This window comes from Dechloromonas sp. TW-R-39-2 (genome assembly GCF_016864195.1).
Taxonomy (GTDB): Bacteria; Pseudomonadota; Gammaproteobacteria; order Burkholderiales; family Rhodocyclaceae; genus Azonexus.
Genome location: NZ_CP045202.1, coordinates 3,356,635 through 3,411,985, shown reverse-complemented (window position 1 = coordinate 3,411,985; position 55,351 = coordinate 3,356,635). Strand labels below are relative to the sequence as shown.

54 protein-coding genes and 2 pseudogenes (2 of these 56 running past the window's edge) are annotated in these 55,351 nt (G+C 60.9%); 37 read left to right on the top strand and 19 right to left on the bottom strand.

The genetic code is table 11. From position 1 onward, the window contains the following. Positions 1–1,300, bottom strand: the 5' portion of a protein-coding gene (locus GBK02_RS16575) for a tetratricopeptide repeat protein (protein ID WP_203467696.1). Its footprint begins 428 nt before the window's first position; only the first 1,300 of its 1,728 coding nucleotides appear in the window; its start codon is at positions 1,298–1,300; the stop codon falls past the left edge of the window. Between the two features lie 89 nt (positions 1,301–1,389). Here GBK02_RS16575 and mutM point away from each other — a divergent pair, with 89 nt between their 5' ends. Beyond that, positions 1,390–2,223 carry a bifunctional DNA-formamidopyrimidine glycosylase/DNA-(apurinic or apyrimidinic site) lyase gene (mutM, locus tag GBK02_RS16570; protein WP_203467695.1) on the top strand — a complete coding sequence of 278 codons (834 nt, stop codon included), beginning with the start codon at positions 1,390–1,392 and terminating at the stop codon, positions 2,221–2,223. A 62-nt stretch (positions 2,224–2,285) separates the two neighbouring features. Beyond that, complete coding sequence (locus GBK02_RS16565) at positions 2,286–4,232, top strand: dynamin family protein (RefSeq protein WP_203467694.1); 1,947 nt, start codon at positions 2,286–2,288, stop codon at positions 4,230–4,232. 89 nt (positions 4,233–4,321) lie between these two features. Here GBK02_RS16565 and GBK02_RS16560 read toward each other — a convergent pair whose 3' ends face one another. The 5 genes from GBK02_RS16560 to GBK02_RS16540 are packed head-to-tail and all read right to left on the bottom strand — an operon-like array spanning position 4,322 to position 8,293. Further along, the gene (locus GBK02_RS16560; RefSeq protein WP_203467693.1) at positions 4,322–4,579 is read right to left on the bottom strand and encodes a YfhL family 4Fe-4S dicluster ferredoxin; all 258 of its coding nucleotides are present in this window, start codon (positions 4,577–4,579) and stop codon (positions 4,322–4,324) included. A gap of 16 nt (positions 4,580–4,595) precedes the next feature. Beyond that, on the bottom strand, positions 4,596–5,093 hold the full coding sequence (gene coaD, locus GBK02_RS16555; RefSeq protein WP_203467692.1) for a pantetheine-phosphate adenylyltransferase: 498 nt from the start codon (positions 5,091–5,093) through the stop codon (positions 4,596–4,598). Next, positions 5,090–5,632: a 16S rRNA (guanine(966)-N(2))-methyltransferase RsmD gene (gene rsmD / locus GBK02_RS16550; RefSeq protein ID WP_203467691.1), complete on the bottom strand. Its 543-nt coding sequence runs from the start codon at positions 5,630–5,632 to the stop codon at positions 5,090–5,092. Before rsmD ends, coaD begins: the two co-directional genes overlap by 4 nt. Further along, positions 5,629–6,918 (bottom strand): pitrilysin family protein, encoded by a 1,290-nt coding sequence (locus GBK02_RS16545; protein ID WP_239003091.1) that lies wholly within the window; start codon positions 6,916–6,918, stop codon positions 5,629–5,631. The genes rsmD and GBK02_RS16545 overlap by 4 nt, the downstream gene beginning before the upstream one ends. 16 nt (positions 6,919–6,934) lie before the next feature. Continuing rightward, positions 6,935–8,293: a pitrilysin family protein gene (locus GBK02_RS16540; protein WP_203467689.1), complete on the bottom strand. Its 1,359-nt coding sequence runs from the start codon at positions 8,291–8,293 to the stop codon at positions 6,935–6,937. A gap of 131 nt (positions 8,294–8,424) precedes the next feature. Here GBK02_RS16540 and ftsY point away from each other — a divergent pair, with 131 nt between their 5' ends. The 5 genes from ftsY (at position 8,425) to GBK02_RS16515 (ending at position 13,189) form a co-directional block, all read left to right on the top strand. Further along, positions 8,425–9,399 carry a signal recognition particle-docking protein FtsY gene (ftsY, locus tag GBK02_RS16535; RefSeq protein ID WP_203467688.1) on the top strand — a complete coding sequence of 325 codons (975 nt, stop codon included), beginning with the start codon at positions 8,425–8,427 and terminating at the stop codon, positions 9,397–9,399. Continuing rightward, a complete protein-coding gene (gene ftsE, locus GBK02_RS16530) occupies positions 9,396–10,046 on the top strand; it encodes a cell division ATP-binding protein FtsE (protein WP_203467687.1) in 651 nt (216 codons plus the stop codon). Before ftsY ends, ftsE begins: the two co-directional genes overlap by 4 nt. Beyond that, positions 10,043–10,942 carry a permease-like cell division protein FtsX gene (gene ftsX, locus GBK02_RS16525; protein ID WP_203467686.1) on the top strand — a complete coding sequence of 300 codons (900 nt, stop codon included), beginning with the start codon at positions 10,043–10,045 and terminating at the stop codon, positions 10,940–10,942. Before ftsE ends, ftsX begins: the two co-directional genes overlap by 4 nt. Further along, positions 10,935–12,560, top strand: a complete 1,626-nt coding sequence (locus tag GBK02_RS16520) for an NAD(P)/FAD-dependent oxidoreductase (RefSeq protein WP_239003089.1) — start codon at positions 10,935–10,937, stop codon at positions 12,558–12,560. Before ftsX ends, GBK02_RS16520 begins: the two co-directional genes overlap by 8 nt. A 68-nt stretch (positions 12,561–12,628) precedes the next feature. Further along, the gene (locus GBK02_RS16515; RefSeq protein WP_203467685.1) at positions 12,629–13,189 is read left to right on the top strand and encodes an OmpA family protein; all 561 of its coding nucleotides are present in this window, start codon (positions 12,629–12,631) and stop codon (positions 13,187–13,189) included. Between the two features lie 12 nt (positions 13,190–13,201). Here the strand turns inward: GBK02_RS16515 and GBK02_RS16510 are convergent, their stop codons facing one another. Beyond that, positions 13,202–14,413, bottom strand: coding sequence for an exo-beta-N-acetylmuramidase NamZ domain-containing protein (locus GBK02_RS16510; protein WP_203467684.1), 1,212 nt, complete (start codon positions 14,411–14,413; stop codon positions 13,202–13,204). Beyond that, a complete protein-coding gene (locus GBK02_RS16505) occupies positions 14,410–14,958 on the bottom strand; it encodes a DOMON-like domain-containing protein (protein ID WP_203467683.1) in 549 nt (182 codons plus the stop codon). Before GBK02_RS16505 ends, GBK02_RS16510 begins: the two co-directional genes overlap by 4 nt. 170 nt (positions 14,959–15,128) lie before the next feature. On the opposite strand from GBK02_RS16505, the gene GBK02_RS16500 reads away from it, so the two are divergent. The 5 genes from GBK02_RS16500 to GBK02_RS16480 all read left to right on the top strand — a co-directional run bounded on the left by GBK02_RS16500 (position 15,129) and on the right by GBK02_RS16480 (position 18,803). Next, a complete protein-coding gene (locus GBK02_RS16500) occupies positions 15,129–16,493 on the top strand; it encodes a TrpB-like pyridoxal phosphate-dependent enzyme (protein WP_203467682.1) in 1,365 nt (454 codons plus the stop codon). Positions 16,494–16,497: 4 nt separating this feature from the next. Then, the gene (locus GBK02_RS16495; protein ID WP_203467681.1) at positions 16,498–17,166 is read left to right on the top strand and encodes an SPOR domain-containing protein; all 669 of its coding nucleotides are present in this window, start codon (positions 16,498–16,500) and stop codon (positions 17,164–17,166) included. After that, a complete protein-coding gene (gene coaE / locus GBK02_RS16490; protein ID WP_203467680.1) occupies positions 17,163–17,786 on the top strand; it encodes a dephospho-CoA kinase in 624 nt (207 codons plus the stop codon). The genes GBK02_RS16495 and coaE overlap by 4 nt, the downstream gene beginning before the upstream one ends. Positions 17,787–17,847: 61 nt before the next feature. Next, positions 17,848–18,606, top strand: a complete 759-nt coding sequence (zapD, locus tag GBK02_RS16485; RefSeq protein WP_203467679.1) for a cell division protein ZapD — start codon at positions 17,848–17,850, stop codon at positions 18,604–18,606. Next, positions 18,606–18,803, top strand: a complete 198-nt coding sequence (locus tag GBK02_RS16480; RefSeq protein WP_203467678.1) for a DNA gyrase inhibitor YacG — start codon at positions 18,606–18,608, stop codon at positions 18,801–18,803. The genes zapD and GBK02_RS16480 overlap by 1 nt, the downstream gene beginning before the upstream one ends. 30 nt (positions 18,804–18,833) lie before the next feature. Here the strand turns inward: GBK02_RS16480 and GBK02_RS16475 are convergent, their stop codons facing one another. Then, positions 18,834–19,781, bottom strand: coding sequence for a Nudix family hydrolase (locus GBK02_RS16475; RefSeq protein ID WP_203467677.1), 948 nt, complete (start codon positions 19,779–19,781; stop codon positions 18,834–18,836). After that, positions 19,778–20,668 (bottom strand): ATP-binding protein, encoded by an 891-nt coding sequence (locus GBK02_RS16470; RefSeq protein ID WP_203467676.1) that lies wholly within the window; start codon positions 20,666–20,668, stop codon positions 19,778–19,780. The genes GBK02_RS16475 and GBK02_RS16470 overlap by 4 nt, the downstream gene beginning before the upstream one ends. A gap of 47 nt (positions 20,669–20,715) precedes the next feature. Between GBK02_RS16470 and GBK02_RS16465 the strand changes: the two genes are divergently transcribed. The 7 genes from GBK02_RS16465 to GBK02_RS16435 all read left to right on the top strand — a co-directional run bounded on the left by GBK02_RS16465 (position 20,716) and on the right by GBK02_RS16435 (position 26,745). Further along, positions 20,716–21,933 carry a murein transglycosylase A gene (locus GBK02_RS16465; RefSeq protein WP_203467675.1) on the top strand — a complete coding sequence of 406 codons (1,218 nt, stop codon included), beginning with the start codon at positions 20,716–20,718 and terminating at the stop codon, positions 21,931–21,933. Positions 21,934–22,165: 232 nt separating this feature from the next. Then, positions 22,166–23,368 carry an ammonium transporter gene (locus GBK02_RS16460; RefSeq protein ID WP_203467674.1) on the top strand — a complete coding sequence of 401 codons (1,203 nt, stop codon included), beginning with the start codon at positions 22,166–22,168 and terminating at the stop codon, positions 23,366–23,368. 221 nt (positions 23,369–23,589) lie between these two features. After that, on the top strand, positions 23,590–23,946 hold the full coding sequence (locus GBK02_RS16455; protein WP_203467673.1) for a helix-turn-helix transcriptional regulator: 357 nt from the start codon (positions 23,590–23,592) through the stop codon (positions 23,944–23,946). Further along, positions 23,946–24,359: an arsenate reductase ArsC gene (locus tag GBK02_RS16450; RefSeq protein ID WP_203467672.1), complete on the top strand. Its 414-nt coding sequence runs from the start codon at positions 23,946–23,948 to the stop codon at positions 24,357–24,359. The genes GBK02_RS16455 and GBK02_RS16450 overlap by 1 nt, the downstream gene beginning before the upstream one ends. 9 nt (positions 24,360–24,368) lie before the next feature. Further along, complete coding sequence (gene arsB, locus GBK02_RS16445) at positions 24,369–25,436, top strand: ACR3 family arsenite efflux transporter (protein WP_203467671.1); 1,068 nt, start codon at positions 24,369–24,371, stop codon at positions 25,434–25,436. 18 nt (positions 25,437–25,454) lie between these two features. After that, positions 25,455–26,498: a permease gene (locus GBK02_RS16440; RefSeq protein WP_203467670.1), complete on the top strand. Its 1,044-nt coding sequence runs from the start codon at positions 25,455–25,457 to the stop codon at positions 26,496–26,498. Positions 26,499–26,514: 16 nt separating this feature from the next. Beyond that, on the top strand, positions 26,515–26,745 hold the full coding sequence (locus GBK02_RS16435) for a thioredoxin family protein (RefSeq protein ID WP_203467669.1): 231 nt from the start codon (positions 26,515–26,517) through the stop codon (positions 26,743–26,745). An 85-nt stretch (positions 26,746–26,830) separates the two neighbouring features. Here GBK02_RS16435 and GBK02_RS17105 read toward each other — a convergent pair. Continuing rightward, positions 26,831–27,271, bottom strand: a pseudogene (locus tag GBK02_RS17105) (methyl-accepting chemotaxis protein); the annotation flags it as partial. Between the two features lie 111 nt (positions 27,272–27,382). After that, positions 27,383–28,147, bottom strand: a pseudogene (locus GBK02_RS17100) (PAS domain-containing protein); the annotation flags it as partial. A 138-nt stretch (positions 28,148–28,285) separates the two neighbouring features. On the opposite strand from GBK02_RS17100, the gene dbpA reads away from it, so the two are divergent. After that, complete coding sequence (dbpA, locus tag GBK02_RS16425) at positions 28,286–29,716, top strand: ATP-dependent RNA helicase DbpA (protein ID WP_203467667.1); 1,431 nt, start codon at positions 28,286–28,288, stop codon at positions 29,714–29,716. A gap of 66 nt (positions 29,717–29,782) precedes the next feature. Here the strand turns inward: dbpA and GBK02_RS16420 are convergent, their stop codons facing one another. Next, complete coding sequence (locus tag GBK02_RS16420; RefSeq protein WP_203467666.1) at positions 29,783–30,352, bottom strand: OmpA family protein; 570 nt, start codon at positions 30,350–30,352, stop codon at positions 29,783–29,785. A 187-nt stretch (positions 30,353–30,539) separates the two neighbouring features. On the opposite strand from GBK02_RS16420, the gene GBK02_RS16415 reads away from it, so the two are divergent. The 8 genes from GBK02_RS16415 to grxD all read left to right on the top strand — a co-directional run bounded on the left by GBK02_RS16415 (position 30,540) and on the right by grxD (position 37,957). After that, on the top strand, positions 30,540–31,538 hold the full coding sequence (locus tag GBK02_RS16415; RefSeq protein ID WP_203467665.1) for a sulfate ABC transporter substrate-binding protein: 999 nt from the start codon (positions 30,540–30,542) through the stop codon (positions 31,536–31,538). Positions 31,539–31,541: 3 nt separating this feature from the next. Then, a complete protein-coding gene (cysT, locus tag GBK02_RS16410; RefSeq protein ID WP_203467664.1) occupies positions 31,542–32,417 on the top strand; it encodes a sulfate ABC transporter permease subunit CysT in 876 nt (291 codons plus the stop codon). After that, on the top strand, positions 32,414–33,277 hold the full coding sequence (cysW, locus tag GBK02_RS16405) for a sulfate ABC transporter permease subunit CysW (protein ID WP_203467663.1): 864 nt from the start codon (positions 32,414–32,416) through the stop codon (positions 33,275–33,277). The genes cysT and cysW overlap by 4 nt, the downstream gene beginning before the upstream one ends. Next, the gene (locus GBK02_RS16400; protein ID WP_203467662.1) at positions 33,277–34,344 is read left to right on the top strand and encodes a sulfate/molybdate ABC transporter ATP-binding protein; all 1,068 of its coding nucleotides are present in this window, start codon (positions 33,277–33,279) and stop codon (positions 34,342–34,344) included. Before cysW ends, GBK02_RS16400 begins: the two co-directional genes overlap by 1 nt. 73 nt (positions 34,345–34,417) lie before the next feature. Further along, positions 34,418–35,668, top strand: a complete 1,251-nt coding sequence (gene hemA / locus GBK02_RS16395; RefSeq protein ID WP_203467661.1) for a glutamyl-tRNA reductase — start codon at positions 34,418–34,420, stop codon at positions 35,666–35,668. Positions 35,669–35,713: 45 nt separating this feature from the next. Then, the gene (gene prfA, locus GBK02_RS16390) at positions 35,714–36,796 is read left to right on the top strand and encodes a peptide chain release factor 1 (RefSeq protein ID WP_203467660.1); all 1,083 of its coding nucleotides are present in this window, start codon (positions 35,714–35,716) and stop codon (positions 36,794–36,796) included. Between the two features lie 2 nt (positions 36,797–36,798). After that, positions 36,799–37,620 (top strand): peptide chain release factor N(5)-glutamine methyltransferase, encoded by an 822-nt coding sequence (prmC, locus tag GBK02_RS16385; protein WP_203467659.1) that lies wholly within the window; start codon positions 36,799–36,801, stop codon positions 37,618–37,620. A 13-nt stretch (positions 37,621–37,633) separates the two neighbouring features. Further along, positions 37,634–37,957 (top strand): Grx4 family monothiol glutaredoxin, encoded by a 324-nt coding sequence (gene grxD, locus GBK02_RS16380; RefSeq protein WP_203467658.1) that lies wholly within the window; start codon positions 37,634–37,636, stop codon positions 37,955–37,957. A 65-nt stretch (positions 37,958–38,022) separates the two neighbouring features. Here the strand turns inward: grxD and GBK02_RS16375 are convergent, their stop codons facing one another. Both GBK02_RS16375 and argH read right to left on the bottom strand, forming a co-directional pair. Continuing rightward, the gene (locus tag GBK02_RS16375) at positions 38,023–38,400 is read right to left on the bottom strand and encodes an OsmC family protein (protein WP_203467657.1); all 378 of its coding nucleotides are present in this window, start codon (positions 38,398–38,400) and stop codon (positions 38,023–38,025) included. Between the two features lie 134 nt (positions 38,401–38,534). Next, a complete protein-coding gene (argH, locus tag GBK02_RS16370) occupies positions 38,535–39,923 on the bottom strand; it encodes an argininosuccinate lyase (protein ID WP_203467656.1) in 1,389 nt (462 codons plus the stop codon). 45 nt (positions 39,924–39,968) lie between these two features. Here argH and GBK02_RS16365 point away from each other — a divergent pair, with 45 nt between their 5' ends. From GBK02_RS16365 to GBK02_RS16355, 3 genes are read left to right on the top strand one after another with little or no spacing between them, the layout of a single operon-like run. After that, positions 39,969–40,982, top strand: a complete 1,014-nt coding sequence (locus GBK02_RS16365; RefSeq protein ID WP_203467655.1) for a sensor histidine kinase — start codon at positions 39,969–39,971, stop codon at positions 40,980–40,982. Further along, a complete protein-coding gene (locus tag GBK02_RS16360; RefSeq protein ID WP_203467654.1) occupies positions 40,961–41,737 on the top strand; it encodes a LytTR family DNA-binding domain-containing protein in 777 nt (258 codons plus the stop codon). The genes GBK02_RS16365 and GBK02_RS16360 overlap by 22 nt, the downstream gene beginning before the upstream one ends. Positions 41,738–41,759: 22 nt before the next feature. After that, a complete protein-coding gene (locus GBK02_RS16355; protein ID WP_203467653.1) occupies positions 41,760–42,272 on the top strand; it encodes a glutaredoxin family protein in 513 nt (170 codons plus the stop codon). An 82-nt stretch (positions 42,273–42,354) separates the two neighbouring features. Here the strand turns inward: GBK02_RS16355 and GBK02_RS16350 are convergent, their stop codons facing one another. Continuing rightward, positions 42,355–43,590: an EAL domain-containing protein gene (locus tag GBK02_RS16350; protein WP_203467652.1), complete on the bottom strand. Its 1,236-nt coding sequence runs from the start codon at positions 43,588–43,590 to the stop codon at positions 42,355–42,357. Between the two features lie 97 nt (positions 43,591–43,687). Beyond that, positions 43,688–46,285: an aminopeptidase N gene (gene pepN, locus GBK02_RS16345; RefSeq protein ID WP_203467651.1), complete on the bottom strand. Its 2,598-nt coding sequence runs from the start codon at positions 46,283–46,285 to the stop codon at positions 43,688–43,690. 279 nt (positions 46,286–46,564) lie between these two features. On the opposite strand from pepN, the gene GBK02_RS16340 reads away from it, so the two are divergent. Beyond that, a complete protein-coding gene (locus GBK02_RS16340) occupies positions 46,565–48,760 on the top strand; it encodes a TonB-dependent siderophore receptor (RefSeq protein ID WP_203467650.1) in 2,196 nt (731 codons plus the stop codon). Between the two features lie 58 nt (positions 48,761–48,818). Further along, the gene (locus GBK02_RS16335) at positions 48,819–50,300 is read left to right on the top strand and encodes a PepSY domain-containing protein (protein ID WP_203467649.1); all 1,482 of its coding nucleotides are present in this window, start codon (positions 48,819–48,821) and stop codon (positions 50,298–50,300) included. Here GBK02_RS16335 and GBK02_RS16330 read toward each other — a convergent pair. Both GBK02_RS16330 and GBK02_RS16325 read right to left on the bottom strand, forming a co-directional pair. After that, a complete protein-coding gene (locus GBK02_RS16330) occupies positions 50,287–51,309 on the bottom strand; it encodes a GyrI-like domain-containing protein (protein ID WP_203467648.1) in 1,023 nt (340 codons plus the stop codon). The genes GBK02_RS16335 and GBK02_RS16330 overlap by 14 nt on opposite strands. Before the next feature lie 2 nt (positions 51,310–51,311). Next, on the bottom strand, positions 51,312–51,938 hold the full coding sequence (locus GBK02_RS16325; RefSeq protein WP_203467647.1) for a methyltransferase domain-containing protein: 627 nt from the start codon (positions 51,936–51,938) through the stop codon (positions 51,312–51,314). Between the two features lie 42 nt (positions 51,939–51,980). Between GBK02_RS16325 and hemC the strand changes: the two genes are divergently transcribed. The 4 genes in view from hemC to GBK02_RS16305 are tightly spaced (each overlapping or abutting the next) and all read left to right on the top strand, a layout consistent with a single transcriptional unit that may run on beyond the window. Continuing rightward, positions 51,981–52,916 carry a hydroxymethylbilane synthase gene (gene hemC / locus GBK02_RS16320; protein WP_203467646.1) on the top strand — a complete coding sequence of 312 codons (936 nt, stop codon included), beginning with the start codon at positions 51,981–51,983 and terminating at the stop codon, positions 52,914–52,916. Beyond that, entirely contained in the window at positions 52,913–53,695 is a 783-nt protein-coding gene (locus GBK02_RS16315) for a uroporphyrinogen-III synthase (protein ID WP_203467645.1), read from the top strand. The genes hemC and GBK02_RS16315 overlap by 4 nt, the downstream gene beginning before the upstream one ends. Beyond that, positions 53,692–54,735 carry a uroporphyrinogen-III C-methyltransferase gene (locus GBK02_RS16310; protein ID WP_203467644.1) on the top strand — a complete coding sequence of 348 codons (1,044 nt, stop codon included), beginning with the start codon at positions 53,692–53,694 and terminating at the stop codon, positions 54,733–54,735. Before GBK02_RS16315 ends, GBK02_RS16310 begins: the two co-directional genes overlap by 4 nt. After that, positions 54,732–55,351, top strand: partial view of a heme biosynthesis HemY N-terminal domain-containing protein gene (locus GBK02_RS16305; protein ID WP_203467643.1) — the 5' portion only. 565 nt of this gene lie beyond the right edge of the window; 620 of the gene's 1,185 nt are visible here — the first part of the coding sequence; the start codon lies at positions 54,732–54,734; its stop codon lies beyond the right edge, outside the window. Before GBK02_RS16310 ends, GBK02_RS16305 begins: the two co-directional genes overlap by 4 nt.

The window sequence follows — 55,351 nt, the reverse complement described above, 5'->3', positions numbered from 1 at the left end:
TTTCATAGAGCAATTCCGGGCTGTCCGGCTGGTTCTTCAGGGCCGTTTCGAGCAGGGTGAAGGCTTCGGCGTGGCGTCCCGCTTCACGCAGCAACTGAGCTTCCGCCATCGTCAGCTGGGTGCGTTCGGCATTGCTGCTGCCGCGCGTTTCATGCAGCAGCGTACGGGCTTCTTCGTTTTTTCCCTGTTGCAGCAGAATCTGGGCAGCCCGTGAGCGGGCGGCAATGTATTGCTCGCCGCTGGTGACTTGCAGATAGTGATCGAGCGCCGCATCGAGCTTTTTCTCATCCTGCTCGATCTGGCCGAGGAAGAAGTGCGGCGTGCTCTTGTCGCTGATGTCGGTGTGCAGCAGGCGCTCCAGTTGCGCCCGGCCGGTGGCGATGTCGCCTTGTTGCAGGGCGAGCATGGCTACCGGGTAAATCACTTCGGGATTGTCCGGGTTGTCCTTGATCAAACGGTCGAACTGGCTGCGGGCGGCGTCGTACTGTTTTTCGCTGATCAACAGACGGGCGAGCGCCAGGCGGGCATCGCGTGCGTCCGGGTAGCGTTTGATGAAGTCTTGCAGGCTGTCGATCGCTGTGGCCGGTGACTGGCGGGCCTGCAACTGGGTGCGAATCAGCGCGGCGGCTTCCCAGTCCGGGCGCAGTTGCAGTGCTTTCTCGGTTTCGCCGAGCGCCCGCAGGTTGTCGCCGGCATTGAAGGCTGCCTGGCCCATTGCGAAGTGGGCTTCGGCCAGACCGTGGTAGGGCGCCGTGACGCGGTCGACCAGTTTTTGCACGGCTTTCTTGTCGTTATGCCGGGCCAGCAGGCGATTCAGATGCATCAGGTTGGCCGGCAGGCTGGCCTTGTCCTGTTCAAGCAGGGCGGTGATTTGCGGAGCGAGGTCGTCAAGCCGGTTGGCGGTGACGAGCAGCGAGGATTGCAGTTGTTTGGCCGCTTGCGATTCCGGCTCGACTTCCAGCCACATCTTGGTCAGTTCGAGGGCCAGGTCGTACTGACGGGTCAGCCCGGCGACTTCTGCGGCACGGCCGATGACTTTCGGGTCGCGTGTCCGGCGAGCCAGATCGACCCAGGCGTCGAGGCCGAGTTTGATATCGTTGCGCTGCAGGGCGAATTCGCCGACCAGCGCCTGGAAAACCGTTCTGGCCAGCAGGTTTTCGGAAGAGCTGCTGCCCGCTTCCGCTGCAGCCTGTCGTTTGGTGGCAGGCTTGGCCGGGGTTTCGCCGGCCGCCAGCAGCAGGCCGGAATGGGTCAGGCCCAGGCTGATGGCGAGAACGGCGGTGATGGTCTTCAGTGGCATGGGGCGCTTTCGGGCTGGAGATGCGTATTGGAACGCATAGAATCCTGTAAGTTTGCGATGTTATTTGGGAATCGTCGGAGGAACAAGCAATGCCGGAATTGCCGGAAGTCGAAGTCTGTCGTCGCGGCCTGGAGCCCGAGCTACTCGGTGCGCAGATCGAGCAGGTCATCATTCGTTCGCCCAAGCTGCGCCATGTCATTCCGGTCGAGTTGCGCGACTTGTTGCCGGGCTGCCGGATCGTCGGCATACGCCGGCGCGGGAAATACCTGTTGATCGATTGCCGCAGCGACAGCGTGCAGGGCAGCCTGCTGGTGCATCTCGGCATGTCTGGCAGCCTGCGCTTTGTGGCGCACGGTCAGCCCGTCGTCAAACATGATCATTTCGAGCTGGTCCTGGCGCGCCATGTGCTGCGGTTTGCCGATCCGCGCCGTTTTGGACTGATTCTCTGGCAGTCCGGCCCGCCGGAAGAGAGCGAACAGCATCCCTTGCTGGCCATTCAGGGCATCGAGCCCTTGTCGGACGATTTCACGGTCAACTGGCTGTATCAGGCAAATTTGAAACGTTCCGGGCCGATCAAGCCGCTGCTGATGGATTCGCACCGGGTGGTCGGGATCGGCAATATCTATGCGTCGGAAAGTCTGTTCCGGGCCGGCATTTCGCCGCTACGCGCTGCCAATAAAATCAGCAAGGCGCGCTATGGCCTGCTGGTGCCGGCCATCCGCCAAACACTGTCGGATGCCATTGCAGCGGGTGGCAGCACCATTCGTAACTACATGCACAGCGACGGGAGCAGCGGCTGGTTCCAGATCCAGGTAGGCGTTTACGACCGGGCTGGCGAGCCTTGTTTGCGTTGCGGCGGCGTGGTCAAGCAAGTGCGCCAGGCCGGGCGCAGTACTTTTTACTGCCCCGGTTGCCAGCATTAGCGGCAGCAAGCCTCTGTTTTTATGCTAGATTGAATCGTCTCAACGTATCTCCGGTATCCGACATGTCGCTTGCCAAGCAATTTGCTGCCTACGCCGCCTGGCGCACCGGCCTCTCCGCCCAACTGGTCGAGTTCCAGTCCTGGTTGACCCATAATGAATTGTCCGATGCGCAGACCGATCTGCGTCTCGCCCAGTTGCTCGACCGCTTGCGCGAAGATCGTCTCAATGTCGCCTTCGTGGCCGAGTTTTCGCGTGGCAAGTCGGAGCTGATCAACGCCATCTTCTTTGCCGAATACGGTAGCCGGATGCTGCCTTCGTCGGCCGGCCGGACAACGATGTGCCCGACCGAACTGTTGTTCGACGAAGCGCGCTCGCCGCGTATCGAGCTCCTGCCGATCCAGACTCGCGCCTCGAATTCGAGCGTTACCGAGTACAAGGCCTTTGCCGATGAGTGGACGCAGGTGCCGCTCGATACCACTTCGCCGGAAGCGATGCAGGACGCCCTGCGCCATGTCAGCGAAACGACGCGTGTCACGCCGGAAGAGGCTTCGCGTCTCGGCTTTGCTGCGGTCGACGGAGAAATCGACCTGTATCGCGTCGGCTCCGACGGGCTGGTCGAAGTGCCGCGCTGGCGCCATGCGGTGATCAACTTCCCGCATCCGCTGCTCAAGCAGGGCCTGGTCATCCTCGATACGCCGGGATTGAACGCGATTGGCGCCGAGCCGGAACTGACCTTGTCGCTGCTGCCCAATGCGCACGCCGTCCTTTTCATCCTGGCGGCCGATACCGGTCTGACCCAGTCGGACATGGCGATCTGGAACGAACATATTGCCGACCGCGGCACCGCCCGGCGCGGTCGCATGGTGGTCCTCAACAAGATTGACGGCCAATGGGACGAGTTGAAATCGCCGGCTGAAATCGATGCCGAGATTCAGAAGCAGGCGGATAACTGCGCCGATCTGCTTGAATTGCCGGTCGAGCAGGTTTTCCCCGTTTCGGCCCAGAAAGGCTTGGTTGCCAAAATTAATGGCGACGAGGCATTGCTCCAGCGCAGCCGCTTGCCGCAGCTGGAAGCGGCCTTGTCCGGCGAGCTGATCCCGGCCAAGCGCGAAATTGTCTGCGACAACACCGAGAGCGAATTCGGCGATGTCAGCCGTCGCGTTCGCAGTCTGCTCGATTCGCGGCTGCTCGGCTTGCGCGAGCAACTGACCGAACTGACCGAGTTGCGTGGCAAGAACAAGGGCGTGGTCGAGTACATGATGGGCAAGGTCCGCTCGGAAAAAGACGAGTTCGAGTCGGGGCTGCAGCGCTATTACGCCGTGCGCAGCGTGTTTTCGACCCTGACCAACAATCTCTTCGGACATCTCGGTCTCGACGGCTTGCGCCAGTTGACCGCCGACACGCGGGAAACCATGCTCGATGCAACGTTTTCCAAAACCCTGTCGGATTCAATGGCCAGCTTTTTCAGCCGTTCGCGTGAGGCGTTGGCACGCTCGAACGGTGAAATCAGCGAAATCCTGTCGATGATGGAAGCGGTGTACAAGAAATTTGCTGTCGAGCACGGCCTCAAGCTGGGCGCGCCGACGACTTTCTCGCTGTTGCGCTACGAAAAGGAACTGGACCGTCTGCAAGTCTGGTGCGACACGCATTTGAACACCATGCGCAGCCTGCTGACGCATGACAAGAAAAACATCACGCAGAAGTTTTTCGAAGAGGTCGCCGTGCAGGTGCGCCGCGCTTTCGAGCGGGCCAACAAGGATGCCGAGGTCTGGCTGCGCGCCATCATGGCGCCGATGGAAACCCAGGTGCGCGAGCACCAGATCCAGTTGAAGCGCCGCCTTGAAAGCATCAAGCGCATTCATCAGGCAACTGATACGCTGGAAGACCGGATTGCCGAACTGGAAAGTGTTGAAAAGGGCCTGCTCCAGCAGATTCATGCGCTGGAAATGCTGTCGGCTCAACTCCATGCCTTGCTGCAGCCGGTTCAGGCGAGGCAGGAAGCGGCCTGAGTCTTGTGCTGCGGTCTACCGCAGTCAAGGCCCGAAAATGGGCAATAAAAAACCCGCGGATTTCGCGGGTTTTTTGTTTCCAGCCAAGCTCAGGCGCGCTTGTTGCCGGTGAGCTTTTCGTACTTGACCCACAGCATGTCCTGGGTTTCAACGACATTCGGGTCCTTCGGAATGCAATCAACCGGGCAGACCTGGACGCATTGCGGTTCGTCGTAGTGGCCGACACACTCCGTACATTTGCTCGAATCGATGACGTAGACTTCTTCGCCTTGGGAAATTGCCTCGTTCGGGCATTCCGGTTCGCACACGTCGCAGTTGATGCACTCGTCGGTAATCAAAAGGGCCATAGCCGTTCTTCCTCTCTCAGTTAACTGAAGTTTTTGCCCGCAGGCGCTTATTGACACAAGGTTGTACAAATTTGCTGACATCGCCGCCCAGGCGCGCGATTTCACGCACCATGGTGGCCGAGATGAACATGTATTGCTCTCCCGGTGTCAGGAATACTGTTTCGACCTCCGGATAGAGGCTGCGGTTCATGCCGGCCATCTGGAATTCGTATTCAAAGTCAGACACGGCGCGCAGGCCGCGCACGATGACCTTGGCGCCTTTTTCATGGACGAAATCCATGAGCAGGGTATTGAAGCCGACGATTTCGACGTTCGGGACGTCGGACAGGATTTCGCTGGCCATCTCGACGCGCTCGGCCAGCGAAAAGCGCGGCTGTTTCGAGGGGCTTTCGGCGATCGCCAGGATCAGGCGGTCGAAGAGGCCGGCGGCGCGGCGCACAAGGTCTTCGTGACCGCGGGTGATCGGGTCGAAAGTGCCGGGGTAGATCGCTACCCGATGATTGAGTTTGTTCAAGCCGTTTCCCGCTGCATCAAGTGAAAATGGACTTCGCCTGCCTTGCCGTGACGCACCGTGCGCCAATCGCCCAGTGCATCGAGTTCGTATTCTGCTTCGACATAGACGATGGTGTTTTCCTTGGCAACGCCGGCCAAAAGAGGCTCCAGGCGAGGAATCCAGCCCTTGTTGTAAGGCGGATCGAGGAAGATCAGATCGAATTTGTGTTTCGTCGAGGCCAAATATTGTAGCGCATCCCCGCGTTTGATCTCCACCGTGGCTTCAGCATCGATCATTCTGGCGTTGTCGTGCAGCGCCGCAAGAACCCGCGGTATCGGTTCGATCATCACGACTTTGCCGGCCCCGCGTGACGCGGCTTCGAAACCGAGCGCGCCGCTGCCGGCGAAAAGGTCGAGACAGATTTCGCCATTCAGCTCCTGGCCCAGCCAGTTGAATAACGTCTCGCGAACGCGGTCCGGCGTTGGGCGCAAGCCTTCGCTATCCGGAAATTTCAGGACACGGCGGCGCCACTGGCCGCCGATGATGCGGACGGTATTCAATCTGCGGCGACCGTCACGGTAATCAGGTCGGCCGGACGCACGTAGCGGGAAAATGCCGCTTTGATCTGGTCGACCGTGACAGCCTCGATTTTGGCCTGGTACTGATCGAGGTAATCGAGCGGCAGCCCGAAGAAGCCGATTGCCGCCGCGTTATCGAGCAGTTTCTTGTTGCTGTCCAGGCGCAGCGGGAAGCTGCCGGTCAGGTTGGCCTTGGCGGCCAGCAGTTCCTCGTCGCTTGGACCTTCCTTGAGAAAACCATCGAGCACGTCGCGCGCCACCTTGATAGCCTCGCCGGCTTGCGAACGCTTGGTCTGCAGCCCGATCTGGAACGGACCGCTCTGGCGCATCGGGGCGAAATAGCTGTAGACACTGTAGGCAAAGCCGCGCTTGTCGCGTACTTCCTTCATCAGGCGCGACACGAAGCCGCCGCCGCCCAGGGTGTAATTGCCGACGAGCAGCGGGAAATAGTCCGGATTGCCGCGCTCGACCGCAGGCAGGCCAATGTACACATGTGCCTGGGTCGCCGGGTGGGGCAGCTTGACGGTCCTGCCTGCCGGGGCCTCCGGGGCGGCCGGCAGGGTGGCGGCTTCGCCCTTGGGCAGGCCGGCGGCGATGCCTTCGGCAATTTTCTCGGCATCCTTGCGCGAGATGTCGCCGACCAGTGTGATGCTGGCATTGGCGGCGTTGTAGTAACGGGCATGGAAGCTGGCCAGATCGTCGCGCGTCAGGCTGGCAATGCTCTCCGGGGTGGCCTGGCGGCCGTACGGATGGCCGGGGTACATCGCCGCCCAGAACGCCTTGCCGCCGATGCTTTCCGGACGGGTCATGGCTTCCTTCAGGCCGGCGATGGTGCGGGCTTTTTCACGTTCGAAAATGTCGTTTTCGAAGCGCGGGGCATGCAGGACGTTGCGCAGAATGTCGAGCGCCGGTTCGCGTTTGTCCCGCGCGGACAGCGTGCGCAGGGCGATGCTGGCCCGGTCGGTGTCGGCGCCGCCGCCGAGATTGGCGCCGATGTCGGCGAGTTGTTCGGCGATCTCGGTTTCGTTGCGCTTGCCGGCACCCAGGTCGAGGCCGCTGCGAGTCAGGGCGGCAACGCCCGGTTTGCCTTCTGGGTCGAACATCGAGCCGGCCGCAAAGTCGACCTGGACATCGAGCATCGGCAGGACACGGCTTTCGACAAAATAGACCCGTGCACCGGAGGGCGATACCCAATGTTCGATCTTGACGCCGGCCAGGGCGGTCTGCGCTACCAGCAGGGCGAATGCTGCGGTCAACAGGTTTTTCATGGTCATTTTCCGGGCCTTAGTGACGGGTGGCGACGCCAGGGCGACGTGGCTTGCCGTCGAGCGGCTGTGGATCGAGTACGCCGACGGTCAGCGTGTCGTCGGTGAAATATTTGCGGGCGACGGCCTGCACTTCGGCGGCGCTCACTTTTTGCAGTTTTTCGAGCATGCGGTCGATTTTTTGATACGGGATGCCGGCCGATTCGGTCTGGCCGATTTCCATCGCCTGACCAAACATCGAGTCGAGCTTGTACACCTGGCTGGCCAGCAACTGGGCCTTGGCGCGCTTCAGTTCCGGTTCGCTGACGCCCTCTTTCTGGACGCGGGCGATTTCGTCGCGCAGCGCGGCTTCGAGGTCGGCCACCGTTTTGCCTTCGCTTGGGCTGCCGTGCAGGTAAAGCATGCCGGGGCCGCGGGCGGTCGGGTCGTAATCGATGCCGACGGACAGCGCGACCTGGTCTTCGCGCACCAGTTTCTTGTTGAAACGGGCGGCATCGTGGCCGTCGAGAATGGCGCTGAGCATTTCCAGCGCGTACGGTTCGCTGTCACGGTCGGCGTCACGTAGGATCGGCGCCTTGTAGCCCATGATCAGTACCGGCAGTTCGGCCGGGGCCTTGACGCTGATCCGGCGCGTGCCGTGCTGGGCCGGTTCGATCTGCGGCTTGCTGCGCGGCAGGGCGTGGCCTTCGAGCGGGCCGTAGTATTTCTCGGCCAGCGCAAAGATTTCCTTGTGATCGACATCGCCGGTAATCACGACGTAAGCGTTGTTCGGGACGTACCAGGTGTCGTACCAGGCTTTGGCGTCGGCCGCGGTCATCGTTTCCAGATCGTTCATCCAGCCGATGATCGGGCGGCGATACGGGTGCGCCTGGAACGCCACAGCATTCATCTGTTCGAACAGCTTGGCTTGTGGGTTGTCGTCGGTGCGCATGCGGCGCTCTTCCATGACGACCTTGATTTCCTGGGTAAATTCCTTGGCGTCCACGTTGAGGTGGCGCATCCGGTCGGCTTCGAGCTGGATCATGTCCTCCAGCTTTTCCTTCGGTACCTGCTGGAAGTAGGCGGTGTAGTCGCGGCTGGTGAAGGCATTGTCGCGCCCGCCGGCGGCGGCGACGCGTTTGTTGAATTCGCCGGGGCCGACGCTGGGCGTCCCCTTGAACATCATGTGTTCGAGAACGTGGGCGACGCCGGAGGCGCCGTCAACTTCGTCCATGCTGCCGATACGGTACCAGACCATCTGGACGGCAGTCGGGGCGCGGCGATCTTCCTTGACGATGATGCGCAAGCCGTTCTGCAGTGTGGTTTCGTAGGGATTGGCGTGGGCTGCGGTCAACAGCCAGGGGGCCAGCAAAAAGGGGATAAGTTGTTGCATTCGCATGGGATAGCGGGGCTTTCCAAGAGGTCTTTCTGCTAAAATCGGGCGCTGAATCAGCTTCGATCCGGGTGGCATCTTAACGGCTTGCCGCCTGCCTGTCAGCACGGCCACAGTCACTTAAGACCCCATTCTCCATGTTCAGTTTCCTGAAAAAATCCGCTGCCGACCCCAAGGTTGACGCGGCTCCCACACCCGATGCCGCCCCTTCATGGCGCGAACGCCTCTTCAAGGGCCTGGCCAAGACCCGCGCCCAGCTCGGCGGCAAGCTCAAGTCGATTTTCTCGCGCGGCAAGGTCGATGACGAGCTGCTGGAGGAGCTGGAAGAGCTTCTGCTGACGAGCGATGTCGGCGTCGAGGCGACGATGCATCTGCTCGGCGAGTTGAAGAAAGCCGCCAAGCGCGACAAGCTGGAAACCCCGGAAGCCATCCAGAAAGCCTTGTCCGATGCCTTGCTCGAAACCCTGCAACCGCTCGAACAGGCGCTTGATGTCAGCGGCCACAAGCCCTACGTGATCATGATTGCCGGCGTCAATGGTGCCGGCAAGACAACCTCGATCGGCAAGCTGGCCAAGTATTTCCAGAACCAGGGCAAGAGCGTCTTGCTGGCCGCTGGCGATACCTTCCGCGCCGCCGCACGCGAACAGCTCGAAACCTGGGGCGAGCGCAATAACGTCACTGTCATCGCCCAGGACAACGGTGATCCGGCCGCCGTGGTGTTCGATGCCATTTCAGCCGCCAAGGCGCGTGGCATCGATATCGTGTTGGCCGATACGGCCGGTCGCCTGCCGACCCAGCTGCACCTGATGGAAGAAATCGCCAAGGTGCGTCGCGTCATTCAGAAGGTCGAACCGACCGGGCCGCACGAAACCCTGCTGGTGCTCGATGCCAACATCGGCCAGAACGCGCTGCAGCAGGTCAAGGCGTTCGACAAGGCAATCAATGTCACCGGCCTGGTCGTCACCAAGCTCGATGGCTCGGCCAAGGGCGGCGTGGTTGCGGCAATTGCCCGACAGTGCCCGAAGCCGATCCGCTTCATCGGGGTGGGCGAGCAGATCGACGATCTGCGTCCCTTCTCGGCCAAAGATTTCGTCGACGCCCTGTTCGAATGATCGTCGCCAGCAACCTGACCAAGCGTTATCCCGGCGGCTACGAAGCCGTCAAGGATGTCAGTTTCCGGATCAGTGCCGGAGAAATGGTGTTCATCACCGGCCATTCCGGCGCCGGCAAGTCGACGCTGGTCAAGCTGATTGCTTCGATCGAGCGGCCAACCTCCGGCAGCCTGGTGGTCAATGGCCAGAATCTTTCGTCCTTGCGGCGTAGCGCCATTCCCTATCTGCGGCGTAATTTCGGCATGGTGTTCCAGGACCAGAAACTGTTGTTCGATCACAACGTGCTCGACAACGTGCTGCTGCCTCTGCAGATCGTCGGCCTGCCGCGTCGCGAGTCGATTCGCCGGGCTCAGGCGGCGCTCGACAAGGTCGGCCTGCTGTCACGCGAAAAGGCCCGCCCGATCGCCTTGTCCGGCGGAGAGCAACAGCGGCTGGCGATTGCTCGTGCCGTGGTCAATCGGCCGACCGTGCTGCTGGCCGATGAACCGACCGGCAATCTCGATGCTGCGTCGGCGGCCGAGATCCTCGATATTTTTGAATCCTTCCATCAGGTCGGTGTCACCGTCGTGGTGGCGACGCACGACCCGCACTGGGTCGAGCGCTATCACCCGAACGTCCTGCGTCTGGACCACGGGAGGCTGCTATGAACGCCTGGTTGACCCAGCATCAGGCCGCACTGGCCTCGGCTTTTCGTCGCTTGCTGGCGGCGCCGCTCAATACGCTGCTTTCGCTGCTCGTCATCGGCATTGCGCTGACCTTGCCGGGCACCGGTTACGTGTTGCTCGACAATCTGCGCGATCTCGGCAATACGGCGTCCGGTGTGCAGCAGATCAGCCTGTTCATGCAGCTTGAGGCGACGCGCAAGGATGTCGGTGAAATCGAAAATCGTCTCAAGGCGGCGTCGACCGGGAAATGGCGTTTCGTGCCGAAGGAAGAGGCGCTCAAGCGCATCAAGTCGAATGAGGGGATGGCCGAGATCGTCGCCAGCCTGCCGCGCAATCCGCTGCCCGATGCTTTCATCGTCGAGCCGACCAATACCACGCCCGAGGCGCTCGAAATCCTGCGCAAGGAAATGGCCGGCTGGCCGCGGGTCGCTCATGTCCAGCTCGATTCGGCCTGGGTCAAGCGTTTCGATGCCTTCCTCAAGCTCGGCAAGCTGGTTCTCTGGATGCTGGCCGGCATTTTTGCGGCCGGTCTGGTAGCCGTGACTTTCAATACGATTCGCCTGCAAGTGATGGCCCAGGCGATGGAAATCGAAGTGGCGCGGATGATCGGTGCAACCGATGCCTTCATCCGCCGTCCTTTCTACTATTACGGTGCGCTGCAGGGCTTGTTCGGCGGCTTGCTGGCCGTTGGGCTGGTCAGCGGCGGCCTGGCGCTGCTCGCTGCGCCGGTCAGCCAGTTGGCGGCACTCTACGGCGGCAGCTTCAGCCTGCACGGGCCAGGGATTTCGGCTGTCGGTGTGATGGCCGGGGCTGGCGCCTTCCTTGGCTGGCTGGGCGCGCAGCTGTCGGTCAGCCTTTCCCTGCGGAAGTTTGGCTAGGCAGGATTCTCCGCCAACAGCGCCGGGCCGCCGGGAGTTTCTCTGCTCGGTCGGGGCGCTGGCGCTGAGTGGCTGCGTTCCAGCCGCCGATTTGCCGCCGGGCGAGTTGCTCGGCATGTCGTCCAGCCTCGCTCATCGGCTGCGCGACGGCAATTTTCCGCCGCCCGGCGAAATCCGGCGGACGGATGTCCTGATCGTCGGCGGCGGTATTTCAGGATTATCGGCCGCCTGGCAATTGAGTCGTGCTGCGGTCGACGACTTCATCGTGCTCGATCTTGAAAATGAGGCCGGCGGCAATTCGCGGGCCGGACAATCGGCCGTCAGCGCCTATCCCTGGGGCGCCCATTACCTGCCTCTGCCGTCAAGCGAGGCTGAGTACGTCAGCGAATTGCTCCGCGAGCTGGGTGTCGAGCAAGGGCGTTCAGCCGCGGGCAAGCCGATCTACGATGAGCGCTATCTATGCGGCACCCCGCAGGAGCGCGTCTATCGTCACGGTTTGTGGCAAAGCGGCCTGTTGCCGCATGTCGGGCTGGCGTCGGGCGAGCGCGCCCAGCAGCAGGCATTTCAGGCGCGCATGGAGGCGCTCAAGGCGTTGCGCGGTAACGATGGGCGGCGGGTGTTCGCCATTCCCATGGAACTGTCGAGTCGCGATCCGGCCTGGCGGGCACTGGATGCCATTTCCTTCAGCCAGTGGTTGAACGAGCAGGGCTTCACGGCGCCCAGCCTGCACTGGCTGGCCAATTACGCCTGTCGCGATGATTACGGCATGGCGCACCACGAAACTTCGGCCTGGGCCGGCCTGCATTACTTTGCCTGCCGCAACGGCGAGGCAGCCAATGCGGCGGCGGAAACGGTGTTGACCGCGCCGGAGGGCAATGCCTGGCTGGCTCGCGGCCTGGCCCGCCGGGCGGTTGATCGCATCGTGACCGGCGCTCTGGCCTGGCGGATCGAGGAAAGTCGCTCGCATGTCGCGGTCGACGTGCTGGTCGGGGCAAAAAGCGTGCGTTACGAAGCGCGGCAAGTGATCTGGGCGGCGCCGGCCTTTGTCCTGCCGCGGGTCTGGGGGGCGATTCCGCAGCCGCTCAAGGCGGCGGCGCAGGCGGCTGATTACGCCCCCTGGTTGACCGCCAACCTGCATCTTTCCGCCCTGCCGGAAGAGCGGCACGGCGCGCCGCTGGCCTGGGATAACGTGCTCTACGACAGCCCGGGCCTGGGCTATATCGTCGCCACGCATCAAGCGATACGCCGGCATCAGGTGGGGACGGTGCTGACCTGGTATCGCGCCTTGCACGATATGACGCCGGCTGCCGGGCGTCGGCGTTTGCTGGAAACTTCGCGCGAGCAATGGGCGGGTGAAATTCTCGGCGAGTTGGCGCAGGTTCATCCCGAGATTCGCCGGCTGACGACGCGGCTGGATGTCTTTCGTCATGGGCACGCGATGCGTCGCCCGACGCCTGGCAGCCTGTGGGGCGAAATGCGTCGCCGGCTGGTCGACTTCCGCAGCCGGCGGATTGCTCTGGCGCACGCCGATTTGTCGGGTTTTTCGTTGTTCGAAGAGGCGCAGTATCGTGGCGTGATTGCGGCGGATCGGGTGCGCAAGGCATTGAATGGCCGATAGCGGCAGAAGATCTCGGCGCGCTTCGCTATTTGCGGTACGATCTTAGCCCTCTGCAAATTGGGGTTTTTATGAAACGACGCATGCTGATGTCCATTGCCATCCTGCTGGCAGTGTCGGGCTGTTCGACATCGGGCTCGTCCGGCTTTGGCTGGCCATTTTCGGATGATGCCGAGGCGCCCCGTCCAGGCACTGCCCGGCGTGCCGGCGAAAGTGCAGAACCCGCACTGCGCAGCGATCGTGGCGAGTTGGGGCGTTATTCGACAAGCCAGCGCAAAGCCGGTGAGTCTGCCAGCACGGCGCGAAGCCAGCCGGATGCGGTGATCAAGTTCAGTCCGGACAACCAGGTCATCTCGCGCGAAGCCGAATCGCGGCTGCAGGCCATTGCCCAGCAGGCCCGATCGGATGAAAAGTTGATCCTGCGCCTGGAAGGTTTTGTCCCCGAGGGCGGCAGTCCGGCACTCAATCTCGGCTTGGCCGAGAAATCCTTGCAGGCGGTCAGGGCCCGTTTGCTTGAGTTGCGCGTCCCGGCGCGCCGTATCCTGCTCGCCCCTTTCGGCGAGGAACACCGGCTGAAGCGCGATGCGCTGCAGCACTGGGTCGAGATCTACCTCGTCAGGCCGCGCCTGTAGTTCGCGCCGAAATCAATACAAAAGGAAGGTCGACCGCGACGTCAGCCAGGCTTGTTCGTCGTGGTGGCTGATCTCGTCGAGATCGTCCGGCGTGCTGGCCGGGTTGTCCACCCAGTCGCGCAACAACGGTGAACCGTTGATCAGGTCGATGGCCAGCCGGTCGTGCTCGTATTCGTAGGCAAAGTCGCGCCATAGCGCGTAATCCGGGTAAAGCCGGCGGATTGCCTTGAAGGCCAGGGCCTGGATGCGCCACGGTTTGAAGGCGGTGTGATCGTAGTACGGCCCTTCGCAGTGGATCTGCACACCGTTGCACTGCTTGCCGGCGTGTTTGTGGAAGGTCGGTTCGAACCAGCATTCGCGCAGTTTGCAGCCAGCCAGCCAGTGCGGCGCAAAGGCGCGCATTTCGGCGATTACGGCGCGTGCGTCGATGTCCGGGGCGCCGAACAGTTCGAGCGGTCGGGTCGTGCCGCGCCCTTCGGAAAGCGTCGCGCCTTCGAGCATCACCGTGCCGGCGTAGGCGCGCGCCATGCTCAGGTTAGGGGCGTTCGGGCTGGGGTTGATCCAACTGCATTCCGGCGGCCAGCCGTAGCCGGGGGCGCTGTCCGGTTGCCAGCCTTGCATCGTGATGACCCGGTAATCGACATCGAGTTCGAGCGTGGCGATGAACCATTGGCCGAGTTCGCCCATGGTCAGGCCGTGGCGCATCGGCATCGGGCCGGCGCCGACGAAGCTTTCCCAGCCGTCACGCAGTGTTAGCCCTTCGACCGGGCGTCCAGCCGGATTGGGGCGATCCAGCACCCAGACGCTCTTGCCATGCCGGGCGGCCGCTTCGAGGATGTAACGCAGGGTCGTGATGAAGGTGTAGATGCGACAGCCGAGATCCTGCAGATCGACCAGCAAGACATCGAAGGTTTCCATCATCGCATCGGTCGGCCGGCGCACTTCGCCGTACAGGCTGAAAACCGGGATGCCGAGTTGCGGGTCGAGGAAATCCGGCGATTCGACCATATTGTCCTGCTTGTCGCCGCGCAGGCCGTGCTGCGGACCGAAGGCGGCGCTCAGTTCAAGATCGGGCAGGGCGGCAAGGGCGTCGAGCGAATGCGTCAGGTCAGCGGTGACCGAGGCCGGGTGGGCGAGCAGGGCGATGCGGCGGCCATGCAGGGGCTGGCGCAGGGCCGGGTCGGAAATCAGGCGGTCGATGCCGAAAAGAATGGGCTGGCTCATGGCTGGGGAACTTTCAGGGGCAGCGTGAAGCTGGTACGCAGGTGAAAATCGGGCTGGGCGGCGCGGTGCGCAAGCGCCCACCAGGTTTTTGTTTGGTCGTGTTGTTCGATGACGCAGCTCAGCGCGAGTTGCAGCCGAGCACCGGCGGGCAGCAGCGATGCCGGGAGCCGGGCGATCAGCGAGAAGCCGTCGGGAGTGTCGTCCAGGCTGATCTGCGGGGCGGCGGCCGGTTGAAAGTCGGTGTCGCGAACCCGGTAATCGGTGAAGCGATAGACGGCCCACAGGCCGGAGGGCGAGAAGTTGAATTCGCGGTATTCGGTTGCGTTGACCGCAGCAATGAAGGCTTCGCAACAGGTGTGCTGCCACAGGTCGTCGGCCGGCGCGCTGGCTTGCCGGGCCGGGCGAAGGATAGTCCGGCCGTCCAGGCGGTAGCCGAGAATCAGGCTGCCATCGCTGGCAAACGATGCCGAGGCGCTGACCGTGCAGGCGGCGGTGGCGGGCTTGGCCGGGTGGCAGAGCAGGAGGTGTTCGGCAGGGGCAGGCAAGGCGTTCGATCGTCGATGAATGATGCAGGCGGTACTTTACCTGCTCGCCCCGCCAGGTGTTGCGGTCAACCTGCCGAAAATGGTCAAAATCGGCCGCCAACCCTTGGTCGGGCAGGGGTTTTGGAGTAATTTACCGCTTTTGCCGAACAGCATCAGGGAGAGACAAAAATATGACGCCGCTGCGCATCAACCTCGAACAAGAAGAAATTCCGACCCACTGGTACAACATCGTTGCCGACATGAGCAATCCGCTGGCACCGCCGCTCGGACCGGATGGCAATCCGGTTCCACCGGAGGCCATGGGCGCGATTTTCCCGGAACCGATCATCGAGCAGGAGATGTCGGCCGAACGCTGGATCGCGATTCCCGAAGAGGTCCGCCAGATCTACGCCCAGTGGCGTCCGGCTCCGCTTTGTCGTGCCTTGCGCCTGGAGCAGGCACTCGGCACGCCGGCCAAGATTTTCTTCAAATACGAAGGTGTTTCGCCGGCCGGTTCGCACAAGCCGAATTCCGCCGTGCCGCAGGCTTACTTCAACAAGCTGGTCGGTACCAAGAAGCTGACGACCGAAACCGGCGCCGGCCAGTGGGGCTCGTCGATCGCCTATGCCGGTCAGATGTTCGGCCTGCCGGTGCGCGTCTTCATGGTCAATGTCAGTTACCAGCAAAAACCCTTCCGTCGCTCGATGATGCAGACGTGGGGCGCCGAGGTGTTCGCCAGCCCGACCAACCTGACCAACGCCGGGCGCACTGCCCTGGCGGCCGATCCGGATAACCAGGGCTCGCTCGGCCTGGCGATTTCCGAAGCGGTCGAAGAGGCGGCGGCTGATCCGGATACCTGCTACACGCTGGGTTCGGTGCTCAATCACGTTGTTCTGCACCAGTCGATCATCGGTCTGGAAGCGAAGAAGCAGTTCGAGAAGATCGGCCTGTATCCGGACGTGATTTTCGGGCCGTGCGGCGGCGGTTCCAGCTTCGGCGGCATCGCCTTCCCCTTCCTGGCCGACAAGGCGGCTGGCGACAAACGTGCGACCAAGCTGCGCTGCGTCGCTGTCGAGCCGACTTCCTGCCCGACCCTGACCAAGGGAACCTACGCCTACGACTACGGCGATGTTTCGGGCTACACGCCGATCATGCGCATGTACACGCTTGGTCATGACTTCATGCCGCCCGGCATTCACGCCGGTGGCCTGCGCTATCACGGCGATTCGCCGCTCGTCTCGCAACTGTTGCACGAAGGCCAGATCGAAGCTCTTGCCGTACCGCAGGTTGCCACCTTTGAAGCCGGTGTCCAGTTTGCCCGGGCGGAGGGCATCATCCCGGCACCGGAATCCTGCCACGCGATCCGCGCAGCCATCGACGAAGCCCTGCGCTGCAAGGTGACCGGCGAGGCCAAGACAATCCTGTTCTGCCTGACCGGGCATGGTCATTTCGATATGGCGTCCTACGACAAGTTCTTCTCCGGCAAGCTGGAAGATTACGATTATCCGGCCGAAGCCATTGTCGAATCGCTCAAGCATCTGCCGAAAGTAGGCTGAGCCGGTGAAAGCGCTCGTTTTCCTGCTCGTGCTGGCCAATGTGCTGTTTTATGCCTTCAGTTCGGGCTATTTCGGGCGCTCGGGTAATCCGGATGCCGGGCGCCTTGAGCAGCAGGTCGCGCCGGATCGCATGCGCATCGTTTCGCGCGGTGAGGCGCCGGCGGCCAAGGAACCGGTCAGTAAAGAGCCGGCCGCGGCTGTGGCGCCGGCCGTCGATAGTCTTTGCCTGGCCTGGGAAAATCTGCCGTCAAGCGAGGCTGATCGGCTGGGAACCTTGTTGACCGACAAGTTTGTCGATTATCACGTCGAGCGGCGAAATGTTGCGCGCGAAACCGGTGGCTGGTGGGTGTACATCCCGCCGCTGGCCAACAAGGCCGAGGCGGATAAGAAGGTTGGCGAGCTGAAACGGATCGGTGTTTCCGATTTCTTCATTATCCAGGACAACGTCAACCGGTTTGCCATTTCGCTCGGTATTTTTTCTTCGGAAAAAGGCGGGGCGGATCGACTCGCCGACTTGAAATCCAAGGGCGTCAGGTCGGCCCGGCTGGTGCCGCGCCCTGGCAATGAAAATGCCTTTACCTTGCAAGTCTCCGGCCCGCTGGCCGGCAAGGCCGCATTGCTGGAGGCTGTTTCTCTGGCCTTTCCCAAGGTCGAGCCGCAGGCCTGCAAGTGAGCGATTACGTGGTCGGCCTGACGGGCGGGATCGGTAGCGGAAAGAGCACGGTGGCCGACTTGTTCGCCGCAAAAGGCATTGCCGTCATCGATACCGACGCACTGGCCCATGAACTGACCGCCGCCCAGGGCGCCGCCATGCCTGCGCTGCTGGCGGCTTTCGGTCCATCCATCGCCGATGCGTCAGGGGCGATGGATCGCGCGGCGATGCGTCGGCTGGTCTTTGCCGACGCCTCTGCCCGGGCTCGGCTGGAGGCGATCCTGCACCCGATGATTCGGCGGATTTCGGATGAACGCTGCCGTTTGGCCACGTCCCCTTATGTCATTCTGGCGGTTCCCCTGCTGGTCGAATCGGGCAGTTATCGGGAACGCTGTGACCGGATTGTCGCGGTCGACTGCCCGGAAAGTCGGCAAATCGAACGTGTCATGGTGCGTAGTCAATTGACCGAAAAGGAAGTGCGGGCCATCGTTTCGGCCCAGGCGACACGCCAGCAGCGTCTCGATATTGCCGATGACGTTGTCAATAACGATGGTGCGCTGACAATTCTTTACGGCCAGGTCGACAGATTGCATTTAAAGTATCTATCGCTTTCTGCTGAAAAAGCTAAAGCAAAGTGTTGAGATTTGCATGCAAATGGCTCAAAATTCAGAATAATTTTCCGTTCCTTCGGACACTGGCCGCGTGATTACTTACGAATACCCGTTTAACGAGCGCATCCGCACATTGTTGCGTCTCGAAGACTTGTTCGAAAAAACGGCCTATTTCATTCAGAGCGAAGGTCAGCTCGAACACCATACCGCCCTTGTCACCCTGTTTGAAATCCTTGAAGTGGCCGGTCGTGCCGACCTGAAAATGGATTTGATCCAGGAGCTGGAAAGGCAGCGCCAGACCTTGCTGGCCTACCGCAATAATCCCGATATCTCCGAAGAGGCGCTCTCCGGCGCGCTTTATGAAATCGAGCACTCTTCGGCCGCCTTGCTCGGCATGGTCGGCAAGATCGGCCAGTATCTGCGCGACAACGACTGGCTGATGGGAATCAAGAGCCGTGCGGCGATTCCCGGCGGTGTCTGCGAATTCGATCTGCCGTCTTATCACTGGTGGCTGAATCGTCCGCTGGATGTCCGTCTTGAAGCACTTGATGGCTGGCTCAAGCCCATGCTGCCGTTGCGCGATGCAGCGGCCATCGTCTTGCGTCTGCTGCGCTCAAGTGGCCGGCCGAAGCGTTATAGCGCGGTCAACGGTCAATTCCAGCTCAATCTCGGCGGTACCGCCGCGCAGATGGTGCGCGTTGCGGTGAGTGCCGACGAGCAGGCGATTCCGGAAGTCAGCGCCAACAAGTATTTTCTCAATATCCGCTTCACCAAGCCGCCGGCAGGTGAAATCAAGGCCCGTGGCTGCGAGCGCGATATTGATTTCGACCTGACCTTCTGCAACCTGTAATGACGGCACGCAAGGTCCGTTGCCCGCAGTGTGGCGAAGATGCGCTCTGGTCGCCGGAAAATCCGGATCGCCCTTTCTGTTCTGAACGTTGCCGGAAAATCGATCTCGGTTGCTGGGCGGCCGATACTTACCGCATTCCGGTGCAGGGCCAGCCTGATCTGCCGGACGGTGACCTGTCCGGCGATCAAGGTTTCTAGGGTTTCCAGCAGTTCCCGGCTTTCCCAGGTTTACCAGCCGCGCATCAAGGCCAGCCCGTGAGCACCATGGGCTTGAGCTTGGTCGATCAAAGCCGGGCTCATGCCCCCCAATGCAAAGACCGGGATGGTGTTTCCCGCGAGGCGTTCGGCAAATCCGTCCCAGCCCAGTCCCGGATTTTCCGGGTGGCTTGGCGTTGGCAAGACCGGGCCAAGCAGGGCGTAATCAAGGTTCAGTTCGCCGGCGCGACGGATTTCGGCCGTGTTGTGGCATGACGCACCCACCCAGTTGAAGTCGGGGCGTTCGTTGCAGGCCGCGAGTCCGCTCGATGACAGATGCAGGCCATCGGCGCCGACCAATCGGGCGACTTCCGCATCGTCGTTGATCACGACGAGGGCGCCATGGTCGTGAGCCAGCCGCTTGACGGCTTCGGCGAACCACAGGCGCCGGGCTTGCGGCCAGTTCTTTTCGCGTACCTGGACCAGCTTCAGGCCCGCATTCAGCGCTTCTTCAAGGCGCTCCAGCTGGCGCTCGACGCCTTCGCTTTCGGCCATCGTAATGGCCATCCGGGTGGGTAGGGCCAAGCCTTTGAGAATTGGGTCATTGGCCGGCAGGATGGGGGCAACGCTGGCGCTTTTGCCGCATTCCATCCAGTCGACCGCAGCATGTTCCAGCGGGGCGGTGATGCCGATTTCCCCGGTCCACGCCGTGACGCGCCAGAAATGCAAACGTACCGTGGCGTGCGGGTAGGTGAATTGCCGGGTCAGCCAGGGGGCGCATTCCGTGACACTGATGCCCAGTTCTTCATAAAGCTCGCGAACCAGCGCCTGGCGAACGGTTTCGCCAGCCTCCAATTTGCCGCCCGGGAACTCCCAGTAGCCGGCGTAGACCTTGCCCTCCGGCCGTTGTGCGAGGAGGAATTCACGGCCGCCAGCCCGCAGCATCACGGCGGCGGCAACTTCGACGATTTTTTCGCTCACCGTGTCGTCTCCGGCTGATCTTTCTGCTGGCCGGCCAGATCGCGGGCGAATTGCCAGGCCACACGGCCGGAGCGCGAGCCGCGGCCGAGTGCCCAGTTGAGGGCGTCGCGTTCGCACCGGGCAATCACGGCTTCATCGACGCCGAGATAGCGCAGCCAGTGATAGACGATGTTCAGGTATTCGTTCTGGCTGAACGGGTAGAACGAAATCCACAGGCCGAAACGTTCGGACAGCGAGATTTTTTCTTCAACGGCTTCGCCCGGATGAATTTCGTCGTCGATCCGCTGGGTTTCCAGATTTTCCGAAAAAAACTCGGGCATCAGGTGGCGCCGATTCGAGGTGGCATAAATCAGCACATTGTCCGGCGGGGCCGAAATCGAGCCATCAAGCACCGATTTCAATGCCTTGTAGGCGGTTTCGCCGGCTTCGAAGGAAAGATCGTCGCAGAAGATGATGAAACGTTCCGGTCGGCTTTCGATCAGGTCGACGATATCCGGCAGGTCGACGAGGTCGGCCTTGTCCACCTCGATCAGCCGCAGGCCTTGTGCCGAATACTCGTTGAGTACGGCCTTGACCAAGGATGACTTGCCAGAGCCGCGCGAGCCGGTCAGCAAGACATTGTTGGCGGTGTGCCCGGCGACGAACTGGGCGGTATTCAGGCGGATGCGCTCTTTTTGATCGTCGATGTTGTTCAGTTCGTCGAGGCGGATCGGGTGGGGCTGGCGAATGGCCTGCAACCAGCCGCGGCCGTGGTTCTTGCGCCAGCGAAAGGCAATCGCATTTTTCCAGTCCGGCAGCGGCGGAGCGGGGGGCAGCGTTGCCTCAAAGCGACCAAGGACGGCCTCGGCACGGGCAAGCAGACGTTCAAGCTGGAGAGATTCGGGCATGGTGACAGGTATACTTCGCATTGAATTCACGCACTCTAACGAAACCCATGCGAAAAATCCAAGCCGCACTCTTTCTGGCCTTCTCCCTGTTAAGCGCCTGCAGCCTTTTGCCCTCGGGAGAGCCGGAGCCGGCTGTCTGCAAACCTTGCGCAAGCTGCCCGGCCTGTCCGCCGACGGCCGTCACGACGCCCGTGCCGCCAAGCCCGTTCGCCCGGACTTTTCGCGCCGCCAGCTGGGCCGATCTGCCGGGCTGGAAAGATGACGATATAGCGGCTGCCTGGCCGGCTTTCATGCAGTCTTGCCGGGGCATGGCCAGCAAGTCGCACGGCCCGGCCTGGAAGCGCGTCTGCGATCTGGCGCGGACGGCTGACGGCAAGCCGGATTTCAATCCGCGAGCCTTCTTTGAGCAAAACCTCCTGCCCTATGCCGTCCTGACCGGTGATGGTGAATCCAACGGCATGATTACCGGCTACTACGAGCCACTGCTGCGCGGTAGCAGAACCAAGGTGAAGGGGTTTGAACAGCCGATCCGGGCAGTGCCGGATGATTTGCTGACGATCGATCTGTCCGCGCTTTTCCCTGAGCTCAAAGACAAGCGCGTTCGTGGCCGGGTCGAAGGCAACAAGGTGGTGCCTTACTGGTCACGTGCCGAAATTGGTGCTCGCGGGGATCGCTTGCCGGGTAAAACCTTGCTTTATGTCGATGATGCCGTCGAACTTTTCTTTCTTCAGGTTCAGGGTTCCGGTCGGGTCAAGCTGACCGATGGCAGCACCGTGCGCGTCAATTATGCCGACCAGAACGGCCATCCTTACCAATCCATCGGTCGCGTGCTGGTCGACCGCGGCGAACTGAAACTTGAAGAGGCTTCGATGCAGGGCATCCAGGCCTGGGCGCGCGCCAATCCGGCCCGTCTCGACGAATTGCTCAACGCCAATCCGAGCTATGTTTTTTTCCGTGAAAATCCGAACAGCAAGGATGGTCCGGCCGGCGCGCTTGGCGTACCGCTGACGCCCGAGCGCAGCATTGCGATTGACCCGCGTTCGGTGCCGCTCGGCGCTCCGGTTTTCCTGGCAACGACCCGCCCCAATTCAGTGCAGGCGATGAATCGCCTGGTGATGGCACAGGATACCGGGGGGGCGATCAAGGGGGCGGTGCGTGCCGATTTCTTCTGGGGCTTTGGCAAGGCGGCAGGCGAACAGGCCGGGCGTATGAAGCAAACCGGACGTCTTTGGGTGCTTTTGCCACCGGAAGCTGCTCCCAGATAGAAAAAGCGTTTTTTCGCCCGAAGTTCTGGTGCATCCCTTGAGGCGGTGGCGGGGTGGTTTTGTTGGTGCATCGCCCGCATTTTCTGCACCGATGATGGGCGACGGATTGTTGTTTGGCACTTGTTTGGTGCGCTTCTGGAAAAATGACTTTTGCAATGCACTGATTTAAAACATCTTTGTGCACTGGAATGGTGCTTGCTATAGGCATTCGATTCCAAAATCAGGGGCTTTCATGGAAAACTACCAATCCGGCAGCAATGTGCTGTTCATCTTGCTTGGCGCCATCATGGTGCTGGCCATGCACGCAGGCTTTGCCTTTCTCGAAGTGGGCACGGTTCGCAAGAAAAACCAGGTCAATGCGCTGGTCAAGATTTTGACCGATTTCGGCATGTCGACCCTGGCATACTTTTTCATCGGCTACACCATTGCCTACGGTGTCAATTTCTTCACCGGTGTTGAAACGCTGATGGAAAAAAATGGTTACGAACTGACCAAGTTTTTCTTCTTGCTGACTTTTGCCGCAGCCATTCCGGCGATCATCTCCGGGGGGATTGCCGAACGAGCCAAATTCCACCCGCAGTTGATTGCCACATTCATGATCGTCGGCTTCATCTATCCGTTTTATGAAAGCATCGCCTGGAATCAGGCGTTTGGCATTCAGGCGTGGCTGAAGGCGACATTTGGCGAGGAGTTCCATGACTTCGCCGGCTCTGTCGTCGTGCATGCCATGGGCGGCTGGATTGCCTTGCCTGCCGTCCTCCTGCTCGGGCCACGCTATGGTCGCTACAACAAGGACGGCCGCATTTCAGCCCATCCTCCTTCATCGATTCCTTTTTTGGCATTGGGAGCGTGGATTCTGACGGTCGGCTGGTTTGGCTTCAATGTGATGAGCGCCCAGACGCTGGACAAAATTTCCGGCCTAGTCGCCCTCAATTCGTTGATGGCGATGGTCGGCGGCACCATGGTGGCACTTCTGCTCGGCAAGAATGACCCGGGTTTCGTGCATAACGGCCCGCTCGCCGGTCTGGTCGCCGTTTGTGCCGGCTCGGACCTGATGCACCCGATGGGTGCGCTGGTTGTCGGCAGCATCGCTGGCGGCCTGTTCGTCATCATGTTCACGCTGACCCAGAATCGCTGGAAAATCGACGACGTTCTGGGCGTCTGGCCGCTGCACGGCCTGTGCGGCGCCTGGGGCGGTATCGCTGCCGGCATCTTCGGCAGCAAGGCGTTGGGCGGTGCAGGTGGCATTGCCTTCATGCCACAACTGATCATGACTGGTCTGGCGATTGTCGTTGCCTTGGCCGGCGGAGCCATCGTCTATGGCAGCCTGAAAGCCTTCATCGGCTTGCGACTCGATCAGGAAGAAGAATACGAGGGCGCCGACCTGAGCATTCACCGCATTACGGCAACGCCGGAGCGTGAGCCGAACTGGTAAGGCGTGATCGTAGTGAAAATGTCTGTCGTAATACGGACAGCAAAGAGGCCCAGGATTTTGGGCCTTTTTGTTTGTGACTTAGTCGAAATTGCCGTTTTTGAGATTCACAAAATCTGTCGACTATCGGTCAGGGGATCATTGACCGTCCATCAATGCCATCTCTGCAGTGCGTAACAAAAGGGTCACTGGACTTTATTTTATAATTTGATAATACTCGAACAATGGAAACATTAAATGCAGCTGAACTTCTTGCCGCACTGGGGCATGAGTCTCGCCTGGCCATTTTCCGGTTGTTGGTCGAGGCTGGGCCGGATGGCATCAACGCCAGTGCCATCGGCGAGCAATTGGGCATGGTGCCGGCAACGCTGTCGTTCCATCTGGCACATCTCAGCCGGGTTGGCCTGATTGCCGGCGAGCGCGAAAGCCGCTTCATTCATTACTCAGCCAACTACAGCACGATGGATGATCTCATTGCCTTCCTGACCAGCAACTGCTGCCAGGGCAATGCCTGTCTTCCCAAGGCCGCATGCTGTGACACCACTGAAAAACGTCGTGCCAAAGCCGGAGTGAAATCCTGATGTCTAAACTCAAAACCGTGCTGGTGCTGTGCACCGGTAACTCCTGCCGTTCCCAGATGGGCGAAGCCATCCTCAACCACGATCTCTCCGGCTTGGTGCGGGCCATTTCGGCCGGTACCAGCCCGCAGCCCAAGGTTGCCGACGGCGCGATCGCAGCGCTCAAGCAGGCTGGTCTGCCGACCGAGGGATTGAGCCCAAAAGCCGTCGAAGCGGTCATGAATGACGATATTGACCTGGTCGTCAGCGTTTGTGACAACGCCAAGGAAACCTGCCCTGTTTTTTCCCGTCCGGTGATGCGAATCCATGTCGGCTTTCATGACCCGCATGGCGAGCCGCTGGAGAGTTTCGTCGCCGTCCGCGACGATATTCGTAGCCGGCTGGTGCCGGCGGTGCGTGAAGTACTTGGCCTGTGAGGAAGCGCGATGTCAGCCCAATGTGAAACGACTGCAAAACTCGCAGCCAAAGCTTCGATGAGTGTTTTTGAACGCTTCCTTACGGTCTGGGTTTTTCTCTGCATCGCGACTGGCATCGCAGCCGGGCAGATGGCGCCCGCAGCCTTTCAGGCCATCGGTCAAATGGCGGTTGCACAGGTCAACCTGCCCGTCGGCCTGCTCATCTGGATGATGATTATTCCAATGCTGGTCAAGGTCGATTTCGGGGCACTGGCCGAGATGAAGCAGCATGTGCACGGAATCGGTGTGACCTTGTTCGTGAATTGGCTGGTCAAGCCATTTTCGATGGCTTTCCTCGGCTGGTTGTTCATTCGCAACCTGTTTGCGCCGATGTTGCCGGCCGAACAACTGGACAGCTACATCGCCGGTCTCATCCTGCTGGCTGCCGCGCCCTGTACAGCGATGGTTTTCGTCTGGAGCCGCCTGACCAACGGGCATCCGCTATTCACCCTTTCGCAGGTTGCCATCAACGACATCATCATGGTTTTCGCTTTTGCGCCGCTGGTTGCGCTTTTGCTTGGGATTTCGTCGATTACCGTGCCGTGGAACACGCTGCTGACTTCGGTCGTTCTTTATATCGTGATTCCGGTCGGTTTGGCCCAACTCTGGCGCAAATCGCTTTTGGCCAAAGGGCAGGCGGCATTCGATGCCACCATGGCCAGGATAGGCCCGTGGTCCATCTCGGCCTTGCTGGCGACGCTGGTGCTGTTGTTTGCCTTCCAGGGCGAAGCCATTCTCAAGCAGCCGTTGGTCATCGGTCTTTTGGCGGTGCCTATCCTGATTCAGGTGTTCTTCAACGCTGCACTGGCTTATGGGCTGAACAAGGCGGTCGGCGAACAGCACATTGTCGCCTGCCCATCGGCATTGATCGGCGCTTCCAATTTTTTCGAGTTAGCTGTGGCTGCCGCCATCAGCCTGTTTGGATTCGAGTCGGGGGCTGCACTGGCCACGGTGGTTGGTGTTCTGGTCGAGGTTCCGGTCATGTTGCTGGTAGTCAAGGCCGTGAATGCCTCGAAGGGATGGTACGAAACCCGATAAACAAAGGGAGAATCAGTCATGGCAAGCCGTGCTCAAACGCAAGGACATTTAGCCCGGTGGTTGATTGTTGTCGTATTGGCCAGTGCTTTCTGGGTGGTCGCTTACAGCCACCTCACCGATTTTGCTGATCTCATGCTCGCGTTGTTCGGGCTGACACGCGATACCCGGTTGGGCGAAGCCATCCATTTCTTTTTCTACGACACGCCCAAGGTCCTGTTACTCCTGACCGGGATCGTTTTTCTCATGGGCATCGTTCAGACATTTTTTGCGCCGGAGCGTACCCGTGCGCTATTGGCTGGTAAGCGTGTCGGCGTGGGAAATGTTCTGGCTGCTTCACTTGGCATCGTCACGCCGTTCTGCTCCTGTTCCGCCGTGCCGCTGTTCATTGGTTTTCTGTCCGCTGGCGTTCCTCTTGGTGTCACTTTCTCCTTCCTCATCTCGGCTCCCATGGTCAATGAGATCGCGCTAGCGCTGCTATTCGGCATGTTCGGCTGGAAAGTTGCAGCTCTGTATTTGGGGCTTGGACTGGCTGTAGCCATCGCTTCAGGTTTGGTCATCGGCCAATTGAAAATGGAAAAGCACCTGGAGGACTGGGTGCAGCAAATTCAGAACGGACAAGCTGCCAGTTACAAGGGAGAAGAGCTGGATTGGGTTGCCCGCTTTGAGGCCGGGCAAAACCACGTAAGGAGCATTGTTGGCAAGGTCTGGCCTTACATCCTGGCGGGTATCGCTGTTGGTGCTAGCATCCATGGCTATGTCCCGGAAGATTTCATGGCCGCCTTCATGGGCAAGGATGTCTGGTGGGCCGTCCCGGCGGCAGTGCTGCTTGGCGTGCCGATGTATACCAATGCGGCCGGCATTATCCCGATTGTTGAAGCCTTGCTGGGCAAAGGAGCGGCACTGGGTACTGTGCTGGCCTTCATGATGGCTGTGATTGCCTTGTCGGCCCCGGAGATGATTATTCTGCGCAAGGCTCTTAAGCCACGGCTGATAGCGACTTTTGCAGGCGTTGTCGCGACCGGTATTTTGTTGGTGGGCTACGTATTCAATCTGGTTTTATAAGCAAACGGGGATTCAGATGAAAATCATCAAGGTGCTGGGCACGGGGTGTTCCAACTGTCGAAATACCGTGGCATTGATTGAGTTGGTTGCCAAGGAACGTGGAGCCGAGATTGCTTTGGAAAAAGTTGAAGACCTGCAGGCCATCATGCGCTACGGGGTGATGTCTACCCCTGGCGTAGTCGTTGATGGAACGGTTGTTCATGCCGGTGGCGTGCCTGGTCGTCAAAAGGTTGAAGCTTGGTTCTGAGGTAGCCAGGCACGGCTGCGATTGATGGACTGCCACGTGTGGCGTGGCAGATCATTGCCCTGCTTTTGAGTTGTTGCGAGGCGGATTAACGGGCGACTGTTTCCGACAGTTCGTGGATGACTTCAACGACCCGCGCTGCATCGACCCGCATTTGACGGATTGCGCCGCCTGCCTGGTTGGCCAGTTCGACACCGTCGGCAACCTCGGCCAGACCGTGACTCATGCTCTGGCTGACTGAGCCGGTTTCGGCCTGGATGTCCTGGATCATCTGGGCAATTTCGCTGGTTGATTTGCTCGTCCGCTCGGCGAGTTTGCGTACTTCATCCGCCACGACAGCAAAGCCGCGTCCGCTTTCCCCGGCGCGGGCGGCTTCGATTGCTGCGTTGAGTGCGAGCAGATTGGTCTGGTCGGCAATTTCCCGGATGGTGTTGACGATGGACGTGATGCGTGAAGTCTGTTCGCCCAGCGACTCGACGAGGTGGGATGATTGGCCGACAATGCCGGCGATCGAGTGCATCTTGGCCACGGTGTCGAGGATGATGCCTTCGCCGTTTTTGGCGACAGTTTCCGTTTCTGTGGCAACGTCGTAGGCCGTCTTGACGCTGGCTTTTTCGGCTTGGTGGCGATGGATCTGGGCGGTGATGTCGGATGCGAACTTGACGATTTTGAGTGCTTTGCCATCCGGGCCAAAGACCGGGTTGTAGCTGGCTTCGAGCCAGATTTCTCGACCCTGGCGGTCGACCCGGGAAAACTGCCCGGTAATGAATTCGCCCCGTCCGAGGCGCGCCCAGAAATCGGCGTATTCACTGCTGCCCGCAAAGTTGCTGGGGCAGAACATCCGGTGATGTCGACCGATAACGTCACCCGAGGAGTAGCCCAGGGTGCGCAGGAAGTTTTCGTTGGTCCGTTGGACGGTGCCGTCCAGGCTGAACTCAATGACGGCCATCGAGCGCTCGATGGCCTCGACCATGGCGCGCATCCGGGTTGCCTCTTCAACCTGCCGGGTGACATCGGCCGCGAACTTGACGACCTTGGCTACTTTGCCGCCCGCTTCCAGAATCGGGTTGTAGGTTGCTTCCAGCCAGATGGCAGTGCCATTTTTGTGACGACGCTTGATTGTGCCGCGAAAAAATTCGCCGGCACGCAGACGATTCCAGAATTCGGCGTATTCCCGGCTACCGGCAAAGGCTTCGTCGCACAATTGACGGTGGTGGGCGCCGGCCAGTTCGCTGGCCGAATAGCCAACGGTCGTACAGAAGTTTGCGTTGGCCCCCAGGATGGTGCCATCCGGCGACAGTTCGATGACGGCCGTGGAGCGGTCAATCGCGTGCTGCAAGGCGCGTGCGTCGCCGAGTTGGGTTTCGAGTTCGGCAATTCTCTTGAGGTGCTTGCTGCAGAACATGGGGGCTCCTGTTGGGTGGGTCCCCGCTAACCGGATGGCGCTGCCGCTGGGGATGAATGCCTGAAATCGGTCAAGAATTGTATCAAAGGCATCAAAGACGATTGGTGTCCATAAAATTCACTACCCGTATAATTCGCCATGACCATATTGACCCCCTCCGCGTCGGAAGACGCCACCGCCGCCTCTGCCTCATTTGGCGAATTGCCGCTTTCGGCCGCCATGCAGGCCAATCTCAAGCAACTGGGTTATCTCGCGATGACGCCGATCCAGGCAGCGAGTCTGCCGATTGCACTGGCCGGGCATGACCTGATTGCCCAAGCCAAGACCGGGAGCGGCAAAACGGTTGCTTTTTCGCTGGCCTTGCTGGCCCGCCTGAATCCCCGTTCATTTGCCGTTCAGGCCCTGATCCTGTGCCCGACGCGGGAGCTGGCCGATCAGGTGACGCAGGAAATCCGCCGTCTGGCCCGTGCCGACGACAATATCAAGATTCTCTCGCTGTGCGGTGGTGCGCCGATGCGCCCGCAAATGAACAGCCTCGAACATGGGGCGCACATCGTGGTCGGCACGCCCGGCCGGATCATGGATCACCTTGATCGCGGCAGCCTCGACCTGGCCGCCCTCAATACGCTGGTGCTCGATGAGGCTGACCGGATGCTCGACATGGGCTTTTTCGACGACATCGTCCGGGTCGCGAAATCTTGTCCCAAGGAACGTCAGACGCTGCTGTTCTCGGCAACGTATCCGACCGGGATTGCCGATCTGAGCAGCCGCTTCCTGCGCCAGCCGCAGGAGGTCAAGCTGCTGGAGAAACACGAAGACACCAAGATTCGTCAGCGCTTCTACGAAGTGACGCGGGAAGGGCGTTTCGAGGCAGTCGGTCTGTTGCTCAACCATTTTCGTCCGCTCAGCACGATTGCTTTCTGCAACACCCGCCAGCAATGCCGCGACTTGCTGGCATATCTGCAAAAGCAGGGGTTCCATGCCCTGACCTTGCATGGCGAGCTTGATCAGCGCGAGCGCGATCAGGTGCTGGTCCAGTTTGCCAATCGTAGTTGCTCGGTGCTGGTGGCGACCGATGTTGCGGCGCGCGGCCTGGATATTGCACAACTGGAGGCGGTGATCAACGTGGATATCACCTTCGAGCCAGAGGTACATGTTCACCGCATCGGGCGAACCGGCCGGGTCGATCAGCAGGGTTGGGCATTCAGCCTGGCGGTGCCGGGTGAAATGGCACGGGTCAAGGCGGTCGAGGATCTGCACCGTTTCGAGGCCGAGTGGCATTCGCTGGATGAACTGGTGCCACAAGGTTCAGGCGTCATGTTGCCGCCGATGGTCACGCTGCAGTTGCTGGGCGGGCGCAAGGAAAAGATCCGGCCGGGCGATGTGCTCGGTGCGCTGACCAATGATGCCGGCTACACGCGCGAACAGATTGGCAAGATCAACGTCACTGAAAATTCGACCTATGTCGCGGTCGACCGCAAGATTGCCCAGGAAGCGCTGCGCAAATTGAATGCCGGCAAGGTCAAGGGCAAGAAGGTCAAGGCCTATTTCCTGCATGAGCGGATGTAGACCGCGGTAAACGCATTCGGCCGGGTTTGAGCCCGGCCGAAGTGTTTTGCGGGGTGTTCGCCCGGTTTATTTCTCGACTTCGTACACCACGTCGGCGCGGCGGTTTTCGGCCCACGATTCTTCGTCGTGACCTTTCAGCTTGGGGCGCGATTCGCCCAGCGTCTTGACCTTGACCTGTTGCTCCGGTGCGCCATGGCGGATCATTGTCTGGCGAACGCTTTCAGCACGCTTCATGCCGAGGCGGGCGTTGTAGTCCGGTGCGCCGCGTTCGTCGGCATTGCCTTCGATGCGAATGCGCGATTTCGGATTGGCGGCCAGGTAGCGGGCATGGGCTTGCAGGGCCGGGTCGAATTCGACGCGGATTTCGGCGCTGTTCAGGTCGAAATAGACGCTGCGCTGGGTGCGCAGACCTTCCTGGTCCATCTTGATCAGCGTGTCCTGTTTGCCACTGCCCGCCTGGGCCAGGTCGCGGGTATCCTGTAGTTCCGGCGGAACGGGCTGGCCGAGCAGGCCGGGATGAACCCTGAGCGCGCCGGTCTGGGAAATGTGTTTGCTCGGCGGGACGTCCTTGGTCGAGACGCAACCGGCAAGCAGTGCGGTAAGCAGAAGAGTGGCAGGCAGGGTAGCGCGCATCATGATGTGGTCTGCGTGGAGAATGTCGAATGATAGCCGCTTGGCGTCCTGGCGAACAGGGTGAGGGCGGGGATAACTGAAATCCATGTGCCGTGTTTTAGCAGTAATGCGAATAAATAAATTCAGAATCAGTCTTTGTTGTTATAACGAGATCAGCTAAATTTCCCTCCATTGTTCCATGAGGTACACCATGAACCGACTCCGCCAATCCCTTTCCGCCATCCTGCTGGTGCTTGCTGCCAACGCTGCACTGGCCGATGTTTCTCTACTCAACGCTTCCTATGATGTGGCGCGCGACGTCTACAAGGATTACAACCCGATGTTCCAGAAATACTGGAAACAGAAGGCCGGGGAAAATGTCGAGTTGCGCCAGTCGCATGGCGGTTCGAGCAAGCAGGTGCGCGCGGTGGCCGATGGCCTTGAAGCCGATGTCGTGACGATGAACCAGGCCAACGATATCGAGTTCCTGGCGGAGAAAGGTCTGGTCGCCAAGGATTGGGCCAGGAAATTCCCCAATAACGCGTCGCCCTATACCTCGGCAATGGTCTTCATCGTCCGCAAGGGCAACCCGAAGGCGATCAAGGATTGGTCCGATGTGGCCGGGCCGGGCGTGCAGATGATCATCCCGCATCCGAAAAATACGGGTAACGGTCGCAACACTTACCTTTCCGCCTGGGCCTGGGCGCTGAAACAGCCGGGCGGCAATGACAAGAGCGCGCAGGAGTTCCTCGGCAAGCTGCTCAAGAATGCGCCGCTGTTCGCTGCCGGTGGCCGCGATGCAACGACGACCTTCATGCAGCGCAAGATGGGCGATGTGCTGATCACTTTCGAATCCGAAGCTGAAATGATCGCCAAGGAATTCGGCAAGGGCGAGTTCGAAGTGGTTTATCCCAGCCTGACGATGCAGACCGAATTCCCGGTTGCACTGGTCGACAAGGTGATCGACAAGAAGGGTTCGCGCAAGCAGGCGCAGGCTTATCTGGATTATCTGTGGTCGAAGGAAGGTCAGGAGAATGCGGCACAGAACTATCTGCGTCCGCGTGACCCGGAGCTGCTGAAGAAGTACGCCACGTTTTTCCCGGCCGTGAAGACCTTTACCGTCGATGACGTCTTTGGCGGTGCAACCAAGGCTTTCCTGGTGCACTTCAAGGATGGCGGCACCTTCGACCAGATTTATCAAAGCAAATAATCAATGGCTGCAAAAACTCACCGCGTGTTGCCCGGCTTCGGTCTGTCGCTGGGCTACACGCTGGTTTATCTCTCGATCCTGATCCTGCTGCCGCTCGGCGGCATGATTCTCAAGGCATCGGAACTCGGTTTCGGGCAGATCATCGACATTGCCTTGGGCGAACGGTCGCTGGCGGCTTTCCGGGTCACCTTCGGCGCATCTTTCCTGGCTGCTGCGGTCAACGCCTTTTTTGGGCTGATTGTGGCGTGGATACTGGTTCGCTACCCTTTTCCCGGCAAGCGTTTCGTCGATGCGCTGGTCGATCTGCCGTTTGCCCTGCCGACGGCGGTGGCCGGCATCACGCTGGCCACGCTGTATGCCGGCAATGGCTGGCTTGGGCGCTATATCGAGCCGCTCGGCATCAAGGTCGCCTATACGCCGCTCGGCATCGTCGTGGCGCTGACTTTCATCACCCTGCCGTTTGTCGTGCGCACCTTGCAGCCGGTGATCGAGGATATTGAAACCGAGGTTGAAGAAGCCGCGGCGACGCTCGGCGCATCGCGCTGGCAGACTTTTACCAAGGTGATTTTTCCGGCCATCTTCCCCGCGTTGCTGACCGGCTTTGCGCTGGCTTTTGCCCGGGCGGTCGGTGAATACGGTTCGGTCATTTTCATTGCCGGCAACCTGCCGCTGATTTCGGAAATCACGCCCTTGCTGATCATTTCCAAGCTGGAGCAATACGACGTGCTCGGCGCGACTGCGCTGGCGGTCGTCATGCTCGGCCTGTCCTTCATCCTGCTGCTCAGTGTCAACCTGTTGCAATGGTGGGCGGCCAATCGTCACAAGAACAGCGAGCCGCTTGAAGTTGCGGCCGGCAAGGCGAATGGAGCGGCTGCATGAAATCGACACGTGCCACGCAGGAACCGGCCTGGGTTCGCTACAGCCTGCTGACCATCGGTCTCGGCTTCCTCTTTTTCTTCCTCGGTCTGCCTTTGCTGGCTGTCTTCGTCGAAGCCCTGGCCCAGGGTGTGCCAATTTATCTCGAAGCGCTGAAGGAGCCGGAAACGGCCTCGGCCATCGGGTTGACCGTGGGTATCGCGCTCGCCGTGCTGCCATTCAACATCATCTTCGGTGTGGCGGCAGCCTGGGCCATTGCCAAGTTCGACTTCAAGGGCAAGAGCCTGCTGATCACGCTGATCGACCTGCCGTTTGCGGTCAGCCCGGTGGTGGCAGGCCTGATCTTCATCCTGCTCTTCGGTTCGCAGGGCTATTTCGGGCAATGGCTGTCCGAGCATGACATCAAGATCATCTTCGCCGTGCCGGGCATGATTCTGGCGACCATGTTCATTACCTTCCCGTTCATTGCCCGTGAACTGATTCCGCTGATGCAGTCGCAGGGTAAGGACGAGGAAGAGGCGGCCGTATCGCTCGGCGCTTCCGGCTTCCAGATGTTCTGGCGGGTGACCCTGCCGAATATCAAGTGGGGTTTGCTGTATGGCGTGATTCTGTCGAATGCCCGGGCAATGGGCGAATTCGGTGCGGTGTCGGTGGTTTCCGGCCACATCCGCGGCGAAACCAACACGCTGCCGCTGCACGTCGAAATTCTCTACAACGAATACAACGCCATCGGCGCTTTTGCCGCCGCTTCCATCCTCGCCCTGCTGGCCCTCGTCACGCTGGTTGCCAAAACGATTGTCGAGTGGCGGATGAAAAAAGAAACTGAAATGCTGAATACGGTGCTGGCACCGGAGAAAACCTGATGAGTATCGAAATCCGCAATATCTCGAAGCGCTTCGGCAATTTTGTTGCGCTCGACAACATCAATCTCGACATTCCGACCGGCGAACTGGTGGCCTTGCTCGGCCCCTCCGGTTGCGGCAAGACGACACTGCTGCGGATCATCGCCGGGATGGAATCGAACGACACTGGCGAAGTGCTTTTCTCCGGCGCTGAAGCGACCCATCTGCATGCCCGCGAGCGCGAAGTCGGTTTCGTTTTCCAGCACTACGCGCTGTTCCGCCACATGACGGTGTTCGAGAACGTCGCCTTCGGCCTGCGCGTCAAGCCGCGCAAGGAGCGTCCGTCCGATGCCGAGATCAAGCGCCGGGTCATGGAATTGCTCGGTCTGGTCCAGCTCGACTGGCTGGCCGATCGCTATCCGTCGCAGCTTTCCGGCGGCCAGCGCCAGCGCATTGCGTTGGCCCGCGCCCTGGCTGTCGAGCCAAAGGTGCTGCTGCTCGACGAACCGTTCGGTGCGCTCGATACCAAGGTGCGCAAGGAGCTGCGTCGCTGGCTGCGCCGCCTGCACGACGACATGCACATCTCCAGCGTGTTCGTCACGCACGATCAGGAAGAAGCGCTGGAAGTGGCCGACCGGGTGGTCGTGATGAATCACGGCAAGATCGAGCAGATCGGTTCGCCGGATGAGGTTTACTCCAATCCCGCCTCGCCGTTCGTCTATCAGTTCCTCGGCAACGTGAATGTCTTTCACAGCCGCGTCCAGGATGGTTTCGCCGAGGTCGAGCGGAACGGGGCGAGCGACCGGGCGACCGCCTTTGTCCGTCCGCACGATATCGATATTGCCCACCAGCCGCTTGAGGAAGGGCTGCAGGCGACGGTCATGCACGTTCATCCGATCGGTCCGGTGGTGCGTGTCGAGCTGCAGCACAACAGCGAAATCGTCGAAGTCGAGCTGTCGCGCGAGCGGCACGAGGGCCTGCAACTGGCGGTCGGCCAGCAGGTCTGGTTCCGTCCGCGCCAGATGAAGGTTTTCGGCGCCGATGCCTTGCCGCGGTCGACGCCTGAAAAACAGGCATTCCTGTTCTGATTTACATCGCGGAATGGGCCGGGGGCGCGATGCTATAATCCGCCCCTGTTTCGCGCGACCATAGCCCAATCCGGTGATTTTTACCCTCGGCATCAACCATCATTCCGCACCTCTCGCCATTCGCGAGCGGGTGGCTTTTCACGCCGAAAAGCTGCATCAGGCTCTGGCTGATCTGACCCGCAATCGGCCGGTCAAGGAAGTGGCGATCCTGTCCACCTGCAATCGCACCGAAATCTATTGCTCGGCAGAAACGCCCGAAATCGTCATCGAGTGGCTGGCGCACTACCATCAGGTTGGCCGCGACGAAATTGCCCCGTTTATTTACCTCCACGACCAGCCGGAAGCGATTCGCCATGCCTTCCGCGTCGCCAGCGGCCTGGATTCGATGGTCATCGGCGAACCGCAGATTCTCGGCCAGATGAAAGATGCCGTGCGTGTGGCCGAAGAGAGCGGCACGCTCGGTACGCAACTGCACAAACTTTTCCAGCGCTCGTTCTCCGTCGCCAAGGAAGTGCGCTCGACCACGGCGATCGGTGCCAATACGGTGTCGATGGCGGCGGCCGGGGTCAATCTGGCCGAACGCATTTTCGAATCGGTGGCCGAGCAGCGCATCCTGTTCATCGGCGCCGGTGAAATGATCGAACTGTGCGCCGCCCATTTCTGCGCCCGCCAGCCGAAGCAGGTGACCATCGCCAACCGTACGCTGGAGCGCGGTCGGGCCCTGGCCGAACGCTATAACGGGACGGCCATCCGTCTCGACGAGCTGGGCGAACATCTGGCCCAGCATGACATCATCGTGTCCTGTACCGCCAGCCCGCTGCCGATCATCGGTCTGGGCATGGTCGAACGTGCCGTCAAGGCGCGCCGGCATCGCCCGATGTTCATGGTCGACCTGGCCGTGCCGCGCGATATCGAAGAAGAAGCCGGGCAACTCGACGATGTTTTCCTCTATACCGTCGATGATCTGGCCCAGGTTGTCGAGAGCGGTGTCGAGTCGCGCCAGGCTGCCGTGGTCGAAGCGGAGGGCATCATTGCTCACCGGGTTCAGGATTTCCTCGGTTGGTTGCAGTCGCGCGATACCGTGCCGGTCATTCGTTCGCTGCGTGATTCGGCCGAGCGCATGCGGCGCCATGAAATCGAGCACGCCATGAAGCTGCTCGGCAAGGGCGAAGCGCCCGAGAAGGTGCTGGAGCAATTGTCGCAGCGCCTGACCAATAAATTCCTGCACGCCCCGACGCAGACGCTCAACCTTGCCGAAGGCAGTGAACGAGCTGATCTTCAGGCCGCCGCCTCGCGCCTCTTTCATCTCCATTCCGGCGAGTAGCGCCCGTTTTCGGGCCGCTCTCGCACGCGAATTTCCGGTATTTCCATGAAGCCATCCATCCGCCAAAAACTCGACTTGCTGGTCGACCGTCTCGATGAAATCGACCGCATGTTGTCGGCGCCAAGTACGGCCGGCGATATGGACCAGTTCCGCAAACTGTCGCGCGAGCGGGCTGAAATCGAGCCGGTGATCCTGCAGTTCAATGCTTTCCGCCAGGCTGAGAACGATCTGGCCGAGGCCGAGGCGATGCGTGCCGATCCGGATATGCGCGAGTTTGCCGAAGAAGAAATTGCCAGCGCCAAGGCGCGCTTGCCGGAGCTCGAAGTCGAGTTGCAAAAACTCTTGCTGCCGCGCGACCCGAACGATGAAAAGAGCGTCCTGCTCGAAATTCGGGCCGGGACCGGAGGCGACGAATCGGCGCTGTTTGCCGGCGATCTGTTCCGGATGTATTCGCGCTATGCCGAACGCCAGCGCTGGCAGGTCGAAGTCATGTCGGCGAGCGATTCCGAACTGGGCGGTTATCGTGAAATCATTGTCCGCATCGGCGGCAATGGCGCTTATTCGCGACTCAAGTTCGAGTCGGGCGGCCACCGCGTGCAGCGTGTACCGGAAACTGAAACGCAGGGCCGTATCCACACCTCGGCGTGCACCGTGGCGATCATGCCGGAAGTCGATGAGGTGGAGGATGTGAACCTCAACCCGGCCGACCTGCGTATCGACACCTACCGCGCTTCCGGGGCCGGCGGTCAGCACATCAACAAGACCGATTCGGCGGTGCGCATCACCCACCTGCCGACCGGCATCGTCGCCGAATGCCAGGACGGCCGTTCGCAGCACGCCAACAAGGCGTCGGCCATGAAGGTGCTGGCGGCGCGGATCAAGGACGTGCAGGTGCGCGCCCAGCAGGCGCACATCTCGAGCACGCGCAAGAGCTTGATCGGTTCCGGCGACCGTTCCGAGCGCATCCGCACCTACAACTTCCCGCAGGGCCGGATCACCGATCACCGCATCAACCTGACGCTGTACAAGATCGCTGCGATCATGGATGGCGATATGGACGAACTGCTCGGCGCACTGGCGGCCGAGCACCAGGCCGACCTGCTGGCCGAACTCGCCGAGCAAAACTGAAAATGACCCTGGGCGAAGCGTTGACCGCGGCACGCAGCAAGATCGACCGGCTCGACGCACGTCTACTGCTCGAATACGCCACCGGTTGCACGCACACCGACCTGCTGGCCCGACCGGAAACGCCGGTCTTTGCGCCGGCTTACGCCCAGTTCGCCGAATGGGTCGAACGCCGCGCTGCCGGCGAACCGCTCGCCTATCTGGTCGGCGAGGCCGAGTTTCGCGGTCGCGTCTTCCAGGTTTCGCCCGATGTGCTGATCCCGCGTCCGGAAACCGAAGTGCTGATCGATCTGGCGCTCGAGCGGCTCAAGGGCATGACCCAGCCGCGCATTCTCGACCTCGGCACCGGTTCCGGCATCGTCGCCATTTCGCTGGCGCTGGAATGCCCGTCCGCCCGTGTTGTCGCGGTCGACCTCTCGCCGGGTGCCATTTCGGTGGCGCGCAACAATGCCGGGCGGCTCGGTGCGAATATTGAATTCCGTCAGGGCAGCTGGTTTGAGCCGCTGTCCGGCGAACGTTTTGACCTGATCGTTTCGAATCCGCCTTACGTCGCCGAAGGCGATCCGCATCTGCAACGCGACGGCCTGCCGTTCGAACCGCAAATGGCGCTGAGCGATGGCGAGGCTGGCGGCAACGGGCTGGCCTGCATCCGCCAGATTGTCGCTGCGGCCGCCGGCCATCTGCAGCCGGCGAGCTGGCTGTTGTTCGAGCATGGCTACGATCAGGGCGAAGCAAGCCGGAACTTATTGGACGGCGCCGGGTTCAAAGCGGCGTCAACTTATCCCGACCTGGCCGGCATTGCCCGTGTTTCAGGCGGACATCTGTAAAACTGGAGAAATCATGTCCGACGTACAAAAACGCATTCACGACACCGTCACCACCAACCCGGTTGTCCTCTACATGAAGGGTGACGCCCGCTTCCCGCAATGCGGTTTTTCCGCCACCGTCGTGCAAATTCTCAAGCTTTGCGGCGTTGAGAACTTTGTCACGGTCAACGTGCTGGCCGACGAAGAAATCCGCAACGGCGTCAAGGAATACGCCAACTGGCCGACCATTCCGCAGCTCTACATCAACGGCGAATTCGTCGGCGGCTGCGACATCGCCAAGGAAATGTACCAATCCGGCGAACTGCAGCAATTGCTCGCCGAGGTCGCCAAGGCCTGAGTTTTTCGACGCCAGAAAACGAAAAAGCCCGCCGATTGGCGGGCTTTTTCTTGGGAGCAGGAAACTCAGACTTCTTCGACCAGAAACTCGATGCTCGGGCCGTCGGCGACGACTTCCTTGACCGCGCAATGCACGATGCTGTCGAGCACGGCGGCTTTCTGCTCGGCCGTGAAGCCTTCGGGGAAGCGGACTTCGGTCTTGAACTTGGCGAGCGTCAGCGGGCCGCCGGGGCCGGCAAAGGGCTTGCAGTTGATTTCGATGCCGGCGGCGGAAGTGCCCAGCGCCTTGCAGGCTTTCTTGGCGAACACGGCGGCGCAGGCGGCCAGTGAGGCGTAGAAGGCTTCCAGCGGATTCATCAGCGAACCGTCGAGGGCGTAGTCGGCCTCGAACTTGCTGGTGGTGACCTTGATGCGCGGGGTGCTGTCGACAACGGTGGCGTACATGCTGATCTTCCTTGGTGGTTATTGTTTGGGTTGGCTGCGCTGTATTGGCAACCATCTATATAATAAACCACTAATATTAATGGCGCAAAAAAACCGCCGGGGTGAGCCGGCGGTTCCGCTGTTGATTCGGCAGTTTAGCCAAGGCGCTGGCGGGCCCGGATGACGGCAGCCTTGACCTGTTCCGGTGCGGTGCCGCCGATGTGGTTGCGGCTGGCCAGCGAGCCTTCCACGGTCAACACCGCGAAAACGTCGTTTTCCACCTGCGGGCAGAAAGCGCGGATTTCTTCCAGCGTCAGTTGCGGCAGATCGACGCCCTTCTGTTCGGCGGCCTTGACGGCGTGGCCGACGGCTTCGTGCGCATCGCGGAAGGGCAGGCCCTTCTTGACCAGGTAGTCGGCGAGATCGGTGGCGGTGGCGAAGCCTTGTGTCAGCGCGGCTTTCATCGCTTCCGGCTTGACGGTGATGCCACCGGCCATGTCGGCGAAGATGCGCAGGGTGTCGGTAACGGTGTCGACGGCGTCGAACAGCGGCTCTTTATCTTCCTGATTGTCCTTGTTGTAGGCCAGCGGCTGCGACTTCATCAGGGTCAGCAGGCTCATCAGCTGGCCGTACACGCGGCCGGTCTTGCCGCGCGCCAGTTCCGGCACATCCGGGTTTTTCTTCTGCGGCATGATTGACGAGCCGGTGCAGAAGCGGTCGGCGATCTGGATGAAACCGACGCGCGGGCTCATCCACATGACCAGTTCCTCCGACAGGCGGCTGATGTGCATCATGAGCAGGGCGCAGGCCGAGGTGAATTCGATGGCGAAATCGCGATCCGACACGGCATCCAGCGAGTTCTCGCAGACGCCCTCAAAGCCCAGCTGTTCGGCGACATATTCGCGGTCGATCGGGTAGGTCGTGCCGGCCAGTGCGGCAGCGCCGAGCGGCAGGCGGGCGACGCGCTTGCGACAGTCGGCGTAGCGCTCGGCGTCACGGCCGAACATCTCGAAATAGGCCAGCATGTGGTGGCCGAAGGTGACCGGCTGGGCGACCTGCAGGTGGGTGAAACCGGGCATCGCGGTCGACGCTTCCTTTTCGGCCAAATCGACCAGTGCAGCGCGGAAGGCCTTGAGCAGCAGCTGGATGTCGTCGATTGCATCGCGCAGGTAGAGGCGGATGTCGGTGGCCACCTGGTCGTTGCGCGAGCGGCCGGTGTGCAGGCGCTTGCCGGCATCGCCAACGAGGGCGGTGAGGCGCTTCTCGATGTTCAGATGCACGTCTTCGAGGTCGAGCGACCATTCGAACTTGCCCGACTCAATTTCCTCGGTGACGATGGCCATGCCGCGCTCGATGTCGGCCAGGTCGGCGGCGGCGATGATGCCCTGCTTGGCCAGCATGCGGGCGTGCGCCAGCGAGCCGCGGATATCCTGACGCCACATGCGCTGGTCGAAGTCGACGGAAGCGGTATAGCGTTTGACGAGATCGGAAACCGGCTCGGAGAAGCGTCCGGCCCAGGTGTATTGCGTGGCGTTGGAAGTCATGTCTTTGGTCTAGAATCGGGAAATCAGGCGCAAATTGCACAGAGAATGACAAGTATACGGCACTTTCCCGCGACGTACCCCCTGCCCGACTGGCGTAATTTCGGGGTGATGCTGCGCGCCTTGCTCGGAATCAACGGGCTGGCGCTGGTTGCGGCCCTCGTGATGTCGCCCGGATTGTCCGGCTGGCTGGCGAGTTACATTGACCTCGCGGCCATCGTCGAGCCCTTGCTGCTGATTTGCCTCGGCCTGCTGGCCTTCGCCCGTGATCTGCTCTGGCGTCTGCCGCTGCGCCTGGGGCAAGCGCTGGTCCTGGCGCTGGCCGGCGCTCTTGCTCTCGTGCTTTTTGCCTATTGGCAGTCGATCGCCTTGAACGATGCGGTCAGTCCGGGCCGTGCGGCCTTGCTGGCGATGATTGCCGCCGCGTTCCTGCTCGGCTATTTCGAATTGCGCGCCCGGGCTTTCTCGCCGGCCCAGAGCGAGGCCAGGCTGGCCGCGCTGAATGCCCGTATCCGGCCGCATTTCCTGTTCAATTCATTGAATGCCGTACTGTCGCTGATCCGCGCCCGGCCGCAGCAAGCCGAGGCGGCGCTGGAGTCGCTTTCCGACTTGTTTCGTGCAGCGATGCGCGACCCCGGCGAGCTGGTCAGCCTGGCCGATGAAATCGCGCTCGGCAAACAATATCTTGAACTGGAGCATCTGCGCCTGGGCGAGCGTCTTGCGGTCGACTGGCAAATTGGCCCGGTTTTCATGGGCCTGCCGATTCCGCCATTGATGCTGCAGCCTTTGCTCGAAAATGCCGTTTATCACGGCATCGAGCCGGCGCCCGACGGCGGCACGGTCCGGATCGAGATCAGTCAGCGGGGTGACGCGTTGTGGATCGCCATTGCCAATCCAACCGTCGGTCAGGTCCAGCATGCCGCTGGCAACCAGATTGCCGTTGCCAATATCCGTGAACGCCTGGCCTTGTATTACGATCTCGAAGCCCGGCTTGAGATCGAGACGGGCGATCACCGTTACGAGGTCCGCATCATCCTGCCATGTCGTCAGAAAGCCGCTTGAAAATCCTGATCGTCGATGACGAGCCGTTGGCCCGGGCTCGCTTGCGCGAGCTGCTCGGCGACATCGCCGGCCAGTTGCCGACCGAAATTGTCGGCGAGGCCGGCAATGGCCTGGCGGCGCTCGATTTTTTGCGTGATCACGCGGTCGACGTCGTGCTGGCCGATATTCGCATGCCGGGGATGGACGGCATCGAGCTGGCGGGCCACCTCGGCTCGCTGGCCCGGCCGGTGGCTGTCATCTTTACCACGGCCTATGACAATTACGCAGTCCAGGCATTTGACCTGAATGCGCTCGATTACCTGCTCAAACCGGTGCGTACCCAGCGCCTGCTGACGGCCTTGCAGAAAGTCGGTAGCCAGTTGCCGGATGCCGCCCTGCTGGCCGACATCGGGCACAAGGTACGCGGCAGCGGACGAAGCCATCTCTCGTCGCACGAGCGGGGCCGCCTGCTGCTGGTGCCGGTGGCCGAGGTGTTTTATTTCCGGGCCGACACCAAATATGTCACTGCCCGGACGGTCGACCGCGAATATCTGCTCGACGATAGCCTGACGCATCTTGAAGCCGAGTTTGCCGAACGTTTTATTCGCCTGCATCGGGCTGTGCTGGTCGCCCGGTCAGCCATCGCCGGTTTTGAAAAAGCGGCCGGCGATGATGCGGAGGCTTATGGCTGGGCATTGCTCAGTGGCGTGCCGGATCGATTGCCGGTCAGTCGTCGTCAATGGGCGCCGGCCAAAGCCCTGGTTCTGCAGTCATGATTTCATTGAAAGGAAGGCTGCCTTGAGCCAGATTTGTCCCCATTGTGCCTACATCCGGAAAAGTAGCGACCAGGCGCCGGATTGGCAGTGTCCGTCATGTTCCAGGGCATATGCCAAATCCGGTCGTGAATCGGCGCCGGCCAGCTTCCGCCAGTTGCCGGCTTCCGGTGAATCACGCCGCGGTGCCGGCCGCTGGTTGATGCTCCTGCTGGTCAGCGTCTTGCTGCTCTGGTTTGGCCGCCCTTACTGGCAGGCGAAGACGGCGCCGATGGCGATCTCGGCCGAAGCCAGCCAGCCGGAAGTTATCCTTTATGCCACCGAGTGGTGCGGCTACTGCAAGATGACGCGGGCTTTCTTTCAGGCGAACGGGATTCGCTATACCGAGCGCGATATCGAGCAGAGTTCGAGCGCGCTCAGCGAGCACCGGAAACTGGGCGGCAACGGGGTGCCGCTGATCGTGGTTGGTGAAGAACTGATCAACGGCTATAACGAAGCTGCCTTGCGCCAACTCTTGAAGCCCTGGTTGAAGGGATAGTTCAAGGCTGGCAACGCGTGTTTCGGGAGATTAATCGAACCCGCCAAAGTCGGCTGGCTGAGGTGCTTCGCGTCGCCGAGGCCTAGTCGCCGCGGCTGACGCGCCCCAGGATACGGGCCTCTTCCAGCCATTTCGGAATCGCCTGCAGGCTGAGCGGACGGGCGTAGAAGTAGCCCTGGGCAATGCCGCAGCCGAGTTCGACCAGCAGATCCGACGTGCTCTCGTCTTCAATGCCTTCGGCAATGCTGATCAGGCCGAGCGAGCGAGCCAGGTTGACCGAGGTCTGGACAATTTCGCGCCGGCGTGAAGAAACGAGTACTTCCTGGATGAAGGTCTGGTCGATTTTCAGGCAGGAAATCGGCAAGGTGTTGAGGTAATCGAAGCTGGCGTAGCCCGTACCGAAGTCGTCGAGGGCAATCGCGACGCCCGTTGCCGCCAGCTTTTGCAATACTTGCTTGGCGCTCGGCAGGTCTTCGATGACGGCCGATTCGGTCAACTCGATCTGCAGCTCATGGGGCGGAATGCCGCCTTCGTCGAGGAAGCGGGCGATCGACTCGACGATCTGCGGATTGCCCAGTTCGGCCGGTGAAAGATTGACGCTGATGAAGGGCGTGCTGAGCATGCCGGGCTGGCAATAGCTGCGCAGGGTCGGCCAGTCGTTCATCGCACGCTGCAGGACCCAGAGACCGAGCGGATGGATCAGGCCGGTTTTTTCGGCCAGGCTGATCAGTTTGGTCGGCATGACGCTGCCGAGCAGCGGGTGCTGCCAGCGGATCAGTGCCTCGAAGCCGATCAGGTTGCGTTCCGGCAGGCTGATCAGCGGTTGGTAGGCCAGTTCCAGCAGGCCGTTGGCCATGGCATGGGTCAGGTCCTGGGCCAGCATCAGCGTCAGGTTGGCGGCGTCGCTGTCGAGGGCAGCCTCGGGATTGAGCCCCGGTATGTTTTCGTGGCCGCTGCGGTTGCGGAAACGTTCGAGCAGGAGCATCAACAGGTGGCGGATGACCGGGTCGGTTCGCTTGAGGAGTTCCTGAACGTGCGCCCGTTCAATGCGCATCAAGGTTGTTGGTGCGAGAGTCAGGACGGTCGCCGTGCGCGGCAACTGGTCGAGCAGGGCAACTTCACCAAAAATTTCGCCGGCGCTCAGGACGGCAATGCGGATGCCTTCCTGCGACAGGACTTCAACCGATCCGGCCTCGATCAGGTAGGCAGAATCGCCGGGCGCGCCAGCCTGGCAAATGACATGGCCGGCAGGGAGATGTTCTCGCGGCAAGGCATTTGGCATGTCATTCAACTCGTTGGCTGGCGAAGCGTGAACCATAGCATTTTTCAGTAGAGAGTGCGTGCTGGCCGGGTTTTCGGGGTTTTTTTGCGGCCGGCAAAGTGTTTCGAAAGATTTTGCCGGCCAGTGAGTGCGATTAACCGAGCGAACGGGTGACGACTTCGAGTACATCGCGCGACAGGCCGGCGTGGTCGCGGATGTTTTCGAGTGCTTGTCGGGCATGCTTCTGGCGTTCGCCATCGAACTTTTTCCAGCGGTCGAAGCAGCGCGCCAGGCGCGAGGCAACCTGCGGATTGCGGGCGTCGAGTTCGATCGTCTTGGCCGCCATGAAGGCGTAGCCCTCCGCGGTGTGGAAGCGGGCTGGATTGGCGCCGAAATTGCGCAACAGGGCATAGACCTTATTCGGATTGCCGATGTCGAAGGCTGGATGGCTGGTCAGGTTTTTGACGATTTCGAGCGTATTCGGCAGTCGACCGCCGGATTGCACGGCCAGCCATTTATCGACGACCAGCGCCTCGTTTTGCCAGCGTTCGTAGAATTCGGCCAGGGCGGCGGTCCGTTCTGACGAGTCGTTTTGGGCCAGCGCCGCGAGTGCGGCGAACTGGTCGGTCATGTTGTCGGCGGTGCGGAATTGCTGGAGTGCCAGTTGGCGCACGGCTTCGGTATCCAGTTCGAGCAGGTAGGCAAGGCAGATGTTGCGCAGGGCGCGACGACCGGCCTGTTCGCTGCTCGGGGCGTAGGCTGCGTTCGGGGCGAGGGCGGCGTAGAGGCCGGTCAGTTCGCCTTCGAGTTCTTCAGCCAGATGGCGGCGCAGGCTGTTGCGGGCGGCGTGCAAGGCTTCGGGATCGACCACGTCCAGCGCTTCGGCCAGCGTCGATTCGCCGGGCAGGACCAGGGCTTCGGCGACGAAGGCAGCGCCGCGCTGGGCTTGGGTCTGGAGCAGGCGGCGCAGTGCCTGGACGAAACTTTCCGGCCAGACCGGCGCCTGGCCGGCGGCAATCGCTGCGGTGGCGTCGAGAAGCAGCTGCGAGGCCAGGCGCTGGCCGGCTTCCCAGGCGTTGAACGGATCATCTTCGTTGGCCAGCAGCAGTGTCAGCTGGGCCGGCGTGTAGGCAAAATCGAGGATGACCGGTGCCGAGAAGTCGCGCAACAGCGAGGGCACAGGTTCACTCTTGAGATTGTCGATATGGAATTGCTGGGTCGTCTCGGTCAGGTGCAGTGTCTGCTCGCTGCCGGCCAGCAGGTGGCCTTCTTGGCTGAACAGTGCGACACGAACCGGAATCAGGTAAGGCGCGGCATCGCTGGCGCGCGGATTGGATTGGGTGAAGGTCAGCGTGTAGCGTCCGGCCCCGTTGTTGAATTCGGCATCAAAAACGCCGTCGACCGCGACATGCGGCGTGCCCGGCTGGTTGTACCAGCGCATGAACTGCGTGAAGTCGAAGCCGCTGGCAGTCGCCATCGCGGCGACGAAATCCTCGCAGGTGACGGCCTGGCCGTCGTGGCGGCGGAAGTACTCGTCCATGCCGGCACGGAAACCGTCGCGGCCAATCAGCGTCTGGATCATGCGGATGACTTCAGCGCCCTTTTCATAGACCGTGGCGGTGTAGAAGTTATTGATCTCGACGAAGCTGCTCGGGCGGATCGGGTGCGCCATCGGGCCGGCGTCTTCCGGGAACTGCGCAGCGCGCAGGCCGCGTACTTCGCGAATGCGGGCGGTCTGGCGGTTGTGCAGGTCGGCGCCGAATTCCTGGTCGCGGAAAACGGTCAGGCCTTCCTTCAGCGACAGCTGGAACCAGTCGCGGCAAGTCACGCGGTTGCCGGTCCAGTTATGGAAATATTCGTGCGCAACGACGCGATCGATGTTCTCGAAGTCCGTATCCGTCGCGACATCGGCGCGAGCGAGCACATACTTCGTGTTGAAAATATTGAGGCCCTTGTTCTCCATCGCGCCCATGTTGAAGTCGCCGACGGCGACGATCATGTAATGGTCGAGATCGCATTCGAGACCGAAGCGCTCCTCATCCCACTTCATCGACTTCTTGAGCGCTTCCATGGCGTGCGGGCACTGGTCGAGCTTGCCCGGCTCGACGTAGATGGCGAGCTGCACGCTGCGCCCGGAGGCGGTCTGGAAAGTATCGAACAGGCCGTCGAGCTTGCCGGCGACGAGCGCGAACAGGTAGGCCGGCTTGCGGAACGGGTCGGCCCATTTCGCCCAGTGGCGGCCGTCGGCTTCTTCTCCGCTGGCGACAGGGTTGCCGTTGGCCAGCAGCACCGGGTAAGTCGCCTGGTCGGCGTGCAGCGTCACCGAGTAAACGGACATCACGTCCGGGCGGTCGAGGAACCAGGTGATGCGGCGGAAACCCTGCGCTTCGCATTGCGTGAAATAGCCGTCCTTGGAACGGTACATGCCGGACAGGCGGGTGTTCTTGTCCGGGCAGATGCGGACGACGGTGCGCAGCGTGAAGGCATCCGGCAGAGCGTCGATGGTCAGCGTGCCGGCGCTTGCCGAAAACGGCACATTTTGGCCGTCGACCGTGACGCTCAGGGTTTCCAGGTCTTCACCGTCGAGCATCAGCGGCTGGCTGGCAACGGCCGGATTGCGCCGCATGGCCAGCGTCGAGGTGACGACGGTGCTGCCGATTTCGATGTTGAAATCGAGGTCGACCGTGTCAATCAGGTAGGCCGGTGCGCTGTAGTCCTTGAGGTAAATCGTCTGCGGGGTATCGGTTTTCATTGTTTTGGGCTGCGTGGGACAAGAACGCCCGATGATACGTCAAGCTGCTTTGGTAGAGAGACTTGCGCATCGGGCGGTGTACGAAAAGGCGCAGACAGCAGATTTTGCCAATCAGGGTAATCGGGAATGGTCTTTGAGCGGAGGGTGCTTAGTAAGCTGCGACAATTTGACGCACGGATTTGGTGTGTGTTTTTGATGTGTCGCAAGTAGAGTGCGCGTCTTGCAAAAGTACTATTCGCGCCTTTACCCCGCTCGGGGTTCATCAGATTGGATTGATCAATGGATACCGTAATGCATGCTGCTGAAAGCCCATTTTTTGTAATGCGACCGCTAGCCCTTGCCATGCTTGCTCTGGCCACGACGTCGACTTGGGCTGAAGATGAGGGCAAGGTGTCTGTGCTGGCCGATGTGGTTGTCCGTGAAAGCATCGGCGTGGATCCGGCCGGAATGAATCGGAAATCGTTAACTGGCAGTCGTTTGGGGCTCAGTGTCAAGGATACTCCGGCCTCGGTCACTGTCATTGATCGGGACCTGATTGAGGCGCGAGGTGCCGAGAATACGCAAGAGATCATCAAGGGGATTCCCGGGGTTACCTCCTCATCGGCACCGGGGAGCCCGGGGCAGGTCTTTTATCGAGGATTTACCTCAGGCAGCGTCACGCAGTTGTTCAATGGTATTACGGTCCAGTACGACGTGATCGCGGCGCGGCCGGTTGATAGCTGGATCTATGATCGTGTCGAGGCGATTGGTGGCCCCTCCAGCTTTCTGTTCGGTGCAGGTGCCGTAGGTGGCTCAATAAATTACGTAACCAAGCTGGCCAGCCGTGAGGGCAATTTTTCGGAAGCACGTCTGGGTGCGGGTAGTTATAACGCGCTACAAATGGCAGCGGGTACAAATCAGAAACTGGGGGCTAGCAATGTGCTGCGCCTGGATATCAGTCGTAATACCGGGGGAGCGTGGAGTGATCGGACTGAGCGGGAGGCTATGCAGTTGGCCGGATCCTGGTTGACCGATCTGGCACCAGGGTTGAGTCACACCTTGGCGCTTGAGTATCAGAAAGAAACGGTAGATCGTCCGTACTGGGGAACGCCGGTTCTTAAACCGATCGGTGGCCGGATTGCTATCGATGAGGGGACTCGCTTCAAAAATTACAACTCGAATGATGGGCTCTATGAGCAGACTGTGCGCTGGGCTCGCTCGATCATTGATTACCGTCTCTCGGATAAACTCAGTTTGCGTAATACTTTCTATCACTACGATGCTTTACGCGACTATCGTAATGTCGAAGTTTACGAATTCAACGCGAACAACACGCTGGTCAGTCGCAAGGAAGCACTGTTGCAGCGCCATGACCAGAGTCTGAATGGCAACCGACTTGAGTTCTCGCTTGATCAGCCGCTGGGGGCGTTGAAGAGCAACTGGGCGGGCGGTGTCGACTTCAGCGTGAATAAACAGACACGGTTTCCGCGCTCAGTGGCAGGGCCATTCGGCAACGTCGATCCGTATGCCTTCAGTACCGAGAATTTTTTCAGCCTGCCCGGCATGACTCCAGGCTTTACGCCTAATCGCACCAATGAGGTAACCACGCTTGCTGCATTCCTCGAAAATCGTACCTTCCTGACCTCCAATCTGTCCTTGCTGACTGGTTTGCGGCAGGAGCGGATCGATCTCGAAGTGACCAACCATCAGGCTGTAACAGCAACCAATCCAGCCTATTTCTCGCGTCGCTATACCCCGCTGACCGGCCGTGTAGCGTTGAACTACGATTTCACCCCGAATGCCAGCGCGTACGTTCAGTACAGCACGGCAGCCGATCCGCCAGCTGGCATCCTGACGACAGCGACATTCGGGCAGGTGAAGGATTTTGAACTGACCACAGGCAAGCAGGTTGAGGCTGGCAGTAAATGGTTCTTCGACGAGCGCAAGGGGACGGCTACGTTTGCCGTATATGAAATTACACGCAATAATTTTGCGGTCGCCAATCCTAGCCAACCAGGAACAACAGTACCGGTTGGTCAGCAGACATCGCGCGGCGTGGAATTAACCGGCTCTTATCGTTTTGTGCCCGGCGTACAGATCGCCGGTAATTATGGCTTTGTCAATGCTCGCTACGATGAGTTTACGGAAAACGTAGGTGGTACAGCCGTCTCACGGGCAGGGTACCAGCCAAGTAATACACCCCGTCAGGTGGGCAACCTGTGGTTAACTTGGTCGCCAACCGCCAGCCTTCAGGTGGGGGGGGATGTACGTCACGTGGGTAGTCGTTTCGCGGATAGCGCCAACACGATCAGCGAAGGCAGCTACAATCTGTTAGGTGCATTTGCAGCGTATAAACTTGATCGAAGCACAACGCTCACCCTGCGCGCCCGCAACCTGACCGATCAGATCTATTCCGAGTTCCTCAGCGGCACAGGCAATATGGCCTATCTGGGAGCGCCGCGGACATTTGATCTGTCGATTCATGCGCGCTTCTGATGCGTTCGTGCAGGCTCGGGTGACTGTCGTTGACTGAGCCATTGCGAAAGATCAAGAAGTGAAGCGCTGGCTGTTCTTGGTTCACCGCTGGCTGGGGATAGCCCTGTGCTGGCTGATGGCCCTCTGGTTTTTCTCCGGGGTGGTCATGATGTACGTCGGTTATCCCAAGTTGACACAGGGAGAGCGCTTGCGGACCTTGCCGGTGCTACTTGAGGCGTGCTGCCAGGTGCCGCTGGTGACGGTGTTCGATGCCGTAGGCGAGGGGGGGCGGATTCAGTCCTTGCGTCTGACCAGTATCGGGGGGGCGCCGTTCTATGTGGCGACCCTGCCGGGGCAGCGTTACGTCACCATTGATGCCGGGAATGGTGCAGTGCTGAAAGTGGTTGATGCGGCGCAGGCCTTGCGCTCGGCAGCTCCTTTTGCGCCAGGCCGTGCGCTGGTCTACGACGGCTCGCTGGCCGAGGATGCGTGGACGCATTCGAAGGCGCTGGCCGGCCATCGCCCATTGCATCGCATCAGTGATGAGGCGGGTTGGTTGTATTACGTTTCTTCCGCATCGGGCGAGGTCGTCCGGGATGTCAGCCCGGTAGAGCGTACCTGGGGGTGGGTAGGTGCCTGGCTGCACTGGATCTACCCGCTGCGGGGAGGCAGCATTGATTTTGCCTGGAGCGATATCGTCATCTACAGCAGCATTGCCAGTGCGCTGCTGGCTCTTTGCGGCATCCTGGTCGGGATCATGCGTTGGCGGCGCAGGGCCTACGCCAATGGTTTGCATACGCCCTATCGCTCGTTCCTGATGCGCTGGCACCACTGGTTGGGACTGGTCGGAGGTGTTTTTGTGCTGACCTGGGTGTTGAGCGGCCTGTTTTCAATGAACCCGTGGCGTATCTTCGATTCCGGCGCGCCGGCCTTGCGCCAGCCGCCTCTGCTCGTAAAAGATTTCACCGGATTAACGCCTGCTGTTGCGCTGCGCCAGCTCGGGGAAGCTGGTCAACAGAGCGTCGAGTTGGTTTGGCAGCCCCTCGCCGGAGAGCTTTTTGCACTTTCCTTCAATGCGAGGGGGGGGCAGCGTCTGATTGGCTGGCGGCAGGGAGGCGAGGTGTTCTCCGGTCATTCTGTCGAAAGTCTTGCTGCAGCAGGGAAAGCCATGCTCCCCGAGGCCAGTGTGGTCGACGAGTTGCTTCAGGAAAACTACGACTGGCATTATTTTTCGCGTGACGAACACACGATGAGCGGTCATCTGGAGCGTCCTCTGCCGGTGTTGCGCCTACGCTTCGACGATCCTGCCGGGACTTGGCTTTACCTCGATCCGGCCAGCGGACGTGTCGTGCAGCGGCTGGATGCTCACCGGCGGGTACAGCGTATCCTGTTCGTTTTCCTGCATAGCTGGGACTGGCGTTTCCTGCTTGAAAAACGCCCCTTGTGGGATGTATTGCTCATTACTGCCAGCCTGCTAGGTTTCCTGATCAGCTTGAGTGGTGTGGTGATCGGCTGGCGCCGCTTGAGGCACCGCTCCAGGGAGAAAACTAGAGCGGTTTGACCGGGAGGCAGAGCTGGCAGTTGAACTCTCCGCTTTCCGGATCGTATTTGGCGTCGACCGGGTAATGCTCGAAGACCGGGCGGCTGTCGATCTGCAGGCCGCTGTTCGGCAACCAGTCGCGCAGGAACTCGGTCCACGCCCGTTCGATGTCGGGGCCGTTGCCCCGGTAGTCGGCCAGCGCGTAACGTCCGCCGGGGAGCAAGGCAATGCCGGCCTGCCCGCGTGGGCTGAAGTCGGCCGTGACTTCCACGCAGGCGTCGTAACGGCAGTTGGCCGCCGCGGTGATGCCCGGGTCGTCGTGGGCCAGGCCATAGCAGGGGCGGCCTTCGAGCTGGTTGGCATGCATCCAGGGCAGGAACTGCTGTTGCCAGAAGGCGGAGATCGACGGACCGTAGGGGCCGATGTGTCGCAGGTAGGCGACGCGGGTCGGCGGCAGGGTGCTGAGCGTGACTTGCATCTTGAATTCCTGAGGAGTGTTGTTGGTGACCCCGGAATTGTCGTTTTTCCCTGCGTTTGCTTCCTGATCGGCCTTGCGCAGTACCTGATCAGGATTGCTGCGACGGCGGACGTGTTGCAGTTCTTCGGTCCAGCGTGCCGCTGTTGTCGCCCGCCAGGCGCTGGGGGTTTGCCCGAAATGCGTCTTGAAGGCCCGCGCGAAGGCTTCGCCCGAGCCAAAACCCACGCTCAGCGCGATGTGCAGGATGGGTTGCCGTTGCTGACCGGCGAGTCGCGCGGCGGCCACCTCGAGGCGACGCCGCCGCAGGTAGTCGCCTAGCGTTTCGCCCATCCAGGCGGTGAAAATCCGGTGAAAGTGAAAGGGCGAAAAGTGTGCGACTTCGGCCAGTGGGGCGATTTCCAGCGTCTCGTCGATATGGTTGTCGATATGGTCGAGGACGCGATTCATCCTTTGTGTATAGGTGACCAGCGCTGACGGGCTTGGCGGTCGAACGGCGATGGTCCGGGCGGCCCGTCCGAGTCGACGGGCTGGCTTGGGCGTGCCATGGACCATGATCAAGCTTTGCGTTGCCAGACTTGCCAGCGCTCGCGCCCGGAAAATACGGCAATCGAATCGTCGACCGCAGTATCCTCGATGCGCTCGAAGTGAGTGCCGAGCAGTTCGTCGAGTTGTTCCGGCAGGATGCCGAAAGGCGGCCCTTTGGGCTGGTCGCATAAGAAAAAATAGCCGGCCAGGCGACCGCCGGGCGGCAGTAGCTCGGCGACGCGCCGGCCCCAGTCGGCCCACAGCTTGCGCGGCAGGGCGCAGAGAAAGGCGCGTTCGTAGATCAGTTGATAGGGCGCGGCCGGGGTGAAGTCGAAAAAGTCGGCACAAACGAGGTCGACCGCAGTATCGCCGAGGACGGCTCTTGCTTTGTCGACCGCGACCGGAGAGAAATCCAGTGCCGTGACCGGCCAGCCCTGTTCGGCCAGATGGACCGCTTCCCAGGCGCTGCCGCAGCCGGGGATCAACGTGTTGAGTGGGGCGGGCTGGCGGGCGATGTAGCCGGCCAGGGCGGCGGGTACCTTGCCGGCATCCCAGGGCGTCGTGCCTTCACCGAAGCGCTTGCACCAGAAATCGGGATGTTCCGGTCGTTGTTCGGCCGGCTTGATCTGGGTCGGGGAAGAGGGCTGGTCGCTCATGCTAAGATTGCCTCCCTCGAAAACTTCGCCTTCATCTGCCTCATGTCCGCTCTCTCCAAGATTGTTATTGCCTCTCGCGAATCCCGTCTGGCCATGTGGCAGGCCGTGCATGTCCAGGGCCGTTTGGCCAGCCTCAATCCGGGGGCTGAAGTCGTCATTCTAGGCATGACGACCAAGGGCGACCAGATTCTTGATCGTCCGCTCGCCGAAATCGGCGGCAAGGGCCTGTTCATCAAAGAGCTTGAAGTGGCGATGCAGGAAGGCAAGGCCCATCTCGCCGTGCATTCGATGAAGGATGTGCCGATGGTCATGCCGGAAGGTTTCGTGCTGGCTGCCATCTCGGCCCGTGAAAACCCGCGCGATGCCTTTGTCTCGAACAAATACAACGATCTGGACGATCTGCCGGCCGGCGCCGTCGTCGGCACCTCCAGCCTGCGCCGCGAATCGATTCTGCGCGCCAAGTATCCGCAACTGGTGATCAAGAGCCTGCGCGGCAATCTCGACACCCGCCTGAAGAAGCTCGATGCCGGCGAATACGACGCGATCATCCTGGCTGCTGCCGGCCTGATCCGCCTCGGCCTGGAAAATCGCATCAAAACGGTGTTGACCGCGGAACAGTCGCTGCCGGCACCCGGCCAGGGCGCGCTGGGTATCGAACTGATCGACGGTGCGGCCGACATGGCTGACGTCGTTGCTCCGCTCAACGATCCGGAAACGGCCCATTGCGTCAAGGCCGAACGTGCCTTCTCACGTGCCCTGGGCGGTTCCTGCCAGGTGCCGCTTGGCGGCTACGCGATCATCGAGAATGGCCAGCTCTGGCTGCGCGGCTTCGTTGCGACGGCCGATGGCAAGGAAATGATCAGCGCCGAATTGCGCGGCGATCCGGCCGATGACGAAGGCCTCGGCCTGCAACTGGCCCGCTTGCTGCGCGCCAAGGGCGCCGATGCCATCCTGGAAAAACTCGCCCACTGCAAATGAGTTTGAACGGCCCGCTGGCCGGTAAAACCATCGTGGTGACCCGGCCGCTGGCCCAAGCCGGGCCGCTGGCCGAAGCGATTGCGGCGGCTGGCGGTGAGCCGTTGATTTTCCCCCTGCTTGAAATCTCTCCGGCGCGCGATCCTCAGCCGCTCGCCGAGGCGGTGGCGTGTCTTGCCGATTACACGCTGGCGGTCTTCATCAGTCCTAACGCGGTCGACCACGCCTGGCCGGCCATTTCTGCAGCGGGCGGCTGGCCTGCCGGACTGATCCCCGCAGCGGTCGGGCAAGGCACGGTCAGGGCTTTGCTGGCGCATGGTGTCCGTGGCTGCGTTGCACCGACCGAACGATTCGATTCCGAAGCCTTGCTGGCTTTGCCTGCATTGGCCGAAGAGCGGGTGTCCGGTCGCCGGGTGGCCATCTTTCGCGGTGATGGCGGTCGTGAGTTGCTCGGCGATACGCTGCGCCAGCGGGGGGCAAAGGTCGATCTGGTCACCTGCTACTGCCGCTCCGGGCCGGGCGATGGTGTGGCCCCGCTGCTCGCCGCGTGGCGCGCCGGGAAGCTCGACGGCCTGACCGTTTCGAGCAGCGAAGGTTTGCGCTATCTATTTGATTTGCTTGACGGAGAAGGCCGCGATTTCCTGCGCGCCACCCCGCTTTTCGTCCCGCACCAGCGGATTGCCGACAATGCTCGCGCGCTGGGACTGAACCGGGTGATTCTGACCGATGCTGCCGATAGCGGCATTCTTGCCGGTTTACGTGCTTATAATTGGTCTGCATGAAGCCTGAAAACGAACTCCCCTCTTCTCCGACCGACATGTCCGTTCCCGTTCGCCCTTCTTCTTCCCGGCCAAGTCCGTGGTTGTTCATCGCCCTGGCGGCGCTGTTGCTGGCCGGCTGGCAGTGGATCGAAACCCGTCAGCAGCTGGATGCCGCCCGGCAGGAGATCAGTCAGCGTCTGGCCGCAGCCGATCTGGCCGAGAAGGAAGATCAGGGCGCACGCAAGCAAATGCAGGCTCAGCTGGAAACCATTCAGGCCCGGCTCGGTGCCGCCGATGCCCGGCTGACTGAATTCGGGACGCAGAATGCGGCGCTGCAGGCGTTCTATCAGGACATGGCGCGCAGCCGCGAAGAGGCGACCTTGCTTGAGGTTGAACAAGCCTTGACGCTGGCCGGCCAGCAATTGCAACTGGCCGCCAATGTGCCGGTGGCGATGCTGGCGCTGCAGACCGCCGACAGTCGTCTGGCCCGACTCGACCGTCCGCAATATTTGCCTTTGCGCAAGGCGGTCGCCAAGGATCTTGCCCGGCTGGCTGCCTTGCCGGTCGTTGATTTGCCCGGAATCAACCTGCAGCTTGAACAACAATTGCAGTTGGTCGACAAATTGCCGCTGGCCAGCCACGGTCGACCGCCGGAAACGGCAGGAAATGCCAAGCCGGCCCAGGTCTCAGGCTGGTGGCAGCAGACCGGCGATCAGGTCTGGCAACAGATCAAGGGGCTGGTCCGGATTCAGCGTTTTGATCGCGATGAGCCCATCCTGCTGGCGCCCGGTCAGTCGTTCTTCCTCCGCGAAAATCTCAAACTACGTTTGCTGAGTGCCCGTTTGGCCTTGCTGTCGCGCGATCAGCTCAGTTTCCGCAATGAACTGAAGGCGGTTCAGGATGCGCTGACGCGCCATTTTGTCAGTGATGACAAGTCCGTTCAGGCCAGCAGCCATGTCTTGCGCCAGATGGCCGGGGTCGAACTCAATACCGAGTTGCCGACCCTGAATGAAAGTCTGGCCGCCCTGCGTGCCTTGCGTCCGGCCAAGGAAAAGCGGTGAAGGGATTATTCTGGATTCTCGGGCTGTTTGCCGCAGCCGTTGCCCTGGCATTGGGGGCTCGCCTGAATGACGGCTATGTCTTGTTCGTCGTTTCTCCCTATCGGGCAGAAATTTCGCTCAATCTCTTCCTGCTTGTGCTGGCCCTGGCTTTTGCCGGCCTCTACATCGTACTGCGCAGCCTGGCATTGGCGCTTGGTTTGCCGAAGCGTGTGCGTGCCTATCGGGCGCGCCGGCAGAAAGAGCGTGCCGGGCTGGTTTTCCAGGATGCCGTGCGTCTGCTGTTCGAAGGGCGTTTCGGCCAGGCCTTGAAAAAAGCCGGCGAGGCCCACGCCGCCGGGACGGCGCCCGGTTTGTCGGCATTGATTGCGGCCCGCGCTGCCCAGCGCATGCGCGAGTCGCTCAAGCAACAGGGCTGGATGGAGCGGGCCAAAATCGACGATCCGCGCACCGAAGCGGCCACCTTGATGCTTGAAGCTGAAATGATGAATGAAGCGCGCCGTTTCGATGAGGCGCTGAATTCGCTGGAGCGTTTGCAGGCCAGGCAGGGCCGTCATATTGCGGCTTTGCGGCTTGAGTTGCGGGCACGCCAGGGGGCTGGCGACTGGGACGGTGTCGT

What these genes read in the sequence shown, in the direction of transcription:
- GBK02_RS16365 (WP_203467655.1), top strand. Translation starts at nt 39,969, where the DNA reads ATGACAAGTATACGGCACTTTCCCGCGACGTACCCCCTGCCCGACTGG.
- GBK02_RS16500 (WP_203467682.1), top strand. Translation starts at nt 15,129, where the DNA reads ATGACGCCGCTGCGCATCAACCTCGAACAAGAAGAAATTCCGACCCAC.
- hemC (WP_203467646.1), top strand. Translation starts at nt 51,981, where the DNA reads ATGTCCGCTCTCTCCAAGATTGTTATTGCCTCTCGCGAATCCCGTCTG.
- GBK02_RS16510 (WP_203467684.1), bottom strand. Translation starts at nt 14,413, where the DNA reads ATGAGCCAGCCCATTCTTTTCGGCATCGACCGCCTGATTTCCGACCCG.
- GBK02_RS16470 (WP_203467676.1), bottom strand. Translation starts at nt 20,668, where the DNA reads ATGCCCGAATCTCTCCAGCTTGAACGTCTGCTTGCCCGTGCCGAGGCC.
- GBK02_RS16350 (WP_203467652.1), bottom strand. Translation starts at nt 43,590, where the DNA reads ATGGTTCACGCTTCGCCAGCCAACGAGTTGAATGACATGCCAAATGCC.
- GBK02_RS16315 (WP_203467645.1), top strand. Translation starts at nt 52,913, where the DNA reads ATGAGTTTGAACGGCCCGCTGGCCGGTAAAACCATCGTGGTGACCCGG.
- GBK02_RS16400 (WP_203467662.1), top strand. Translation starts at nt 33,277, where the DNA reads ATGAGTATCGAAATCCGCAATATCTCGAAGCGCTTCGGCAATTTTGTT.
- cysT (WP_203467664.1), top strand. Translation starts at nt 31,542, where the DNA reads ATGGCTGCAAAAACTCACCGCGTGTTGCCCGGCTTCGGTCTGTCGCTG.
- mutM (WP_203467695.1), top strand. Translation starts at nt 1,390, where the DNA reads ATGCCGGAATTGCCGGAAGTCGAAGTCTGTCGTCGCGGCCTGGAGCCC.
- cysW (WP_203467663.1), top strand. Translation starts at nt 32,414, where the DNA reads ATGAAATCGACACGTGCCACGCAGGAACCGGCCTGGGTTCGCTACAGC.
- GBK02_RS16310 (WP_203467644.1), top strand. Translation starts at nt 53,692, where the DNA reads ATGAAGCCTGAAAACGAACTCCCCTCTTCTCCGACCGACATGTCCGTT.
- GBK02_RS16325 (WP_203467647.1), bottom strand. Translation starts at nt 51,938, where the DNA reads ATGAGCGACCAGCCCTCTTCCCCGACCCAGATCAAGCCGGCCGAACAA.
- ftsE (WP_203467687.1), top strand. Translation starts at nt 9,396, where the DNA reads ATGATCGTCGCCAGCAACCTGACCAAGCGTTATCCCGGCGGCTACGAA.
- ftsY (WP_203467688.1), top strand. Translation starts at nt 8,425, where the DNA reads ATGTTCAGTTTCCTGAAAAAATCCGCTGCCGACCCCAAGGTTGACGCG.
- grxD (WP_203467658.1), top strand. Translation starts at nt 37,634, where the DNA reads ATGTCCGACGTACAAAAACGCATTCACGACACCGTCACCACCAACCCG.
- ftsX (WP_203467686.1), top strand. Translation starts at nt 10,043, where the DNA reads ATGAACGCCTGGTTGACCCAGCATCAGGCCGCACTGGCCTCGGCTTTT.
- GBK02_RS16435 (WP_203467669.1), top strand. Translation starts at nt 26,515, where the DNA reads ATGAAAATCATCAAGGTGCTGGGCACGGGGTGTTCCAACTGTCGAAAT.
- GBK02_RS16480 (WP_203467678.1), top strand. Translation starts at nt 18,606, where the DNA reads ATGACGGCACGCAAGGTCCGTTGCCCGCAGTGTGGCGAAGATGCGCTC.
- GBK02_RS16375 (WP_203467657.1), bottom strand. Translation starts at nt 38,400, where the DNA reads ATGTACGCCACCGTTGTCGACAGCACCCCGCGCATCAAGGTCACCACC.
- GBK02_RS16330 (WP_203467648.1), bottom strand. Translation starts at nt 51,309, where the DNA reads ATGGTCCATGGCACGCCCAAGCCAGCCCGTCGACTCGGACGGGCCGCC.
- GBK02_RS16565 (WP_203467694.1), top strand. Translation starts at nt 2,286, where the DNA reads ATGTCGCTTGCCAAGCAATTTGCTGCCTACGCCGCCTGGCGCACCGGC.
- GBK02_RS16450 (WP_203467672.1), top strand. Translation starts at nt 23,946, where the DNA reads ATGTCTAAACTCAAAACCGTGCTGGTGCTGTGCACCGGTAACTCCTGC.
- dbpA (WP_203467667.1), top strand. Translation starts at nt 28,286, where the DNA reads ATGACCATATTGACCCCCTCCGCGTCGGAAGACGCCACCGCCGCCTCT.
- GBK02_RS16540 (WP_203467689.1), bottom strand. Translation starts at nt 8,293, where the DNA reads ATGCGAATGCAACAACTTATCCCCTTTTTGCTGGCCCCCTGGCTGTTG.
- prfA (WP_203467660.1), top strand. Translation starts at nt 35,714, where the DNA reads ATGAAGCCATCCATCCGCCAAAAACTCGACTTGCTGGTCGACCGTCTC.
- argH (WP_203467656.1), bottom strand. Translation starts at nt 39,923, where the DNA reads ATGACTTCCAACGCCACGCAATACACCTGGGCCGGACGCTTCTCCGAG.
- GBK02_RS16440 (WP_203467670.1), top strand. Translation starts at nt 25,455, where the DNA reads ATGGCAAGCCGTGCTCAAACGCAAGGACATTTAGCCCGGTGGTTGATT.
- GBK02_RS16360 (WP_203467654.1), top strand. Translation starts at nt 40,961, where the DNA reads ATGTCGTCAGAAAGCCGCTTGAAAATCCTGATCGTCGATGACGAGCCG.
- GBK02_RS16515 (WP_203467685.1), top strand. Translation starts at nt 12,629, where the DNA reads ATGAAACGACGCATGCTGATGTCCATTGCCATCCTGCTGGCAGTGTCG.
- arsB (WP_203467671.1), top strand. Translation starts at nt 24,369, where the DNA reads ATGTCAGCCCAATGTGAAACGACTGCAAAACTCGCAGCCAAAGCTTCG.
- GBK02_RS16420 (WP_203467666.1), bottom strand. Translation starts at nt 30,352, where the DNA reads ATGATGCGCGCTACCCTGCCTGCCACTCTTCTGCTTACCGCACTGCTT.
- GBK02_RS16415 (WP_203467665.1), top strand. Translation starts at nt 30,540, where the DNA reads ATGAACCGACTCCGCCAATCCCTTTCCGCCATCCTGCTGGTGCTTGCT.
- GBK02_RS16340 (WP_203467650.1), top strand. Translation starts at nt 46,565, where the DNA reads ATGGATACCGTAATGCATGCTGCTGAAAGCCCATTTTTTGTAATGCGA.
- GBK02_RS16560 (WP_203467693.1), bottom strand. Translation starts at nt 4,579, where the DNA reads ATGGCCCTTTTGATTACCGACGAGTGCATCAACTGCGACGTGTGCGAA.
- GBK02_RS16465 (WP_203467675.1), top strand. Translation starts at nt 20,716, where the DNA reads ATGCGAAAAATCCAAGCCGCACTCTTTCTGGCCTTCTCCCTGTTAAGC.
- prmC (WP_203467659.1), top strand. Translation starts at nt 36,799, where the DNA reads ATGACCCTGGGCGAAGCGTTGACCGCGGCACGCAGCAAGATCGACCGG.
- GBK02_RS16460 (WP_203467674.1), top strand. Translation starts at nt 22,166, where the DNA reads ATGGAAAACTACCAATCCGGCAGCAATGTGCTGTTCATCTTGCTTGGC.
- pepN (WP_203467651.1), bottom strand. Translation starts at nt 46,285, where the DNA reads ATGAAAACCGATACCCCGCAGACGATTTACCTCAAGGACTACAGCGCA.
- GBK02_RS16455 (WP_203467673.1), top strand. Translation starts at nt 23,590, where the DNA reads ATGGAAACATTAAATGCAGCTGAACTTCTTGCCGCACTGGGGCATGAG.
- GBK02_RS16545 (WP_239003091.1), bottom strand. Translation starts at nt 6,918, where the DNA reads ATGAAAAACCTGTTGACCGCAGCATTCGCCCTGCTGGTAGCGCAGACC.